Origin of the sequence: Klebsiella oxytoca NBRC 105695, from assembly GCF_001598695.1 — a bacterium.
Classification (GTDB): domain Bacteria; phylum Pseudomonadota; class Gammaproteobacteria; order Enterobacterales; family Enterobacteriaceae; genus Klebsiella; species Klebsiella oxytoca.
In genome coordinates this window covers 172,530-228,578 of sequence record NZ_BCZK01000006.1, presented here as the reverse complement: position 1 = coordinate 228,578, position 56,049 = coordinate 172,530, and the positions used below count along the sequence as shown (strand labels likewise).

54 protein-coding genes and 1 riboswitch (1 of these 55 cut by a window edge) are annotated in these 56,049 nt (G+C 56.1%); of the genes, 26 read left to right on the top strand and 28 right to left on the bottom strand.

The window, feature by feature from the left end; genetic code table 11:
- Window positions 1–1,283 carry the 5' portion of an adenosylmethionine--8-amino-7-oxononanoate transaminase gene (bioA, locus tag KO1_RS12725; RefSeq protein ID WP_024273937.1) on the bottom strand. It extends 7 nt beyond the left edge of the window, so 1,283 of the gene's 1,290 nt are visible here — the first part of the coding sequence; its start codon is at window positions 1,281–1,283; its stop codon lies beyond the left edge, outside the window.
- 207 nt (window positions 1,284–1,490) lie between these two features.
- Here bioA and bioB point away from each other — a divergent pair, with 207 nt between their 5' ends.
- The 4 genes from bioB to bioD are packed head-to-tail and all read left to right on the top strand — an operon-like array spanning window position 1,491 to window position 5,139.
- On the top strand, window positions 1,491–2,531 hold the full coding sequence (gene bioB / locus KO1_RS12720; RefSeq protein WP_004111537.1) for a biotin synthase BioB: 1,041 nt from the start codon (window positions 1,491–1,493) through the stop codon (window positions 2,529–2,531).
- A complete protein-coding gene (gene bioF, locus KO1_RS12715; protein WP_024273938.1) occupies window positions 2,528–3,685 on the top strand; it encodes an 8-amino-7-oxononanoate synthase in 1,158 nt (385 codons plus the stop codon). Before bioB ends, bioF begins: the two co-directional genes overlap by 4 nt.
- A complete protein-coding gene (bioC, locus tag KO1_RS12710) occupies window positions 3,669–4,424 on the top strand; it encodes a malonyl-ACP O-methyltransferase BioC (RefSeq protein ID WP_024273939.1) in 756 nt (251 codons plus the stop codon). Before bioF ends, bioC begins: the two co-directional genes overlap by 17 nt.
- Complete coding sequence (gene bioD / locus KO1_RS12705; RefSeq protein WP_024273940.1) at window positions 4,417–5,139, top strand: dethiobiotin synthase; 723 nt, start codon at window positions 4,417–4,419, stop codon at window positions 5,137–5,139. The genes bioC and bioD overlap by 8 nt, the downstream gene beginning before the upstream one ends.
- Here bioD and KO1_RS12700 read toward each other — a convergent pair.
- Window positions 5,081–5,803: an ABC transporter ATP-binding protein gene (locus tag KO1_RS12700; RefSeq protein WP_024273941.1), complete on the bottom strand. Its 723-nt coding sequence runs from the start codon at window positions 5,801–5,803 to the stop codon at window positions 5,081–5,083. The genes bioD and KO1_RS12700 overlap by 59 nt on opposite strands.
- A 711-nt stretch (window positions 5,804–6,514) precedes the next feature.
- Here KO1_RS12700 and uvrB point away from each other — a divergent pair.
- Window positions 6,515–8,530 carry an excinuclease ABC subunit UvrB gene (gene uvrB, locus KO1_RS12695; protein WP_024273942.1) on the top strand — a complete coding sequence of 672 codons (2,016 nt, stop codon included), beginning with the start codon at window positions 6,515–6,517 and terminating at the stop codon, window positions 8,528–8,530.
- Between the two features lie 310 nt (window positions 8,531–8,840).
- On the opposite strand, the gene pmrB is transcribed toward uvrB, so the two are convergent.
- From pmrB to yvcK, 4 genes are all read right to left on the bottom strand, one after another.
- Window positions 8,841–9,938 (bottom strand): two-component system sensor histidine kinase PmrB, encoded by a 1,098-nt coding sequence (gene pmrB / locus KO1_RS12690; protein WP_004111547.1) that lies wholly within the window; start codon window positions 9,936–9,938, stop codon window positions 8,841–8,843.
- Window positions 9,939–9,942: 4 nt separating this feature from the next.
- Complete coding sequence (gene pmrA, locus KO1_RS12685) at window positions 9,943–10,614, bottom strand: two-component system response regulator PmrA (RefSeq protein ID WP_004100425.1); 672 nt, start codon at window positions 10,612–10,614, stop codon at window positions 9,943–9,945.
- The gene (eptA, locus tag KO1_RS12680; RefSeq protein WP_024273943.1) at window positions 10,611–12,254 is read right to left on the bottom strand and encodes a phosphoethanolamine transferase EptA; all 1,644 of its coding nucleotides are present in this window, start codon (window positions 12,252–12,254) and stop codon (window positions 10,611–10,613) included. Before eptA ends, pmrA begins: the two co-directional genes overlap by 4 nt.
- A 110-nt stretch (window positions 12,255–12,364) precedes the next feature.
- Window positions 12,365–13,270, bottom strand: a complete 906-nt coding sequence (gene yvcK / locus KO1_RS12675) for a uridine diphosphate-N-acetylglucosamine-binding protein YvcK (protein ID WP_004100435.1) — start codon at window positions 13,268–13,270, stop codon at window positions 12,365–12,367.
- 365 nt (window positions 13,271–13,635) lie between these two features.
- Window positions 13,636–13,774: riboswitch (molybdenum cofactor riboswitch) on the top strand.
- On the opposite strand from yvcK, the gene moaA reads away from it, so the two are divergent.
- From moaA to KO1_RS12645, 6 genes are all read left to right on the top strand, one after another.
- Window positions 13,762–14,751: a GTP 3',8-cyclase MoaA gene (moaA, locus tag KO1_RS12670; protein WP_004111553.1), complete on the top strand. Its 990-nt coding sequence runs from the start codon at window positions 13,762–13,764 to the stop codon at window positions 14,749–14,751. Its footprint overlaps the riboswitch before it by 13 nt.
- 21 nt (window positions 14,752–14,772) lie before the next feature.
- On the top strand, window positions 14,773–15,285 hold the full coding sequence (moaB, locus tag KO1_RS12665) for a molybdenum cofactor biosynthesis protein B (protein ID WP_004100439.1): 513 nt from the start codon (window positions 14,773–14,775) through the stop codon (window positions 15,283–15,285).
- A gap of 3 nt (window positions 15,286–15,288) precedes the next feature.
- On the top strand, window positions 15,289–15,777 hold the full coding sequence (gene moaC, locus KO1_RS12660) for a cyclic pyranopterin monophosphate synthase MoaC (RefSeq protein ID WP_004100440.1): 489 nt from the start codon (window positions 15,289–15,291) through the stop codon (window positions 15,775–15,777).
- Window positions 15,770–16,018: a molybdopterin synthase sulfur carrier subunit gene (moaD, locus tag KO1_RS12655; protein WP_004100442.1), complete on the top strand. Its 249-nt coding sequence runs from the start codon at window positions 15,770–15,772 to the stop codon at window positions 16,016–16,018. The genes moaC and moaD overlap by 8 nt, the downstream gene beginning before the upstream one ends.
- Before the next feature lies 1 nt (window position 16,019).
- A complete protein-coding gene (moaE, locus tag KO1_RS12650; protein WP_004100447.1) occupies window positions 16,020–16,472 on the top strand; it encodes a molybdopterin synthase catalytic subunit MoaE in 453 nt (150 codons plus the stop codon).
- Between the two features lie 44 nt (window positions 16,473–16,516).
- A complete protein-coding gene (locus tag KO1_RS12645) occupies window positions 16,517–17,221 on the top strand; it encodes a Bax inhibitor-1/YccA family protein (protein WP_004100449.1) in 705 nt (234 codons plus the stop codon).
- 281 nt (window positions 17,222–17,502) lie between these two features.
- On the opposite strand, the gene KO1_RS12640 is transcribed toward KO1_RS12645, so the two are convergent.
- Genes KO1_RS12640 through KO1_RS12630 form a run of 3 tightly spaced genes read right to left on the bottom strand, consistent with a single transcriptional unit; the run spans window position 17,503 to window position 20,461 of the window.
- Window positions 17,503–18,471 carry a lysylphosphatidylglycerol synthase transmembrane domain-containing protein gene (locus KO1_RS12640; protein ID WP_004100453.1) on the bottom strand — a complete coding sequence of 323 codons (969 nt, stop codon included), beginning with the start codon at window positions 18,469–18,471 and terminating at the stop codon, window positions 17,503–17,505.
- Window positions 18,471–19,715: a cardiolipin synthase ClsB gene (clsB, locus tag KO1_RS12635; RefSeq protein WP_004100455.1), complete on the bottom strand. Its 1,245-nt coding sequence runs from the start codon at window positions 19,713–19,715 to the stop codon at window positions 18,471–18,473. The genes KO1_RS12640 and clsB overlap by 1 nt, the downstream gene beginning before the upstream one ends.
- On the bottom strand, window positions 19,712–20,461 hold the full coding sequence (locus tag KO1_RS12630; protein WP_004100457.1) for an endonuclease/exonuclease/phosphatase family protein: 750 nt from the start codon (window positions 20,459–20,461) through the stop codon (window positions 19,712–19,714). Before KO1_RS12630 ends, clsB begins: the two co-directional genes overlap by 4 nt.
- A 143-nt stretch (window positions 20,462–20,604) precedes the next feature.
- Here KO1_RS12630 and KO1_RS12625 point away from each other — a divergent pair, with 143 nt between their 5' ends.
- Complete coding sequence (locus tag KO1_RS12625) at window positions 20,605–21,015, top strand: YbhQ family protein (protein ID WP_004100459.1); 411 nt, start codon at window positions 20,605–20,607, stop codon at window positions 21,013–21,015.
- Here KO1_RS12625 and KO1_RS12620 read toward each other — a convergent pair.
- The 6 genes from KO1_RS12620 to KO1_RS12595 form a co-directional block, all read right to left on the bottom strand.
- Window positions 20,977–22,083 (bottom strand): ABC transporter permease, encoded by a 1,107-nt coding sequence (locus tag KO1_RS12620; protein WP_024273945.1) that lies wholly within the window; start codon window positions 22,081–22,083, stop codon window positions 20,977–20,979. The two genes, KO1_RS12625 and KO1_RS12620, sit on opposite strands and share 39 nt — an antisense overlap.
- A gap of 91 nt (window positions 22,084–22,174) precedes the next feature.
- The gene (locus KO1_RS12615) at window positions 22,175–23,332 is read right to left on the bottom strand and encodes an ABC transporter permease (RefSeq protein ID WP_029779306.1); all 1,158 of its coding nucleotides are present in this window, start codon (window positions 23,330–23,332) and stop codon (window positions 22,175–22,177) included.
- On the bottom strand, window positions 23,298–25,037 hold the full coding sequence (locus KO1_RS12610; RefSeq protein WP_024273946.1) for an ATP-binding cassette domain-containing protein: 1,740 nt from the start codon (window positions 25,035–25,037) through the stop codon (window positions 23,298–23,300). The genes KO1_RS12615 and KO1_RS12610 overlap by 35 nt, the downstream gene beginning before the upstream one ends.
- A complete protein-coding gene (hlyD, locus tag KO1_RS12605; protein ID WP_004100466.1) occupies window positions 25,034–26,026 on the bottom strand; it encodes a secretion protein HlyD in 993 nt (330 codons plus the stop codon). The genes KO1_RS12610 and hlyD overlap by 4 nt, the downstream gene beginning before the upstream one ends.
- Window positions 26,023–26,700: a transcriptional regulator CecR gene (cecR, locus tag KO1_RS12600; RefSeq protein ID WP_024273947.1), complete on the bottom strand. Its 678-nt coding sequence runs from the start codon at window positions 26,698–26,700 to the stop codon at window positions 26,023–26,025. Before cecR ends, hlyD begins: the two co-directional genes overlap by 4 nt.
- Before the next feature lie 71 nt (window positions 26,701–26,771).
- A complete protein-coding gene (locus tag KO1_RS12595) occupies window positions 26,772–27,695 on the bottom strand; it encodes a LysR substrate-binding domain-containing protein (RefSeq protein WP_004100468.1) in 924 nt (307 codons plus the stop codon).
- Window positions 27,696–28,036: 341 nt separating this feature from the next.
- Here KO1_RS12595 and KO1_RS12590 point away from each other — a divergent pair, with 341 nt between their 5' ends.
- The 5 genes from KO1_RS12590 to rhlE all read left to right on the top strand — a co-directional run bounded on the left by KO1_RS12590 (window position 28,037) and on the right by rhlE (window position 33,684).
- Complete coding sequence (locus tag KO1_RS12590) at window positions 28,037–29,368, top strand: MFS transporter (RefSeq protein WP_016808146.1); 1,332 nt, start codon at window positions 28,037–28,039, stop codon at window positions 29,366–29,368.
- A 50-nt stretch (window positions 29,369–29,418) separates the two neighbouring features.
- On the top strand, window positions 29,419–30,168 hold the full coding sequence (locus KO1_RS12585; RefSeq protein ID WP_004100470.1) for an SDR family NAD(P)-dependent oxidoreductase: 750 nt from the start codon (window positions 29,419–29,421) through the stop codon (window positions 30,166–30,168).
- A 13-nt stretch (window positions 30,169–30,181) separates the two neighbouring features.
- Window positions 30,182–31,027 (top strand): transketolase, encoded by an 846-nt coding sequence (locus tag KO1_RS12580; protein WP_004100471.1) that lies wholly within the window; start codon window positions 30,182–30,184, stop codon window positions 31,025–31,027.
- The gene (locus KO1_RS12575) at window positions 31,027–32,019 is read left to right on the top strand and encodes a transketolase family protein (protein ID WP_024273948.1); all 993 of its coding nucleotides are present in this window, start codon (window positions 31,027–31,029) and stop codon (window positions 32,017–32,019) included. Before KO1_RS12580 ends, KO1_RS12575 begins: the two co-directional genes overlap by 1 nt.
- A 300-nt stretch (window positions 32,020–32,319) precedes the next feature.
- Window positions 32,320–33,684, top strand: coding sequence for an ATP-dependent RNA helicase RhlE (gene rhlE / locus KO1_RS12570; protein ID WP_016808143.1), 1,365 nt, complete (start codon window positions 32,320–32,322; stop codon window positions 33,682–33,684).
- 114 nt (window positions 33,685–33,798) lie between these two features.
- On the opposite strand, the gene KO1_RS28185 is transcribed toward rhlE, so the two are convergent.
- On the bottom strand, window positions 33,799–33,909 hold the full coding sequence (locus KO1_RS28185) for a small membrane protein (protein WP_224226336.1): 111 nt from the start codon (window positions 33,907–33,909) through the stop codon (window positions 33,799–33,801).
- A 459-nt stretch (window positions 33,910–34,368) separates the two neighbouring features.
- Between KO1_RS28185 and dinG the strand changes: the two genes are divergently transcribed.
- Window positions 34,369–36,513, top strand: coding sequence for an ATP-dependent DNA helicase DinG (gene dinG, locus KO1_RS12565; protein ID WP_023320613.1), 2,145 nt, complete (start codon window positions 34,369–34,371; stop codon window positions 36,511–36,513).
- Window positions 36,514–36,555: 42 nt separating this feature from the next.
- Window positions 36,556–37,524 carry a DNA-binding protein YbiB gene (ybiB, locus tag KO1_RS12560; protein ID WP_004100479.1) on the top strand — a complete coding sequence of 323 codons (969 nt, stop codon included), beginning with the start codon at window positions 36,556–36,558 and terminating at the stop codon, window positions 37,522–37,524.
- Window positions 37,525–37,656: 132 nt separating this feature from the next.
- On the opposite strand, the gene ybiJ is transcribed toward ybiB, so the two are convergent.
- From ybiJ to KO1_RS12545, 3 genes are all read right to left on the bottom strand, one after another.
- Window positions 37,657–37,917 (bottom strand): DUF1471 family protein YbiJ, encoded by a 261-nt coding sequence (gene ybiJ / locus KO1_RS12555; protein WP_004100481.1) that lies wholly within the window; start codon window positions 37,915–37,917, stop codon window positions 37,657–37,659.
- A gap of 285 nt (window positions 37,918–38,202) precedes the next feature.
- On the bottom strand, window positions 38,203–38,469 hold the full coding sequence (locus KO1_RS12550) for a DksA/TraR family C4-type zinc finger protein (RefSeq protein WP_004100483.1): 267 nt from the start codon (window positions 38,467–38,469) through the stop codon (window positions 38,203–38,205).
- Between the two features lie 245 nt (window positions 38,470–38,714).
- On the bottom strand, window positions 38,715–39,329 hold the full coding sequence (locus tag KO1_RS12545; RefSeq protein WP_004100485.1) for a flavin reductase family protein: 615 nt from the start codon (window positions 39,327–39,329) through the stop codon (window positions 38,715–38,717).
- Between the two features lie 96 nt (window positions 39,330–39,425).
- Here KO1_RS12545 and rlmF point away from each other — a divergent pair, with 96 nt between their 5' ends.
- Window positions 39,426–40,340, top strand: coding sequence for a 23S rRNA (adenine(1618)-N(6))-methyltransferase RlmF (rlmF, locus tag KO1_RS12540; RefSeq protein WP_024273949.1), 915 nt, complete (start codon window positions 39,426–39,428; stop codon window positions 40,338–40,340).
- Here the strand turns inward: rlmF and ybiO are convergent.
- The 6 genes from ybiO to rhtA form a co-directional block, all read right to left on the bottom strand.
- Complete coding sequence (gene ybiO, locus KO1_RS12535; protein WP_024273950.1) at window positions 40,335–42,545, bottom strand: mechanosensitive channel protein; 2,211 nt, start codon at window positions 42,543–42,545, stop codon at window positions 40,335–40,337. The genes rlmF and ybiO overlap by 6 nt on opposite strands.
- Window positions 42,546–42,656: 111 nt before the next feature.
- Window positions 42,657–43,379, bottom strand: coding sequence for a glutamine ABC transporter ATP-binding protein GlnQ (glnQ, locus tag KO1_RS12530; protein ID WP_004111590.1), 723 nt, complete (start codon window positions 43,377–43,379; stop codon window positions 42,657–42,659).
- On the bottom strand, window positions 43,376–44,035 hold the full coding sequence (gene glnP / locus KO1_RS12525; RefSeq protein ID WP_004100490.1) for a glutamine ABC transporter permease GlnP: 660 nt from the start codon (window positions 44,033–44,035) through the stop codon (window positions 43,376–43,378). The genes glnQ and glnP overlap by 4 nt, the downstream gene beginning before the upstream one ends.
- Before the next feature lie 133 nt (window positions 44,036–44,168).
- The gene (glnH, locus tag KO1_RS12520; RefSeq protein WP_004100491.1) at window positions 44,169–44,915 is read right to left on the bottom strand and encodes a glutamine ABC transporter substrate-binding protein GlnH; all 747 of its coding nucleotides are present in this window, start codon (window positions 44,913–44,915) and stop codon (window positions 44,169–44,171) included.
- Window positions 44,916–45,290: 375 nt separating this feature from the next.
- Entirely contained in the window at window positions 45,291–45,794 is a 504-nt protein-coding gene (gene dps / locus KO1_RS12515) for a DNA starvation/stationary phase protection protein Dps (RefSeq protein ID WP_004100493.1), read from the bottom strand.
- Window positions 45,795–46,010: 216 nt separating this feature from the next.
- Complete coding sequence (gene rhtA, locus KO1_RS12510) at window positions 46,011–46,898, bottom strand: threonine/homoserine exporter RhtA (protein ID WP_023320617.1); 888 nt, start codon at window positions 46,896–46,898, stop codon at window positions 46,011–46,013.
- 351 nt (window positions 46,899–47,249) lie between these two features.
- Here rhtA and ompX point away from each other — a divergent pair, with 351 nt between their 5' ends.
- Complete coding sequence (gene ompX / locus KO1_RS12505; protein ID WP_004100497.1) at window positions 47,250–47,762, top strand: outer membrane protein OmpX; 513 nt, start codon at window positions 47,250–47,252, stop codon at window positions 47,760–47,762.
- 70 nt (window positions 47,763–47,832) lie between these two features.
- Here the strand turns inward: ompX and KO1_RS12500 are convergent, their stop codons facing one another.
- Window positions 47,833–49,410, bottom strand: a complete 1,578-nt coding sequence (locus tag KO1_RS12500; RefSeq protein ID WP_064406939.1) for a phosphoethanolamine transferase — start codon at window positions 49,408–49,410, stop codon at window positions 47,833–47,835.
- Window positions 49,411–49,677: 267 nt separating this feature from the next.
- Window positions 49,678–49,803, bottom strand: a complete 126-nt coding sequence (gene mntS, locus KO1_RS12495) for a manganase accumulation protein MntS (protein ID WP_004100500.1) — start codon at window positions 49,801–49,803, stop codon at window positions 49,678–49,680.
- Between the two features lie 182 nt (window positions 49,804–49,985).
- Between mntS and mntR the strand changes: the two genes are divergently transcribed.
- From mntR to KO1_RS12470, 5 genes are all read left to right on the top strand, one after another.
- Window positions 49,986–50,459, top strand: coding sequence for a manganese-binding transcriptional regulator MntR (mntR, locus tag KO1_RS12490; RefSeq protein WP_004100501.1), 474 nt, complete (start codon window positions 49,986–49,988; stop codon window positions 50,457–50,459).
- Window positions 50,456–51,562 (top strand): anion transporter, encoded by a 1,107-nt coding sequence (locus KO1_RS12485; RefSeq protein ID WP_023320619.1) that lies wholly within the window; start codon window positions 50,456–50,458, stop codon window positions 51,560–51,562. Before mntR ends, KO1_RS12485 begins: the two co-directional genes overlap by 4 nt.
- 110 nt (window positions 51,563–51,672) lie before the next feature.
- On the top strand, window positions 51,673–52,713 hold the full coding sequence (locus KO1_RS12480; protein ID WP_024273951.1) for an aldo/keto reductase: 1,041 nt from the start codon (window positions 51,673–51,675) through the stop codon (window positions 52,711–52,713).
- Between the two features lie 152 nt (window positions 52,714–52,865).
- Entirely contained in the window at window positions 52,866–54,242 is a 1,377-nt protein-coding gene (locus tag KO1_RS12475; RefSeq protein WP_024273952.1) for a glycoside hydrolase family 1 protein, read from the top strand.
- 70 nt (window positions 54,243–54,312) lie between these two features.
- A complete protein-coding gene (locus KO1_RS12470) occupies window positions 54,313–55,029 on the top strand; it encodes a GntR family transcriptional regulator (protein WP_004100505.1) in 717 nt (238 codons plus the stop codon).
- Window positions 55,030–55,074: 45 nt separating this feature from the next.
- Here the strand turns inward: KO1_RS12470 and ldtB are convergent, their stop codons facing one another.
- Complete coding sequence (gene ldtB, locus KO1_RS12465) at window positions 55,075–55,989, bottom strand: L,D-transpeptidase (RefSeq protein WP_004100506.1); 915 nt, start codon at window positions 55,987–55,989, stop codon at window positions 55,075–55,077.
- Window positions 55,990–56,049: the final 60 nt, after the last annotated feature.

Below are 56,049 nucleotides of genomic sequence, written 5' to 3'. Positions count from 1 at the left end.
CTAAAAAATGTTTCATCCTGAACGGCGATGTTAACCGCCCGCGTCAGGCGGCTTAGCTGCTCCGGCGTAATGATGTACGGCGGCATCAGATAGATCAGGCGACCGAACGGACGTATCCACACGCCTTGTTCGACGAAGAAGCGCTGCAGGGCGGCCATATTAACCGGTCGATGCGTCTCAACCACGCCAATCGCCCCTAAGACCCGCACGTCGGCAACCTGTTCAGATTCGCGCGCCGGGGCCAGCTCGGCGTTGAGCTGCACTCCGATCCCCGCCACCTGCTGCTGCCACTCGCCGCTTTCCAGCAGACGCAGACTCTCGGTCGCCACCGCGCAGGCCAGCGGATTGCCCATAAAGGTCGGTCCGTGCATAAAGCAGCCCGCTTCACCGTCGCTGATGGTTTCCGCCACCTGACGCGTGGTGAGGGTGGCGGAGAGCGTCATGGTACCGCCGGTTAGCGCTTTGCCAAGGCACAGAATATCCGCCGTAATCCCCGCGTGCTCGCAGGCAAACAGCTTACCGGTGCGGCCGAACCCGGTGGCAATCTCATCGGCGATCAGCAGGATACCTTCGCGATCGCACATTCTGCGGATCCGCCGGAGCCACTCGGGATGGTACATCCGCATTCCGCCCGCGCCCTGAACAATCGGCTCGAGGATCACCGCGGCGATTTCATGACGATGGGCGGCCATCAGTCGGGCGAACGGCGCCATATCCCGCTCATCCCAGTCGCCGTCGAAGCGGCTCTGCGGCGCCGGGGCGAAGAGGTTATCCGGCAAATAACCTTGCCACAGGCTGTGCATTGAGTTCGTCGGATCGCAGACCGACATCGCGCCGAAGGTATCGCCGTGATAGCCGTTGCGGAAAGTAAGAAAGCGCCGGCGCGGGTCGCCCTTCGCCTGCCAGTACTGTAGCGCCATTTTCATCGCCACTTCGACGGCAACGGAGCCGGAATCGGCGAGGAACACGCACTCAAGGCTTTCCGGGGTCATCGCCACCAGCTGGCGGCACAGGGCCACCGCCGAAGGGTGGGTTATCCCACCAAACATGACGTGCGACATCTGGTCGATCTGCGCTTTCATCGCCGCATTCAGGCGCGGGTGATTGTAGCCATGAATCGCCGCCCACCAGGACGACATGCCGTCAACCAGCTGCTCGCCGCCGGCGAGGGTCAGCTCGCAGCCGTGGGCGGCCACTACCGGATAGACCGGCAGCGGTGAAGTCATTGAAGTGTAAGGGTGCCAGATGTGGCGCCGATCGAAAGCGAGATCGTCCGTTGTCATAATCGACTTGTAAACCATTTTGAAAACATTTAGGTTTACAAGTCTACACTGAACTTACAATGAATCGTACACAAAATATTTCGCGCAGCATCGAGGCGGCAAACGAGAAAACCCCATGAGCAAAGTTCACTATGTGACTGGGGTGCGCGAGTGCAGCCAACAAAGAGGCTGTGTGAAATAGAACGTGTACGACTTTTGGAGAGGCTAATGGCTCACCACCCACGTTGGACAATGTCGCAAGTCACTGAGTTATTTAATAAACCATTTCTGGATCTGCTGTTTGAAGCGCAGCAGGTCCACCGTCAACACTTCGACCCGCGCCAGGTTCAGGTCAGCACGCTGCTGTCGATTAAGACCGGCGCCTGCCCGGAAGATTGCAAATACTGCCCGCAAAGCGCGCGCTATAAAACCGGCCTTGAATCCGAACGCCTGATGGAGGTTGAGCAGGTGCTGGAGTCGGCGCGGCAGGCGAAACAAGCCGGTTCAACCCGCTTCTGTATGGGCGCGGCGTGGAAGAACCCGAACGATCGCGATATGCCGTATCTTGAGCAGATGGTAAAAGGGGTGAAAGCGCTGGGGCTGGAGGCATGTATGACGCTTGGCACGCTGAACGAGAGCCAGGCGCAGCGTCTGGCAGGCGCCGGCCTGGATTACTACAACCACAACCTCGATACCTCGCCGGAGTTCTACGGCAATATTATTACCACCCGCACTTATCAGGAGCGCCTCGATACCCTCGACAAAGTGCGCGATGCCGGAATTAAAGTGTGCTCCGGCGGTATTGTCGGGCTCGGGGAAACGGTCAAAGACCGTGCCGGGCTGCTGCTGCAGTTGGCCAATCTGCCGACGCCGCCGGAAAGCGTGCCGATCAATATGCTGGTAAAGGTCAAAGGCACGCCGCTGGCGGATAATGACGACGTTGATGCCTTTGATTTTATTCGTACTATCGCCATTGCGCGCATCATGATGCCGACCTCGCACGTGCGCCTTTCCGCCGGTCGCGAACAGATGAACGAACAGACCCAGGCGATGTGCTTTATGGCCGGGGCGAACTCGATTTTCTACGGCTGCAAGCTGCTGACCACGCCAAACCCGGAAGAGGATAAAGACCTGCAGCTGTTCCGCAAGCTGGGGATCAACCCGCAGCAGACCGCGGTGCTGGAAGGCGATAACGCCCAACAGCAGCGCCTGGAGCAGGCGTTGATGAACCCGGATACCGAGGAATATTACAACGCGGCGGCGCTATGAGCTGGCAGCACCGTATCGAACAAGCGCTGGCGGAGCGGCAGGCGGCGGATGCGTTGCGCCGTCGCCTGCCGGTGACCCAGGGCGCAGGACGCTGGCTTATTCGTGAAGGGCAGCGCTGGCTCAATTTTTCCAGCAACGATTATCTGGGCCTCAGTCAGCATCCAACGATCGTCAAGGCCTGGCAGCAGGGCGCGGAGCGCTACGGCGTCGGCAGCGGCGGTTCCGGCCACGTCAGCGGCTACAGCGAGGCGCACCACGTGCTGGAAGACCAGCTGGCCGACTGGCTGGGCTATCCGCGCGCGCTGCTGTTTATTTCCGGCTTTGCCGCGAATCAGGCGGTGATTGCCGCTCTCGCGGGCAAAGAGGATCGGATTGTCGCCGATCGTCTCAGCCACGCCTCGTTGCTGGAAGCCGCCAGCCTTAGCCCGGCGCAGCTGCGGCGTTTTCAGCACAATGACTCCCGACATCTGCGGGAACTGCTGGCGAAACCGCTATCCGGTCAGCAGCTGGTGGTGACTGAAGGCATTTTTAGCATGGACGGCGATAGCGCGCCGCTGGCGGAGGTTCAGCAAGCGTCGCGGGAGGCCGGGGCGCTTCTGCTGGTTGACGACGCGCACGGTATCGGCGCGCTCGGCGAAGAGGGGCGAGGCAGCTGTTATAGCCAGCAGGTTCATCCGGATTTGCTGAACGTCACCTTCGGTAAAGCGTTTGGCGTCAGCGGGGCGGCGGTCCTCTGTAGCGAAGCGCTGGCGGATTATCTGCTGCAGTTTGCCCGCCATCTCATTTACAGCACCGCCATGCCCCCGGCGCAGGCAGTGGCGCTCAGCGCCGCGCTTGAGGTGATACGTAGCGACGATGGCCGGCAGCGGCGGGAAAAGCTGGCTGGCCATATTGCAGATTTTCGCCGCGAAATGACCCATTATTCCGGCGAACTGACCCATTCTGACAGCGCGATTCAGCCGCTGATCGTCGGCGATAACGCTCGCGCGCTGCGGCTGGCAGCCTGTCTACGCGAGCGCGGCTGCTGGGCGACGGCAATCCGCCCGCCGACGGTTCCCGTCGGTAGCGCCCGCCTGCGCCTGACGTTGACCGCTGCGCACGATTCCGCCGATATTGCCCGGCTGCTGGAGGTACTGCATGACGGTGGTGAATAAACGCGCGGTAGCGGCGGCGTTTGGCCGCGCGGCGGGACAGTACGCCCTGCATGACGAATTACAGCGGCGTAGCGCCTCTCTGCTGCTGGCGCAGCTCGATATTAAAACCTTCCCCGAGGTGCTGGACGCGGGTTGCGGTCCCGGTAGCATGAGCCGCTTCTGGCTTGATGCGGGGAGTCGGGTGACGGCGCTGGACCTTTCCGTCGACATGCTGGCTGAAGCCCGCCGCGGCGGCTGCGCGCATTGCTACGTCGAAGGCGACATCGAAGCGCTGCCGCTGGCGAACGGCTGCGTCGACCTGGCGTGGAGCAACCTGGCGGTGCAGTGGTGCGACAACCTCGTCACCGCCCTTGACGAACTTTCCCGGGTGGTGCGGCCCGGCGGACGCGTGGCGTTCAGCACCCTACTGGCGGGCTCTTTGCCGGAGCTGAACCAGGCCTGGCGAGCTATCGATGAGCAGCCGCACGCCAACCGTTTTCTCAGCGAGCAGGCGGTGCGTGATGCGCTGGCCGGTCGCCGCGCGACCGGCCGCGTCCATGCCATTACGCTGCCGTTTACCGATGCGCTCAGCGCGATGCGCTCGCTGAAAGGCATCGGCGCTACCCATCTGCACCACGGACGCAGCCCTGCGCCGCTCAGCCGCGGTAAGCTGCGGCAGCTTCAGCTCGCCTGGCCGCAGCAGCAGGGACAAAGTCCGCTGACGTACCAACTTTTTACAGGAGTCATCGAACGTGATTAAACGTTTTTTCGTTACCGGTACCGACACCGAAGTGGGGAAAACCGTCGCCAGCTGCGCGCTGCTGCAGGCGGCTAACCGCGCGGGATTTCATAGCGCGGGCTATAAACCGGTGGCCTCCGGCAGCGACCATACGGCGCAGGGATTGCGCAATGAAGATGCGTTGGCCCTGCAGCGCAATAGCCGCGCGGTGCTGAGCTACGAACAGATTAATCCCTTTACCTTTGCCGAGCCGACCTCGCCGCATATCATTAGCGCCGATGAAGGGAGGCCGATTGACGCCGCCGCGATCTCTGCGGGTCTGCGCGAACTGGAGGAACGGTCTGATTGGGTACTGGTGGAAGGGGCGGGGGGCTGGTTTACGCCGCTGTCAGAAACGCTGACCTTTGCCGATTGGGTACAGGCGGAGCGGCTACCGGTGATTCTCGTCGTCGGGGTCAAGCTGGGGTGCATCAACCACGCGATGCTGACCGCTCAGGCGGTGCAGCAGGCCGGACTGCCGCTGGCGGGATGGATCGCTAACGATATCCAGCCGCCGGGCAAGCGTCACTCTGAATATCTGGCAACGCTAGAGCGCGTACTGCCCGCGCCGCTGCTTGGAGAAATTCCGTGGCTGGCGAATGCGCAGCAGCGCGAGGATCTCGGCCAGTATCTCGATCTCAGCGCGCTGGATCCGGCGTCATCCATTTTGCCAGCAGCGGCGCATCCAACTGCATAACGTCGCCCTGGGCCACGCTGCGTCCGCAGTGCAGGAGACAGAAACGATCCGCCACCCGACGGATAAACGGCAGGTGTTGTTCGGCGATCAGCACCGTCAGGCCAATATCGCGGTTCAACCGTACCAGTAAATCCCCGAGCTTGTGCAAAAAGCGCGGGCCGCCGCCGCGTGAGGGTTCGTCGAGGATCAGCAGGCGCGGGCGGGTTATCAACGCCCTCGCCAGCGCCAGCTGGTACTGGTCGTCGGCGGTCAGGGTAATCCCTTTACTTTGGCGCAGCGCGTAAAGCTCCGGAAAGAGCTCATAAATCTCTCCGGCCATGCCCGATGCGGATTCGCCGCCCGCAGCAAGGGCTATATGCAGATTTTCCTCAACGCTTAGCTGCGAAAAAATACGTTTATCCTGCGGGACGTAGCCTATGCCGATAGCGCTGCGCGACTGGGCGGAGAGCGGCATCAGGTCATAAGGAGCCGCCCCCGCGTCCTGCCAGGTCATACTGCCGCTGGCGACTGGCAGATGCCCGGTAATACAGTTAACCAGCGTGGTTTTACCCATGCCCTGACGCCCCAGCACGCAGGTGCATTTCCCCGGCCAGAGTTCAAGGTCAACATTCCACAGCGTGTGCTGGCTTCCGTAATAGTGATTCACGGCACGTAGACTCAACATAGACGTTTTCTCCTTTCCTGAGATATCAGGCGACGAGAAGATGCTGCAAATCTCTTGCCAGGAAAAAGAACTCTCGGTTTTTGCCGTTGAATGCAGGCGGCGGCGTCAGAAAGCGGACGGCGCTTGCACTTTCCCGGTGCCCGCGCGCTGGAATGTGGTGCAAAAAATAATAAAAAATCCAGCTAATCTTTGCCGATAAACAGCAAAAAAAATTCAATAAATTTTTTTCGCAGCGGGTTTTGCCGGTCCGCTCGGTTTTGTTCGGGTGGCTTGGGTCAGGGGCTGCAGACAGTTATCCACTATTCCTGTGGATAACCTTGTGTATTAGAGTTAGAAAACTTGCGGTAAGCTAGAGACTACGCGGCCTGCGGGCGAATTGACGCGAAACCCGTCTTTTATTAAATTTCATTATATTTCAAATGCTTAAATAAAAGCAATGCCTGTAAGAAAAGTGTCACCGGCTGCCATAAAACATTCATCCACTCGCTTGACAAATGTTAAATGTCAATACTTTCTGGGGATAACCCCACAGAGTGGTGGATTATGCGCAAAAGCGCTATTTATTCGTCTATTCTGACGGCAAAAAGGGCTGATTCGCCCGGATACGATAATAGGATACTGTTTTTATATCCAGTATTTTTTATTGGCAAAAGCTGTGCTGGCGAGTAGAATTAAAGACCTGCCGTTCAACCCTTCTTCAGGTCCTGATAGATGAGTAAACCGTTCAAGCTGCATTCTGCTTTCCGTCCCTCCGGCGACCAGCCGGAAGCCATTCGTCGCCTGGAAGAGGGGCTGGAAGATGGCCTGGCGCATCAAACGCTGCTCGGGGTGACCGGCTCAGGTAAAACTTTTACCATCGCCAACGTCATTGCCGACCTGCAGCGCCCGACGATGGTGCTGGCGCCGAACAAAACGCTGGCGGCGCAGCTATACGGCGAGATGAAAGAGTTCTTCCCGGAGAACGCGGTGGAGTATTTCGTCTCGTACTACGACTACTATCAGCCGGAAGCCTATGTGCCAAGCTCGGACACCTTCATCGAGAAAGATGCTTCGGTAAACGAACATATTGAACAGATGCGTCTGTCGGCAACCAAAGCGCTGCTGGAGCGTCGTGACGTGGTGGTGGTTGCCTCGGTCTCCGCCATCTACGGTCTCGGCGATCCGGACCTCTATCTGAAGATGATGCTGCACCTGACGGTCGGCATGATCATCGACCAGCGCGCCATTTTGCGCCGCCTGGCTGAACTGCAGTATACCCGCAACGATCAGGCCTTCCAGCGGGGTACCTTCCGCGTGCGCGGCGAGGTGATCGATATCTTCCCGGCGGAGTCTGACGACGTCGCGCTGCGCGTAGAGCTGTTCGATGAAGAAGTCGAGCGCCTGTCGCTGTTCGACCCGCTCACCGGCCACATCGAGTCGACGATCCCGCGCTTTACCGTCTACCCGAAAACCCACTACGTCACTCCGCGCGAACGTATTGTCCAGGCGATGGAAGAGATCAAAACCGAGCTGGCGGAGCGGCGTAAGGTGCTGCTGGAAAACAATAAGCTGCTGGAAGAGCAGCGCCTCAGCCAGCGTACTCAGTTCGATCTCGAAATGATGAACGAGCTAGGCTACTGCTCGGGGATTGAAAACTACTCGCGCTATCTGTCAGGGCGCGGGCCGGGCGAGCCGCCGCCGACGCTGTTCGACTACCTGCCGGCTGATGGTCTGCTGGTGATTGATGAATCCCACGTCACGATTCCGCAAATCGGCGGCATGTACCGCGGAGACCGGGCGCGTAAAGAGACGCTGGTGGAGTACGGTTTCCGTCTGCCGTCCGCGCTGGATAACCGTCCGATGAAGTTTGAAGAGTTTGAGGCCCTGGCGCCGCAAACGATCTACGTTTCGGCAACGCCGGGCACCTATGAGCTGGATAAATCCGGCGACGAAGTCGTCGACCAGGTTGTCCGCCCGACCGGGCTACTGGATCCGGTCATCGAAGTGCGCCCGGTAGCCACTCAGGTCGACGACCTGCTGTCGGAAATTCGCCTGCGTACCGCGATCAACGAGCGCGTATTGGTCACCACGCTGACCAAACGGATGGCGGAAGACTTAACCGAATATCTGGAAGAGCACGGCGAGCGGGTGCGCTATCTGCATTCGGATATCGATACCGTCGAGCGTATGGAGATTATCCGCGATCTGCGCCTCGGCGAGTTTGACGTGCTGGTAGGGATCAACCTCCTGCGTGAAGGTCTGGATATGCCGGAAGTCTCGCTGGTGGCGATCCTGGACGCCGATAAAGAAGGCTTCCTGCGCTCTGAACGCTCGCTGATTCAGACCATTGGCCGCGCGGCGCGCAACATCAACGGTAAAGCGATTCTCTATGGCGATAAAATTACGCCGTCAATGGCGAAAGCGATCGGTGAAACCGAACGTCGCCGCGAGAAGCAGCAGGCCTATAACGAAGAGCACGGTATTGTTCCGCAGGGGCTGAATAAGAAAGTGGTCGACATTCTGGCGCTCGGTCAGAATATTGCCAAAACGAAAACTAAGGGGCGCGGCAAGTCTCGCTCGCCGGTTGAGGCGGATGTCGTGGCGCTCACGCCGAAGGCGCTGCAGCAGAAGATCCACGAGCTGGAAGCGCAGATGATGCAGCACGCGCAGAATCTGGAGTTCGAAGAGGCGGCGCAAATTCGCGACCAGCTTCATCAGCTGCGCGATCTGTTTATCGCCGCTTCGTAGCGGAGTTGCCAGATAAATATCGCCCGGGCTTTACCGGTGCTTCAGGGGGGACGGGCGGTGTTTTTCGTGGGGCGGGTAAGGCGTTAGCCACCACCCGAGAGAAAAGCGAGCGCATGAGCCAAAACGAGGCGCAACACGTTTTGTCTATTTATTGCCCCTCTGTCGCGATTTTCCGTGATGCTTAATGTTGGCTTAATATTGTTTGGCGAAACTATCCTCAATCTACTGAGGATAGCGCCATGCAAAAATTAACCTTCCGCGAATATCTGGCAGTCACCTGCGCTTTTGTTATCGTCGTTGCCTTTTTTCATCAATGGGTGCTGACGTTCTGACGGACCGTGTCGGGAAAAAGCACCCACGCGCGAACGCCGGGCCCGGGCTGACGGTTATGTAAAAAGAACTGGGCGTCGTGCAGCTGGGCGATGCGGGTGACGATGCTTAACCCGAGCCCGATACCACCGTAGCGGCTGTCCATGCGGACGAACGCTTTGCTCAATTCACCGCTTTTGGCCTCATCAATGCCCGGACCTTCATCTTCTACCGCCAGAACCGGCGTGGAGCCGGGGGCTATCGACACTTTAATCGTCGAACCCGTCGGGCTGTAACGATGCGCGTTTTCTACCAGATTGCGTAAAATCACCTGCACCAGCGTGGCGTCACCTGACACTATCGCTTCACCCTCTTTGTCGCTGACCACCAGCTTTTGCTGACGCTGTTCCAGCATCGTCTCCAGTTCGCTGCGCAGCGGCTCGATCACATCTTCCTTCAGCCTGACCTGCTGATAGCTGCCGGCGGAGAAAGACTGGCCGACCCGCGCCAGCTGAAGCAGTTGATTAATGCTGTTGGTCATCTGATCGAGGCGCTGGATCAGCGGGGCGACGCTAACGCCATGCACTTTCGCCAGCAGCTCCAGATGCAGACGCAATCCGGCCAGGGGCGTGCGCAGCTCATGGGCGACGTCGGCGGTAAACAGGCGCTCGCGATCGAGCGTTAAGTTAAGGCGGGAGACCAGCTGATTAATCGCGGTAGTGACCGCGGTGACTTCGGGCACCGACTCTTGCAGGGCGATAGGCCGCAGGTTATCCGGGGTACGGCTTTCAAGTTCCTGCTGGAGGCGGGATAGCGGCCTGGTGATTTTTTTCACCGCCAGCAGGGAGATATAGAGCGCCAGGCCGATAATCAGCAGGCTCGGGATCAGCAGACTGGCTACCGCTTCACGAACCTCATGCTCAATATGCTTCTGATTATTATGACCTTCGATGGCGCTGGCCACCAGCAGCTGAATCTGTTCCTGGCTTTCATGCCACAGCCAGAACACGCTGATGAGCTGGCAAACCGCCAGTATCGCGCCAATGGTCAGCAGCAGCCGATGGCGCATGGTCCAGTTTTTACTGACAAACAGAGCCATAGCGTTATTCGGCTCCTGCATTATCGACCAGCATATAGCCGAAGCCGCGGACGGTGCGGATCCGCGATTTACCCACCTTATCGCGTAAATTATGGATATGCACTTCCAGCGTATTAGTGGCCGGTTCGTTGTCCCAGCTGTAGATATCGTTATAAAGAATTTCGCGGTGTACCGGACTGCCCGCCTTCATCATCAGGCGGGAGAGCAGCGCGTACTCTTTCGGGGTTAGATCCAGGGACTGTTCGCCGAGCCAGACCAGCCGCCGGGTGACGTTCAGGCGCAGGTTACCGATAGTCAGCTCGTTATCGCCCTGATTGTTGTGGCGACGCAGCAGGGCGCGGATGCGCGCGTTAAGCTCTTCAAGAGCGAAGGGTTTAACCAGATAGTCATCCGCGCCGGTATCCAGGCCGCTAATACGTTCATCGACGGTATCGCGGGCGGTGAGGATCAGCACCGGCTGGCTAAACTTCTCTCGCCGCATGCGTGCCAGAAAGTGCAGGCCGTCCTCATCGGGCAGCCCGAGGTCAAGCACCACCAGACTGTAGTGGTTGCTGGCCAGCGAGAGCGCGGCTTCGTGGGCGGTAGAGACGCCGTCGCACACGTAGCCCTCGCTTTGCATCGCCAGAATTAATCCTTGTAACAGGAGCGCATCGTCTTCAATGACTAAAATTTTCATCGGCCTGCCTCTCTACATGGCGTTAAAATATCGTCTGTTGCCTGGTACTCGTGAGTGCTGACCCCGAGCAGACCGAGCAGGGTGGAGAAAAGGTTATCCTGCGAATACGTTTGGGTTTTCGCTTTTTGCTGCAAACACTGGCTGGAGACCCCATAGCGCTGTTGATAATCCGCTGACAACCACAGCAGCATGGGCACATGTTTTTGCGTATCCGGCGCTATGGACCACGGCAGCCCGTGCAAATACACCCCATCCTCGCCAAGCGACTCTCCGTGATCTGAGAGATATACCAGGCTGGTGGTAAATTTATCCTGCTTCGACTGCAGTAATTTTATCGCTTTGTCGACCACATAATCGACATACAAAATCGTGTTGTCGTAGGTATTAGTGAGCTGTTGCTGGGTGCAGCTCTGGATCTCATTGGTATCGCAGGTCGGCGTAAACTGTTTAAACTGCGCCGGATAGCGATTGTAGTAGGTCGGCCCGTGGCTGCCGATGGTATGCAGAACGATAATCCCGTCCTGCTGTAGATTATCGATATAGCTATCCAGATTATGGAACAGCACTTCGTCGTAGCACTCGCCGTCGATGCACTGGCCGTTCAGCTTAAGATCGGTGACGTTTTCGTGCGGCACCCGGTCGCAGGCCCCTTTACAGCCGCCGTCGTTGTCATTCCACTGCACTTTAATTCCCGCCCGTTGCAGGATATCCAGCACGCCTTCCTGATGATGCGCCAGCTCTTCATCATAGTGGGCGCGCGGCATATTAGAGAACATGCAGGGGACGGAAACCGCGGTAGCGGTGCCGCAGGAAGTCGTATTAGCGAAATAGATCACGTTATCCTGCTTCAGACGCGGGTTGGTCTCGCGAGAGTAGCCGTTCAGGGAGAAGTTGGCCGCCCGCGATGTTTCACCTAACACTACAATGGTCAGATTTTTCCGCGGCCCGCTGCGCATCTGCGGCTTCTGAACGGCGTCTTCGCCAATTTTGACCAGCGGAAGATTGTCCATTCTGTTATGCGCATACCATGAATTCACCGCCACAATGCTGTTTGACGGGCTCAGGGACTTTACCAGCTCTTTGTTGTTGCGAAACAGCGAAGCGTAATCTTTATAGAAGAGGGCGGCGACCAGAATAATCAGCAGCGCTGAAACCGCGATGCTCACCAGCCGTACGGCAAGACTGCGCCAAAGCGTCTGCGGCTTGCGAATTTTGATCCACCATGCCGCGACGACGGCCAGAATGCCGGAAAGCCCCAGTATCAGCACCATTTTCCCGGAGAGCAGCGCAAAGCTCTCCGCGGGCGTGGTATCGAAAATATTGGTAATCATCGCCCGATCGATAACCACCCCGAAGGTCCAGATAAAATACTGGGCCGAGGCGCTGAGCAAAATAAACAGGCTAACCACGAGGCGGTCGAGCTTCAGGAACGAGGCGAGAGTGGTGATGATATTCATCACGCTGATGGCCACTATCGGCATACTGAGGAATACCAGCCAGTTATGCAGACCGTTAACCGGCAGCAGGGTAAATGCCTGGCGATAGAAAGCAAGATTCAGCGCGAGGCCGATATAGCAGGCGAACAGAAGCAAATAGGCCGTACGGTTGAGTACCGGCCGACGTAAAGAAAATAACGACATAGCGAACGTCCACATGAAGAGATGTCCGCTATCCTGCCGATTCTTTTTTAAGACAACCTTAAGATTTTAAGCCAGCCAGCTTTTGCCGCCACAATTAAGCCGCTTGAGGATTAACCTAACGCCTGAATGGCCTGTTCCAGCGCGTTGCGTAATAGCTGCCGATCGTGGCGATAGGGCACATCGCTGGCGTCCAGCGGCGTCTGAATGATGACCCGCTGTTCAACCCCTGCGGTATCGGCTTTCGGGCCGACAACCAGCGCGTCAATTACTCGTTTGCCGATTTGTTGCTCCATAATGGCGACCCTGTCGGCCAGCGTCAGGCTGGCCGCCGGGCTATGCTCTTTGCCGAGGTTATCGATAAATACCATTGGCGCGGGCGTGCGGCGCAGCGCTTGCGCCAGTTCATCAAGCAGCAAAATCGGCATCAGGCTGGTATAGAAACTGCCGGGGCCAATGAGGATTAAATCGGCTTCGGCGATAGCTTCTAGCGCCTCCCGGGTTGTGGGCACCGGCGGGGAGAGCATAAGCTCGCGCGGTACGCAGGCCAACTGATCGATATTGACTTCGCCGTAAATTTCGTGCCCGTCCTGATCGATAGCCATCAGATCGACCGGCTGTTCCGACATCGGGATCAGAAACGCATCGACCTTCAGTAAATTGCGGATCAAATTGATCGCTTCAAGCGGCCGAACGCTCAGATGATCGAGGGCCTTAAGCATCAGGTTTCCGAGGTTATGCCCGGAAAGTTCGCCGTTACCGCTAAAACGGTATTCAAACATCGCCGAGGCCACGCTGGGTTCAGCAATTAACTGATTAATACAGTTGCGCATATCGCCCCAGGCGATGCCGCCTTCCGCGCGGCGAATACGTCCTGTTGATCCGCCGTTATCGGTTGTAGTCACAATGCCCGTCAGGCGCGAACCCAGCGAAGAAAGCGATGACATTACCCGTCCCAGCCCGTGTCCGCCGCCGAGAGCCACAACGCGATCAAGATCGGCGAAAGTACGATTGCGCATAAAAATCCTTATCTCAATTAATCGGGCTCACAGTAACTGATTTCACCTTAAAAAACGATGTCCGTTCTCTCCGGGCATGAAGGATATTTTAGCGTGGCAATGGCGAGAATATCAGCGTACTGGTGAATTCCCGCCGATTGCCAGGGTGATATTTTTACAGCTTTTGCGCTCCAGATAACCTACTGCGCGGGAAAAATTAAATACTCAACGGATCTGTTACCGCCCGAAGGCAAAGAGGGGAGGGATGAATTACGCTGCTTTCTCACACGCTTAGTCGTAAAAAAGCGAGATAAATCCGTTATATACATCGTTACATAACGAAATGTGGGTATGGCATAACCCTGGTTTCCGCGCTACTATTCGGCGTAACCCACTAACACTCTAGCCTCTGTGCCTGTGTCGAAAGATATGGTGCTTTGGCCGTGACAACTTCGGTTGCCACCAGGGCGCGAAAAGAAATGACCGCGTCTCCCGTATTTGGAAAGGTGTCTATGGCTTCACAGCTTACCGATGCATTTGCGCGGAAGTTTTACTATCTGCGTTTGTCGATTACCGACGTATGCAACTTTCGTTGCACCTACTGTCTCCCCGATGGCTATAAGCCCGGCGCCGTCACTAATAAAGGCTTTCTCAGCGTCGATGAAGTGCGTCGCGTCACGCGGGCTTTCTCCGCTCTGGGAACCGAAAAGGTGCGCCTGACCGGCGGTGAACCCTCTCTGCGACGCGATTTTACCGACATCATCGCCGCCGTGCGGGAAAACCCCTCTATTCGCCAGATTGCGGTCACCACTAACGGCTACCGGCTGGCGCGGGATGTTGAAAGCTGGCGCGATGCCGGACTGACGGCGATTAACGTCAGCGTGGATAGCCTCGACGCCCGTCAGTTTCATGCTATAACCGGCCAGGACAAATTTCGTCAGGTGATGGACGGCATTGATGCCGCATTTGCCGCTGGCTTCGAAAAAGTGAAGGTCAATACCGTGCTGATGCGCGATGTTAACCATCATCAGCTTGATACCTTTCTCGCGTGGATCCAGCCGCGCCGCATTCAGCTACGTTTTATCGAATTGATGGAAACCGGCGAAGGCAGTGAACTGTTCCGCCGCCATCATATATCCGGCATGGTGCTGCGTGATGAATTGCTGCGCCGCGGCTGGATCCATCAGATCCGCCAGCGTAGCGATGGTCCGGCGCAGGTGTTTTGCCACCCCGACTATGCCGGGGAAATCGGCCTGATCATGCCTTATGAAAAAGACTTCTGCGCCACCTGCAACCGTCTGCGCGTCTCTTCCGTAGGAAAACTGCACCTGTGCCTGTTTGGCGAAGGCGGCGTCGATCTGCGCGATCTGCTTGCCGATGAGCAGCAGCAGCCGGCGCTGGAAGCGCGGATTTCCGAAGCGTTAACCCATAAAAAACAGACCCATTTCCTGCATCAGGGCAACACCGGTATTACCCAGAACCTGTCGTATATTGGCGGATAATGCATTTTAAGGAGCGATCTAATGAGTCAGGCCAGCGCTGAGTTTATCCCGACCCGTATTGCTATTCTCACCGTTTCCAGCCGACGCGGCGAAGAGGACGACACCTCCGGCCACTGGCTGCGCGATGCCGCCCAAGAGGCGGGGCACGTCATCGTCGATAAGGCGATTGTTAAAGAGAACCGCTACGCCATTCGCGCCCAGGTATCGGCGTGGATTGCCGGCGATGAGGTGCAGGTGGTGCTGATTACCGGCGGTACCGGCTTTACCGACGGCGACCAGGCGCCGGAAGCGCTGCTGCCGCTGTTTGACCGCGAGGTGGAAGGATTCGGTGAGGTATTCCGCATGCTCTCCTTTGAGGAGATTGGCACCTCGACCCTGCAATCCCGCGCCGTTGCCGGGGTAGCCAACCGCACGCTGATTTTTGCCATGCCTGGTTCAACCAAGGCCTGTCGTACCGCATGGGACAATATCATTGCGCCGCAGCTCGATGCGCGCACGCGCCCTTGCAACTTTATCTCTCATCTTAAGAAGTAGTTTATGTCACAGCTGACCCATATTAACGCCGCCGGCGAAGCGCACATGGTCGATGTCTCAGGGAAAGCGGAGACGGTTCGCGAGGCGCGCGCCGAGGCCTATGTTGAAATGCAGGCGACGACGCTGGCGATGATTATCGACGGCAGTCATCACAAAGGCGACGTCTTCGCCACCGCGCGTATCGCCGGGATTCAGGCGGCCAAACGCACCTGGGAGCTGATCCCGCTTTGTCATCCGCTGATGCTGAGCAAAGTCGAAGTGAATCTGCAGGCGCAGCCCGAGCACAACCGGGTGCGTATCGAATCCCTGTGCCGTTTGACCGGTAAAACCGGCGTCGAGATGGAAGCTCTGACCGCCGCTTCCGTTGCCGCGCTGACCATTTACGATATGTGCAAGGCGGTGCAGAAAGATATGGTGATTGGCCCGGTGCGCCTGCTGGCGAAAAGCGGCGGTAAGTCCGGCGATTTCAGAGTGGAAGCTAGCCATGATTAAAGTTCTTTTTTTTGCCCAGGTGCGCGAACTGCTCGGCACCGACTCCCTGACTCTCGAACCGAACGGGCTGACCACGGTTGAAGCCGTTCGCCAGCAGCTCATCGCCCGCGGCGACCGCTGGGCGCTGGCGCTGGAAGAGGGCAAACTGCTGGCGGCGGTAAATCAGACGCTGACGACCTTTGATCATCCGCTGGCGCCCGGGGATGAAGTGGCATTTTTCCCGCCGGTTACCGGGGGCTAATATGACGCAGACGCGTATTATTGTCAGCCATGACCGCTTTAAAGTCGGCGAGGAATATCCCTGGCTGGCCGAGCGCGATGAAGACGGCGCGGTGGTGACGTTCACCGGTAAAGTCCGCAACCACAACCTTGGCGACAGCGTCAAAGCGCTGACCCTTGAGCACTATCCGGGAATGACGGAAAAATCGCTGGCGGAGATCGTGGAACAGGCGCGCGAGCGCTGGCCGCTGGGCCGGGTGACGGTGATTCATCGTATCGGCGAAATGTGGCCCGGGGAAGAGATTGTCTTTGTCGGCGTCACCAGCGCCCATCGCGGCAGCGCGTTTGCGGCGGGGGAGTTTATTATGGATTACCTGAAGACCCGCGCGCCGTTCTGGAAGCGCGAGGCGACGCCGGAAGGCGAGCGCTGGGTGGATGCGCGAGATAGCGACCGCAAGGCGGCAGAACGCTGGTAGTGTGGTACGCTTAGAAGATAAATTTCGTTAATCAGGAGACAGTCATGGACAGATATCCTCGTTCCGGTACCATCGTCCAGGGGCGCAGCGGGCTACAAACTTATATGGCGCAGGTATACGGCTGGATGACGGTCGGGCTGCTGCTCACGGCGTTTATCGCGTGGTTTGCCGCTAACACCCCGGCGGTGATGATGTTTGTTTTTTCCAGCAAAATTACCTTCTTTGGGCTAATTATCGCCCAGTTGGGGTTGGTGTTCGTGCTCTCGGGCATGGTGCAGCGCCTCAGCGCCGGTATGGCGACGACCCTGTTTATGCTCTATTCGGCGCTAACCGGACTCACCTTATCCAGTATATTCCTCGTCTATACCTACTCATCGATCGCCAGTACCTTCGTGGTTGCCGGCGGGATGTTTGGCGTGATGAGCCTTTACGGCTATACCACTAAACGCGATCTGAGCGGCTTCGGCAATATGCTGTTTATGGCGCTCATCGGTATCGTGCTGGCGTCGCTGGTTAACTTCTGGCTCAAGAGTGAAGCGCTGATGTGGGCGGTGACCTATATCGGGGTGATCGTATTCGTCGGCCTGACCGCCTATGACACCCAGAAGCTGAAAAATATCGGCGAGCAGATTGACGTTCGCGATACGTCGACGCTGCGCAAATACTCGATTCTCGGGGCTCTGACGCTGTATCTGGACTTTATCAACCTGTTCCTGATGCTGCTGCGCATTTTCGGCAACCGTCGTTAATTCGTTCCCGGAGAGCGGCGCGATGCGCTTATCCGGGCTACCAGACCGCAGAAAACGATGAACCTTTAGCTTTGGTCAGAAGCAAAGTTTCCCGGAGGCGATGCTGCGCATCTGTCCGGGCTACCGGATCTCAGACGGTGGTGAACTTGTAGCACGGTCAGCGAAGCGCCACCGGGAAAGTTCATCAACAGAGGAGTGGATAAAATAGCGGCAGATATCCACGATATCTACCAAACCGCGTGAAACTGCAGCCCCGGTCAGCATCCGCGACCGGGGATTTTTTACTTCTCACCCGCCAGCTTGCGCTGGTTTTTCGCCCGCAGATGCTTTGCCCGGCTCTCCAGAATCAGGTAGCCGATGGTCGCCAGCAGCAGCGGCAGGAAGTAGTAAAGCGCGCGATAGGCGAGCAGGGCGGCGATGATCGCGCCGCGCGAAATATCTTCGCCGGAAAGCATGGCGATAAACACCGCCTCAAGCACGCCAATCCCTGCCGGAATATGCACGATAACTCCCGCAATGCTGCTGACCAGCAGCACGCCGAGCACGAGGAAATAGTCCACCTGTGGCCCCAGCAGTAGCCAGATAATCGCCCCCATCGCCATCCAGTTCAGGCTGGAAACCGCCATCTGCAATATCGCGAAGCGCCAGGAGGGCAGAACCAGCCGCTGGCCTTTTATCGTCAGATGGCGCTTTTTAGCAAAGGCGCAGGCCCATAAATAGAACGCGGAAATCAGCAGCAAAATGACGCCGAGAATTTGCAGCGACGACTGACTGATATACCAGCGCTCGGGCACCTTCACCATGCCGGAGCTAAAAATGATGCCGCCGAGCAGAATATAGCCCAGCCAGTTGGTGGTAATGCTCAGCGAAAAAATTCGGGTAATGGTTGCGCCGCTCAGGCCGAGGCGCGAGTAGAGCCGATAGCGCATACCAATCCCACCCACCCAGGTGCTGAGCGTCAGGTTAAAGGCATAGCAAATAAACGACACCAGCATCACCTGGCGTTTAGCCAGCTTGTGGCCGCAGTAGGCGCGTCCCAGCAGGTCGTAGCAGCCATAGATCAGGTAGCTGGCGATAACCAGGCCTATGGCGCTGAGCAGCGCCGTACGGTTGTAATCACGAATCACTTTCCACACTTCCTGCCAGTCGATTTTCTGTGCGTAAACGACCAGCAGCACAACGACGGCGATAAAAAAGAGCACCGTCAGGATTTTTTTCGCCATCCGCCAGCGAGGGTGAGATTTCGCCATCAGGATTTGACCTCCTGGTTTTCCGGGTCCACGCGATCCTGGGTTTCAATTTCTGGCTGAACCGGAGGCTGAACGCGCGACAGCAGGGGCGTATGGGCCGGAAGCCATCCGACCCACGCGGGGAAGTGGCGCAGGAAGTGGAACGCCAGCACGCTAATCCCGAGCCGCCACCAGGTTCGTTTCGACAAAATGCGCTTATCCACTTCGCGGCAGTCGTTGGCGATTAAGCCATTGAGATTATCGCGCAACGTCTGGTTGAATTCGCGGTCGTGTATCACCAGGTTGGCTTCCAGATTGAGTGACAGGCTGAGCGGGTCGAGGTTGCTGGAGCCGACGGTGGCCCAGTGGTCGTCCGCCAGCGCCACTTTGCCGTGCAGCGGACGGCGGCGATATTCAAAAATCTGCACGCCGCCTTTGACCAGGTAGTGGTACAGCAGTCGTGCGCCGAATTTAACAATCGGGATATCCGGTTCGCCCTGGACAATAAGCTTGACGCGTACGCCGCGGCGGGCAGCGTTGCGCATCGCATGCAGCAGCCGATAGCCGGGGAAAAAGTAGGCGTTGGCGATAATCACTTCCCGGCGGGCGGTGGTCAGCATTTTCAGATAGTGGCGTTCGATATCATCGCGATGATCCTGATTATCCCGCCAGATAAACAGCGCCTGAGCCTCGCCGGGATTGCGGTTGACTTCGGGCTTATGCCGACGGCGGCGCCACCAGCGGCGGGTGGCTTCGCTGGTGGGCAGGTTTTCCAGTTCAAACTGCAGAATGTCGAGCACCACCGGCCCTTCAACCTGCACGGCGTAGTCCTGTTTGGCCTCGGGACCGTAATCGGTCATATGCTCGGCGGAGTAGTTAATGCCGCCGACAAAGGCGGTAACGTCGTCGATCACCACGATTTTACGATGCATGCGGCGGAATAAATTGGTGCGCATGCCGAGCAGCCGCGGGCGCGGATCGTAGTAGCGAAAAATCACCCCGGCCGACGTCAGTTCGCCCACAAAGCTTTCGCTCAAATCCGGAGAGCCGTAACCGTCCAGTAGGACTTCTACGCGCACGCCGCGCTGGGCCGCTTTGAGCAACACGGCATGCAGCTGCTTGCCGACGTCATCCTCGAACCAGATAAAGGATTCCAGAATCACCCGCTGCTGCGCGCGATCAATAGCGGCAAATAATGCCGGATAATAGTTATCGCCATTTTCTAATAGCCGAATGCGGTTTCCTTCCTGCCAGCTGCATTTCACAGATGTATCTCCACGCTAAGCGGTGCATGATCGGACAAATGACGCCACTGTTTTAACGCCAGCGCTTTTGGCTGGCTGGCATGGGCGTTTTTTACGTATATGCGGTCGAGGCGCAGCAGAGGGAAGCTGACCGGGAAAGTTCGCGCCGGGCGCCCTCTGGCGCGGGTAAAAATCTCCTCCAGCCCGGCCTGGGCTTTAAGCTGGCGGTTAGCCTGCTGCTGCCAGTCGTTAAAATCACCGGCCACTACCACCGGCTCGCCCGCGGGCAAACCGTTTACCCAGTCCGCCAGCATCGTCAGCTGGGCCTGGCGCTGATGAGAACGCAGACCCAGATGCGCGCAGATCACATGGATAGCGATCCCGCTTTCGGGCGGGACGATGCGGCAATAGAGCAGGCCGCGCTTTTCGCTGTTGCCGACCGAAACATCCAGATTTTGATAATGTTCTATAGGAAAGCGAGAAAGTACCGCGTTGCCGTGATGCCCTTCCGGATAAACCGCATTGCGACCGTAGGCGTAATCGCTCCACATGGTATCGGCAAGAAATTCATAGTGGGTCGTATCCGGCCAGTTTTCGATATGCAGCGGATGAATTTCGTGCGCACCCATCACCTCCTGCAGGCAAACAATGTCGGCGCTGACGCTACGCACCGCTTCGCGCAGCTCGGGTAAAATAAAGCGGCGATTGAAGGCAGTGAACCCTTTATGAGTGTTAATTGTCAGCACGTTTAGCGAAAATCGCGGCATTTGGTTGTCCTTATTTCTCTGGGCAATGTCACTTTCCTGTAGGAAATAGTGTAGTAGAGGTCACAAAAAGATGCGGTGATACGGAATTTTCCGTAAAGTGCGGTACTCTGAGTAGCAGAGAAAAATCCTTCAGGAGAGAAGCCATGAAGTGGCAACAACGTGTACGCGTCGCAACGGGTCTTAGTTGCTGGCAGATTATGTTGCATCTACTGGTCGTGGCAGTACTGGTGATGGGTTGGATGAGCGGCGCGCTGGTGCGCGTCGGATTAGGTTTGTGCGTGCTGTACGGCGTCACGTTACTGTCGATGCTGTTCTTGCAGCGTCACCACGATGAGCGCTGGCGCGACGTCGGTGATTTCCTTGAGGAGCTCACCACCACCTGGTACTTCGGCGCGGCGGTAATCGTGCTGTGGCTGCTGTCGCGCGTGCTGCACAACAACCTGCTGTTAGCCCTCGCCGGGCTGGCCATACTGGCAGGTCCGGCGGTGGTTTCACTGCTGGCGAAAGATAAAAAACTACGCGATCTTTCTTCGGAACATCGCATACGCCGCTGAGCCGGTGGTGGCCGCTATGACCAGTAGCGGCCACAAACTTCCCCACACAATTTCCCGACTCGCATCCTTCAGATAGATCTGCTTGGTGATATCGGTAAAGTGACGTATCGGGTTTACCCACGTCAAATCCTGCAGCCATTGCGGCATATTCTCCACAGGCGAAACGTAGCCCGAGAGCAGAATTGCCGGCATCATAAAGACGAACACGCCGATAAACGCCTGCTGCTGCGTGGAGCACAGTGACGAAATCAGCAGGCCGAATCCTACCAGCGACAGGCCGTAGACAATCATCGTAAAGTAAAACAGCAGCAGCGAGCCGGCAAAGGGGATTTGATAGGCCCAGATACCAATTCCCAGCACGATGGTGGCCTGCAGGGTCGCGACGATTAGCGCCGGCACCGCTTTACCGATAAAGATCTGCCAGGTTGCCAGCGGCGAGACCAGCAGCTGATCGAGCGTACCCTGTTCGCGCTCGCGGGCAACGGAGAGCGAGGTGACGATCATCACGCCGATGGTGGTGATCATGGCGATTAGCGACGGCACGACGAACCATTTGTAATCGAGATTCGGGTTATACCAGTTGCGTACCACCAGCTCGCTGTTGTTTGGTTTGGCTTTGCCTTCCATTAACGCCTGCTGATAGTTTTTGACGATCTGCTGGAGATAGTTCGCGGCGATCTGCGCGCTGTTGGAGTTGCGCCCATCAAGCAACAGCTGGAGAGGGGCGGTCTGCCAGGTATCGAGGTTGCGCGAAAAATCTGCCGGGAATCGCACGACCAGCAGCGCCTTTTGTTCGTCAATGGTCGGTCTTATCTCCTGAGGGCTTTTCAGCAGCAGGACGTGGGTGAAGGCTTTAGCGCGGGCAAAGCGCTGGGTCAGCTCCACGGCGTGCTTGCCGTTGTCTTCGTTATAGATGGCGATGGTGGCGTTAGTCACCTCCAGCGTGGCGGCAAAGGGGAACAGCAGCACCTGAATGAGTACTGGCATAATTAAAATCGCCCGCGTCTGCGGTTCACGCAGCAGCGACTGTAGCTCTTTGCGGATTAACGTCCATAAGCGATGAAACATCTCATATTCTCTCTTTGTGATCCCCGGATTGCGCTGCGCTTATCCGGGCTACCCGTTTGCCAGCCCTTGTACCGGGGGGCGCGCAGGCAAATTAATCCAGACGTCGTTTGGTTTTCAGCCACGTCAGGCCGATAAACATCACCGCCGAGGCGATCAGGAACAGCACGTTCACCAACAGCACCACCGGGATATTGCCCGCCAGAAACAGGCTTTGCAGAGTGCTGACAAAATAGCGCGCCGGGATCACGTAGGTCACGGCGCGAATTATCGCCGGCATGCTGTCTATCTGAAAAATAAATCCGGAGAGCATGATTGACGGCAGGAACGCGGCATTCAGCGCGACCTGCGCGGCGTTAAACTGGTTACGGGTGATGGTGGAAATCAGCAGCCCCATGCCCAGGGTACTCAGCAAAAACAGGCTGGTAATAAAAAACAGAATCACCAGCGAACCGCGGAACGGCACGCCGAGAATAAACACCGCCACCAGCATACACAGCAGCATCGCCAGCATGCCGAGGAAATAGTAGGGGATCAGCTTGCACAGCAGCAGCTCGGCGCGGGTAATCTCGGTCGACAGCAGCGCTTCCATCGTGCCGCGTTCCCACTCGCGGGCCACCACCAGCGACGTCAGGATCGCGCCGACCACCGTCATAATGATGGTAATCGCGCCGGGGATAATAAAATGCTGGCTGATGGCGGCCGGGTTAAACCAGTAGCGCATCTGCACGTCGATCAGCGGCTCGAAGGTTTCACCGCGATCTTCCGCCCGCTGCTGCTGCCAGATTTGCCAGATGCCTTCGACGTAGCCCTGGGCGAAGTTAGCGGTATTGGGTTCGCTGCCGTCGGTGATGAGCTGGATCGGCGCGTCGTCGCCGGGACGGGCCATCTTCTGGTCGAAGTCCACCGGTAGGGTGACCAGGGCGCGAATGCGTCCCGCCTGCATCATCTGCACCAGTTCCTGGCGGTTATCGCTGATGGTGGCGTCAATATAGGGGGAGCCGGTCATGGTATGGACAAAATCCAGCGCCTCTTCGCTCTGCTGCTCCAGCAGCACGCCCACCCGCAGCTTGCTGGAGTCGAGGTTAATCCCGTAGCCAAAAATGAACAGCAGCAGCAGGGGGATCACCACCGCAATCAGCCAGCTGCTGGGGTCGCGGACGATCTGCCGCGTCTCTTTCACGCACAGGGCGCGTACGCGCCGCCACGATAGCAGTTTAGCGCTCACCGGCGTTCTCCTTATCCCAGTCATGGATGAGGGTGATAAATGCCTGCTCCATCGTTGGGTCAGGCTGTTTTTCATCCGCCGCCAGCGCCTTCAGATCGTCCGGCGTGCCGCTGGCGATCAATTTGCCGTGATAGACCAGACCGATACGATCGCAATACTCCGCCTCATCCATAAAGTGGGTGGTCACCATCACCGTGACGCCTTTATCGACCATGCTGTTGATATGCAGCCAGAACTCGCGGCGGGTGAGGGGATCGACGCCGGAAGTGGGTTCGTCAAGAAACAGGATATCCGGTTCATGCATCAGCGAGCAGGCCAGCGCCAGGCGTTGTTTATAGCCAAGCGGCAGATCGTCGGCGGCCTGCCTGGCGATGCTTTTCAGGCCGAACGCCTCGCTCATGCTGGCGATTTTGTCGTTCTGCGCCCGTCCGCGCAGGCCGTATACGCCGGAGAAGAAGCGCAGGTTCTGCTCAACGGAAAGGTTACCGTACAGCGAGAACTTCTGCGCCATATAGCCCAGATGCTGACGCGCTTTGCCGGAGCTGACCTTCAGGTCCATCCCCAGAACCAGCGCTTTACCGGAGGTGGGGACCAGCAGGCCGCACATCATCTTAAAAGTGGTAGACTTACCCGCGCCGTTAGGCCCGAGAAGGCCGAAAATCTCCCCACGTTTAACCTGAAAATCGACGTGATCGGTAGCGGCGAAATCGCCGAATTTCTTGGTCAGGGTCTGCGCTTCAATCACCGTGTCCTCATGGGAGCCTTCCACGGTATGGATAATTTTGCCCAGCGGCGATTCGGCGGTACCGGCACCGCCGAGCAGGTCGATAAAGGCGTCTTCAAAACGCGGCGCGGTTTCAGCGACCTCCAGCGGCGGCATATCGGCAGCGTTCTTTACTTCGCTGATGCTGGCCTCTTTTTTAATGATCAGGCGTACCGATTTACCCTGAATGACGCCATCGCTGACCTGCGGCAGCTTCAGGGTGCGCTGGAGCAGGCGGCGGTTATTCTCCCGGGTACTGGAAATCAAAAAACTGCGTCCCGCCATGGTCTGCGTCAGCTCTTTTGGCGCTCCCTGGTAAAGCAGCTGGCCCTCGTTCATCAACAGAACGTCCCGGCACTGCTCGGCCTCGTCGAGGTAGGAGGTGCTCCAGAGGATCAGCATCCCGTCGCCCGCCAGCTCGTGTACCATCTGCCACAGCTCGCGGCGTGAGATGGGGTCGACGCCGACGCCGGGCTCATCCAGCAGCAGCACCTTCGGCTCGCCGACGAGGGTACAGGCCAGGCCGAGTTTCTGCTTCATGCCGCCGGAAAGCTTACCCGCCAGCCGGCCGGTAAAGGGGCCGAGAGAGGTAAACTCCAGCAGCCGGGCGAAGGTTTTCTCCCGCGCCTCGCCGGTCACGCTGCGCAGGTCGGCGTAGAGCGTGAGATTTTCCATCACCGTCAGATCTTCATACAGACCGAATTTTTGCGGCATATAGCCGAGCACCGCGTGCAGGGCGCTATCGTCAGCAATCGGGTCGAAGCCGATCACCTTTGCGCTGCCTGCGTCGGGCTTCAGCAGCCCGGCGAGCATGCGCATCAGGGTGGTTTTTCCGGCGCCATCCGGGCCCACCAGACCGGTCACATAGCCGGAGTGAATGGTGCAGTCCAGCGGCGCGACGGCCGGGCGGTCCATCCCGGCAAAGCTCCGGGTCAGGCCGCTCAGCGTAATCACGTCTTCGCTCATTGGCCGTTTCCATGACTGAAGGCCACGGTGACCGGCATCCCCTGACGCAGCGCGTCGTCGGCATCGGTGACCACAATTCGCAGGCGATAAACCAGATCGGTGCGCAGGTCCGGGGTTTCCACGGTTTTCGGCGTGAATTCAGCGGTAGGGGAGACGAAGCCGATTTTGCCGCGATAGGGTTTATCCGGGCGACTATCGGTGTAAAGCAGCACTTCGCGCCCCGGCTGGGCCTGGCCCAGGTTGGTTTCATCGATGTAGGCGCGTACCCATACCGGATGGGTTAACGACAGCGTCATTACGGTACCGCCCGCGCTAAGCATGCTGCCCGGCTCGACGGCGCGGGTCATCAGCGTTCCGTCGGACGGCGAGGTCAACGTGGTATCGTGCAGGTCCAGCTTCGCCTGCGCCAGCGCGGCCTGCGCCTGTTCGAGGCTGGCTCTGGCCTGGGCGATTTCCTGCGGACGGTTCCCCGCGCGATACTGGCGCAGCTTATCCTGCGCGGATTTCAGCGTCGCCTGGGCCTGATCGCGCGAGGAGCGGGCGTTTTCCAGATCGTTCGCGGAGATGGCGCTGCTTTTGCGTAGCCCCAGCTGGCGCTGATAGAAGTTCTGCGCATAGTCGTAAGCCGCCTGCGCCTGGTTGACCGCGGCGGCGGCTTGGGCAATCTCCTCCGAGCGATATCCCGCCATCATCAGGTCGTACTGCGCCTGGGCGGTGGAAACGTTGGCTTGCGCCTGCTGCAGGGCGTTTTCGTAGGGCGCGCGATCAAGCTCGCCCAGCGTCTGCCCGGCTTTTATCGCATCGCCCTCGTCGACGCTGAGCGATGCCAGCCGTCCGCCCACGCGAAAGCTCAGGTTAACGGTGCGAATATCCACGTTGCCATAAAGCGTGAGCTCTTTTTGCTGGCTGCTCTGGTACCACCACCAGCCTCCGCCAATGACAGCGGCCAGCAGGAGAAGCAGCACAACGACGATGAGCGGTTTTTTCATGACTCCAGACCCCTTTGCGATAATCCTTCCAGAACGAAATCTATATGGCAGGTAATAACTTCAAAAATTTGCTCGGTTTTTTGCCGATCGAATTCAGCCCAGCCCGCGCGGCGCAGCACCGTTTCCCGGCCAAGACGAAAGGCGAGCACTTCGCCAAGTAGCGCGTGCGTGTGCAGCACCATCTGCGTGCTGTCAGGGTTAAGGCCGGTATAAGCGGCGATTAAACGGGTCAGGTAGCAGTGTAGCGGAGCAATGACCTGATCGTGGATAAGCCGGTAGGCCGCAGTCGGCGATAGCTGTTCGCGGGAGATAAATTTGCTCAAGTTAACCGTATCATCCTGGGTCAGCAGCAAAATCATATTCTGACAGGCGCGCAGAATCAGAGTGCGCATGGCGGCTTTGTCCGGAAGAGGCTGAGCGAATAGCGCTTCCGCCGCCTGCGCGTGGGGGCGGAAATTGTGCTCGATAAAATCGGCGATCCACTGGGCGCAGGCGAGATAGAGATCGTCCTTAGAACCAAAATAGTAGGCGATCGCAGCGATATTCTGCCCGGCCTGGGCGGCAATATCGCGGGTCGTGGCGTGCAGGCCGTATTCGCCGAACTGGGCGATAGCGGCGGCGATGAGCTGGCTTTTCGCCTGCTCTCCCTTGCTGGTAGTCGGTGTGGTGGTCATCACGCGGAAAGAGTTAATCAATCGATTGATTAACTCTAGGCGCAGGTTGCCGCTTTGTCCAGCATCGACGATTAGATATGAAATCCCTCATGACTGAGCTCTTCGGCAACCCAGTTAAAAAAGATCTTCACTTTCTCTTTTTGCTCGTTAGGGTGCGGCAAAACGAAGTGATGGGCGTTAACCGGCATACTCGCGTCGCTGGAAAAAACCGGCTCGAGGTGCCGTTGCCGAACGCTCTGACCGGCCAGCAAATTACTTTCAAGAATAATGCCCATACCCATGCGTGCGGCCTCAATGCTCATATAGGAACGGTCAAAATTAAAAATAAAGCTTTTATTCCAGCCGCGAACCTTGTGCCAGGATAACCAGTTGCTCCAGCCGATCAGCGTGCTGTCGGAGTGGATAAGATCGCAGGTCAGTAAGTCTTCAATGGTCTGAACTTCGCGGCTGGCTAAATAAGTTGATGAGCTATAGGGGAGCATGCGTTCATTTTTTATGGTTTTGACCACCAGAGTCGGCCATTGTGAGAGCCCATGGCGAATATCGATATCAATATTATCGCGGGAGAACTGGATACTTTCATAAGAGCAGGTCAGGCTAATTTTAAGCTCGGGCCAGGCCTGGCGAAATTTGTTCAGGCGGGGCATCAGCCACAGGAGCCCAAAGCTGGGCGCGGAGTGAATGCGTAAATAATCCTGATGGATATCGTTAATCACCTGATTGGTGGCCTGGCCAATAATATTTAACGCTCCGGAAACCTCTTTAAGATATTTTTCACCAATTGCGGTTAACACCATGCCTTTACTGCTGCGGGAAAATATTTTCTTTCCGAGATACTGTTCCAGGCTGGCTATCTGATGGCTGACCGCTGAGGCCGTAATATTGAGATGCTCTGCGGCCAGATTGAGACTGCCGGTATCCGCCACTTCAATAAATGCCTGAATATTGCGTAAGGAGGGCATCGGTAAACTTTTATTTTGCAGCGGCTGATTCATCATTTCTCCAGCAAATAGAAAATGCCTGGTGGTATTATTTTTACTTCGCAAGAAGCTACGCTCGTCCTTATCTCCACAATGGCACATCAGCATAACATAGAGACAAAATAAGTAATGGCGTAATTCGTGATGAAGTTAACAGTTTTAGGGCGAGGGATGCCAGGCAACATAATTCGCAGGAATTTGCGTGCAGTCACGAAGCAAATTTTTCTCACTCATAATTGAGGTTTTTTGAATACCCTTTCCTTTTTGGGTTGTTATATTGCAACCACAGGCCTGATACCAAGGCGCGATGCGGTAAGGTTCGCGACAAAAACATAAAACAATAATGAGGATACCCTATGTCACGTATAGATACTGTTGTCTGTACTGACGCCAGGAAAACAAAATATCGTTTCGTGGTTTTGACGATGATTTTTCTGGTGTATGCCATAAATTACGCTGACAGAACGAATATCGGCGCGGTGCTGCCGTTTATCATTGATGAGTTTCATATCAATAACTTTGAAGCCGGGGCCATCGCCAGCATGTTTTTTTTGGGCTATGCGGTAAGTCAGATCCCGGCAGGATTCTTTATTGCCAAACGCGGTACCCGGGGGTTGGTTTCGCTATCCATTTTCGGCTTTTCCGCTTTTACCTGGCTGATGGGCACCGTGAGCTCCGTTTTTGGTCTGAAAATGGTGCGTCTGGGACTGGGTCTTAGCGAAGGGCCGTGCCCGGTAGGACTGGCTTCAACCATTAACAATTGGTTCCCGCCGAAAGAGAAAGCCACGGCGACGGGCGTTTACATTGCAGCTACCATGTTTGCGCCGATCATCGTTCCGCCGCTGGCGGTGTGGATTGCGGTAACCTGGGGGTGGCGGTGGGTCTTTTTCTCCTTTGCGATACCGGGGATTGTGGCGGCGATAGCGTGGTACCTGTTGGTTAAGTCAAAACCCTCGGAGAGCGGATTTGTTTCACCAGCCGAACTGGAAGAGATCAATGCCGGGCGTGAAACCGATGATAACCTTGTGCGCGAAAATATCTTAATTGCCAATCGTTTTACCTGGCTGGATAAAATTATTCGAGTGAAGAAAATGGCGCCTATCGATACGGCGAAAGGATTATTTACCTCAAAAAATATTCTCGGTGACTGTCTGGCCTATTTTATGATGGTTAGCGTACTGTACGGATTATTAACCTGGATCCCGCTGTATTTAGTCAAAGAGCGCGGTTTTGATGTGATGAGCATGGGCTTTGTGGCAAGTATGCCGTGCATCGGCGGTTTTATTGGCGCGATCGCCGGAGGGTGGATTTCAGATAAAGTATTAGGTCGTCGGCGTAAACCCACCATGATGTTTACCGCTATTTCAACGGTGGTCATGATGTTAATCATGCTGAATATTCCAGCGAGTACCCTGGCGGTCTGTATTGGTTTGTTCTTCGTCGGCTTTTGTTTAAATATCGGCTGGCCGGCTTTTACCGCTTACGGTATGGCCGTTTCGGACAGTAAAACCTATCCGATCGCCTCTTCTATTATTAATAGCGGTGGCAACCTTGGCGGATTTGTTGCCCCGATGGCTGCGGGATTTTTACTGGACCAGACCGGCAGCTTTAATTCTGTATTTACTTATTTTGGTATCTGCGCAGCAATTGGTTTGCTGGTTATTCTCTTTCTCGATGAGCCACAATAACGGAAATATATCCTGTTAATTAATATGACGTAATGTCATGGAGTAAAAATATGTTATTAAAAGATAAAGTCGCCATTATTACTGGCGCGGCCTCCGCACGCGGTTTGGGTTTTGCTACCGCGAAGTTATTTGCCGAAAACGGCGCTAAAGTGGTCATTATCGACCTCAATGGCGAAGCCAGCAAAGCCGCGGCGACGGCATTAGGCGAAGGCCATCTCGGGCTGGCGGCAAACGTCGCCGATGAAGTTCAGGTTCAGGCGGCAATGGAACAGATTCTGGCGAAATATGGTCGGGTAGACGTGCTGGTGAATAACGCCGGTATCACCCAGCCGCTGAAGCTGATGGACATTAAACGTGCCAACTATGACGCGGTATTGGATGTCAGCTTGCGCGGTACGCTGCTGATGTCGCAGGCGGTTATCCCGGCGATGCGGGCGCAAAAATCGGGCAGCATTGTCTGTATCTCGTCGGTTTCCGCCCAGCGCGGCGGCGGTATCTTCGGCGGCCCGCACTACAGTGCGGCAAAGGCCGGAGTGCTTGGCCTGGCGCGAGCGATGGCCCGCGAGCTGGGTCCGGACAACGTCCGCGTCAACTGCATTACCCCGGGGCTGATCCAGACCGATATCACCGCCGGTAAGCTGACCGACGAAATGACGGCCAACATCCTCGCCGGAATCCCGATGAACCGCCTCGGCGATGCGGTTGACATCGCGCGCGCCGCGCTATTCCTCGGCAGCGATCTCTCTTCCTACTCTACCGGTATCACTCTTGACGTAAACGGCGGCATGTTAATCCACTAAGCGAGGCAAGCAGATGAAGATCACCGAAGCACAAAAAGTCGCCGCGGCGGCGTGGCGGATTCGCCGCTATGCCCTGCGCATGGGGGAGGTTCAGGGTCAGGGCTATATCGGCCAGGCATTAGGCTATGCGGATGTGCTGGCCACCGCGTTCAGCCACGCGATGACCTACCGTCCACAAGAGCCGCAGTGGGAAGGTCGCGACCGCTTCCTGCTCTCTCACGGCCATTACGCCATCGCCTACTATGCGGCGCTGCTGGAGGCGGGAATTATCCCGGAAGAGGAGCTGGAAACCTACGGTTCTGACGACAGCCGCCTGCCGATGTCGGGAATGGCGACCTACACCCCGGGGATGGAGATGTCCGGCGGCTCGCTGGGGCAGGGGCTCTCTATTGCCGTCGGGATGGCGCTGGGGCTGCGGCAAAAAGGGAGCGCATCCTGGGTCTACAACTCCATGTCGGATGGGGAGCTGGATGAAGGTTCCACCTGGGAAGCGGCGATGTCGGCGGCGCATTACGGCCTGACGAACCTGATCAACATCGTTGACGTGAATAAACAGCAGGCGGACGGCGATTCGCGCAAAATTCTCGGCTTTGAGCCGCTGCATGAAAAATGGGCCGCCTTCGGCTGGTACGTGCAGCGCGTCGACGGTAACGATCTGGCGGCGGTGATGGCCGCCTTTGATAACGCGAAAAATCATGCGGGCAACCAGCCGCGGGTCATCTTATGCGACACGTTGATGGGTAAAGGGGTCCCGTTCCTCGAAACCCGGGATAAAAACCATTTTATTCGCGTCGATGCCGATGAGTGGCAAAAAGCGATTGCGGTGCTGGACGCCAACAAACCGGAAGGAGTGCTGTAATGAGCCAGAGTAAACCACGTTTAAAAACGTCCGCGATGATCGCTTCTATTGCTGACGAAGGTCAGGCGACGATTCCGGCACCGTTTGGCGTTGCGCTCTCGAAGCTGGCGGCGCAGCGACCGGAAATCGTTGGTATGACCGCGGACCTGTCAAAGTACACCGATCTGCACATTTTCGCGCAGGCTTTCCCGGATCGCTTTTTCCAGATGGGAATGGCGGAACAGCTGCTGATGGGGGCGGCGGGAGGAATGGCGAAAGAGGGATTCATTCCCTTCGCCACCACCTATGCCGCTTTTGCTACCCGCCGCGCCTATGATTTTATTCATCAGGTCATTGCCGAGGAGCATCTCAACGTGAAGATCTGCGCGGCGCTCCCGGGCCTGACCACCGGCTACGGGCCGAGCCATCAGGCAACGGAAGATCTGGTGATTATGCGCGGCATTCCCGGCATGGTCATCGTCGACCCATGCGATGCGCTGGAGATAGAGCAGGCGGTACCGGCGATTGCCGACCATAACGGTCCGGTATATATGCGCCTGCTGCGCGGTAAGGTGCCGCTGGTGCTGGATAAGTACGACTATCAGTTTGAGCTGGGCAAGGCGAAGCTGCTTGAGGATGGCAACGATGTGCTGATTATCTCTTCCGGGCTGATGACCATGCGCGCCCTCGAGGCGGTCGAAAAGCTGCGGGCCGATAATATCAGCGCAGCCGTACTGCACGTGCCAACGATCAAACCACTTGATGAAGAAACGATCATTGCACAGGCCTCGAAGCCCGGTCGCCTGGTGGTTACTGCCGAGAACCATACTTCGGTTGGCGGACTGGGGGAGGCGGTTGCCGCGTTGCTGATGCGCAAAGGCGTGCGCTGCGAGCTGGATACCGTTGGCTTGCCTGACGAATTCCTGCTGGCCGGCGCGCTGCCGACCCTGCACGATCGCTACGGTATTTCCACCGCGAGGATGGTCGAAAAAATTAAGTATCGCCTGCGTTAATTGCTTTCGCCGCCGCGTCCTGCGGCGGCGCTTCTCTGCTTTTGTTCGCGGTTTCCCTGTCGAGGCATTAAACGTGCTATTTCGGGGACGCCTGGCGCGAAGCGCCATCGCCGCTTCTCATCGACAAAACGGGGAGCTGTCGTTTGTGAGACAGAGGATTCTTTTCGGCAGATTTTATGCGGTTCGTCACAAAATCTGCTAGACTGCGCAACTTCATGGCATTGTGGTTTTTGCCATCTCTTTCGCAATAATCTCCCTGAAAACTACGCCTGTGACGGGCCGGGGCGGTTCGGAGTTGTTATGTCTTTTGATTCCCTTGGCCTGAATCCTGAAATCCTGCGCGCCGTCGCTGAGCAGGGCTACGTAGAGCCAACCCCTATTCAGCAGCAGGCTATCCCGGCAGTATTACAGGGCCGCGATCTGATGGCCAGCGCCCAGACGGGTACTGGCAAAACGGCGGGATTTACGCTGCCGCTGCTTCAGCACCTGATCCAAAAAGAACCCCACGCCAAAGGTCGTCGCCCGGTGCGCGCCCTGATCCTGACCCCGACGCGCGAGCTGGCGGCACAGATTGGCGAGAACGTCCGGGATTACAGCAAATACCTTAACGTTCGTTCGCTGGTGGTTTTCGGCGGCGTAAGCATTAACCCACAGATGATGAAGCTGCGCAGCGGCGTCGATATTCTGGTGGCAACCCCTGGCCGTCTGCTGGACCTTGAGCATCAGAACGCCGTGAGCCTGGACAAAGTCGAAGTGCTGGTGCTGGATGAAGCCGACCGTATGCTGGATATGGGCTTTATTCACGATATTCGCCGGGTGCTGGCGAAGCTGCCGGCAAAGCGGCAGAACCTGCTGTTCTCCGCAACTTTCTCCGACGACATTAAATCACTGGCGGAAAAGCTGCTGCATAACCCGCTGGAAATCGAAGTCGCCCGCCGTAACACCGCTTCTGAGCAGGTGAGCCAGCTGGTGCATTTTGTCGATAAAAAGCGCAAGCGCGAGCTGCTGTCGCAGATGATCGGCGAAGGTAACTGGCAGCAGGTTCTGGTCTTTACCCGCACCAAACACGGCGCAAACCACCTGGCGGAACAGCTCAATAAAGACGGCATCCGCAGCGCCGCTATTCACGGCAACAAGAGCCAGGGCGCGCGTACCCGAGCGTTGGCTGATTTTAAATCCGGCGGCATCCGCGTGCTGGTCGCAACCGATATCGCCGCGCGCGGTCTGGATATTGAAGAGTTGCCGCACGTGGTGAACTACGAGCTGCCAAACGTGCCGGAAGATTACGTGCACCGTATTGGTCGTACCGGGCGCGCTGCGGCAACGGGCGAAGCGCTGTCGCTGGTCTGCGTAGATGAACATAAGCTGCTGCATGATATCGAACGCTTGCTGAAGAAAGAGATCCCGCGCATCGCCATTGCGGGTTACGAGCCGGATCCGTCGATCAAAGCCGAGCCGATTCAGAACGGTCGCCAGCAGCAGCGCGGCGGCGGTCGTGGCGGTCAGAGCCAGGGCCGGAGCGGCCAGGGACGTGGTGGTCAGGGACAAGGTCGTGCCCAGCAGGCTGCTCCGCGTCGCACCGATGGCGAAGCGCCGAAAGCGCGCACTCAGGACGGTAAGCCTCCTCGCCGTCGCCGCCCGCGCAAACCTGCTGCGGCTGAGTAAAGTTGTTCTGGCTGCGGTGGGGAAATCTACCGCAGCTTGTTCCTTTGAGAACACATCGCGATTAAAATTTAACACTCTCCCGCTAAGTCTGACTTCAATGTTGCCGCTCGCTATTTATCTTTTATGAGATCTTACTTTTGGCAATGAACTATTTTTACGATTTTTGCAATAACTAACAAAGTTATAACCTGCAACTATCAAAAGAATGACAGATACTAATAACATTAAAAAAGCAACCATATATACCCTCAATAATTTACAGACCCTGCGGGTTCATAAAGCAGTATACGGATTAGCGTTTAAGATATAATATATTATGAGTGTAGATATTCTTAATGTATCTGAAATTAAAGGATTAATTTTAATTTCACGGTCTTTTTGACGATATTTTTCGGAATTCGTTTAGATGATTTTAAACATCTTCATGTTTTTTTGAATGCCCATAAAGTTAAATTGATAGCGATTTTGGTGACTGTGCTGGTATTTTGAAAATTATATTCAGCCCGGATAAAATAACGTTATGACACATTATTCATTAAGTGGATGTCGAGCGTTGGTTGTGGCTGCATAAACCGACTTCAACCTGATTCTGCGAGACCGCTTCCTGTTTGCCGAAAAAGGGATACCTCCCTCCCGGCAAAAATGGCACAATAGTGGCTGTTTATACAGTATTCAGGTTTTCTCATGGCTTTGACCGCAGCGCTGAAAGCGCAAATCGCCGCCTGGTATAAGGCGCTTCAGGAACAAATTCCTGACTTTATTCCCCGGCCTCCGCAGCGGCAGATGATCGCCGATGTGGCGAAGACGCTCGCCGGAGAAGAGGGGCGGCACCTGGCGATTGAAGCGCCGACCGGGGTCGGCAAAACCTTGTCGTATCTGATCCCTGGCATTGCTATTGCCCGCGAAGAGCAAAAAACGCTGGTGGTCAGCACCGCCAACGTTGCGCTGCAGGACCAAATCTACAGTAAAGATCTGCCGCTGCTGCGCAAAATCATCCCCGATCTGCGCTTTACCGCCGCCTTTGGCCGCGGGCGCTACGTCTGCCCGCGTAACCTGGCCGCGCTTGCCAGCACGGAACCGACGCAGCAGGATTTGCTGGCCTTTCTTGATGACGAACTCACGCCTAACAACCAGGCGGAGCAGAAGCTGTGCGCAACGCTGAAAGCGGATCTCGATAGCTACAAATGGGACGGCCTGCGCGATCATACCGACAAAAACGTGGATGATTCTCTGTGGAGCCGCCTGAGCACGGATAAAGCCAGCTGCCTGAATCGAAACTGTCATTATTATCGCGAATGTCCGTTCTTTGTCGCCCGACGGGAAATCCAGGAAGCGGAAGTGGTGGTGGCGAACCATGCGCTGGTGATGGCGGCTATGGAGAGCGAAGCGGTGCTGCCGGAGCCGAAGCATCTACTGCTGGTGCTTGATGAAGGCCACCATCTGCCGGAGGTCGCCCGCGATGCGCTGGAAATGAGCGCTGAAATTACCGCCCCGTGGTATCGCCTGCAGCTGGATTTGTTCACTAAGCTGGTTGCAACCTGCATGGAGCAGTTTCGCCCTAAGACCACGCCGCCGCTGGCGAATCCCGAACGTCTGACTGGACACTGCGAGGAGCTGTTCGAGCTAATCTCCTCGCTGAATAATATTCTCAATCTCTACATGCCGGCCGGCCAGGAGGCGGAGCATCGCTTTCCGATGGGGGAACTGCCGCAGGAAGTCATGGAGATCTGCCAGCGGCTGGCGAAACTCACCGAAACGCTGCGCGGCCTGGCGGAGCTGTTCCTTAACGATCTGGGCGAAAAAACCGGCACGCACGATGTGGTGCGTCTGCACCGGGTTCTGCTGCAGATGAACCGCGCGCTGGGGATGTTTGAAAGCCAAAGTAAACTGTGGCGGCTGGCGTCGCTGGCGCAGTCCTCCGGCGCACCGGTGACTAAATGGGTTACCCGCGATCTGCGCGATGGTCAGATGCATATCTGGTTCCACTGCGTGGGGATCCGCGTCAGCGATCAGCTGGAAAGGCTGCTCTGGCGCAGCGTCCCGCATATCGTCGTCACCTCTGCGACGCTGCGTTCGCTGAACAGCTTCTCTCGCCTGCAGGAGATGAGCGGGCTGAAAGAGAAAGCCGGAGATCGCTTTGTGGCGCTGGATTCGCCCTTCAACCACGTCGAACAGGGTAAAATCGTCATTCCGCAGATGCATTATGAACCGCTTATCGATAACGAAGAGCAGCATATTGCCGAAATGGCCGCCTATTTCCGTGAACAGGTCGAGAGCAAAAAGCATCTCGGCATGCTGGTGCTGTTCGCCAGCGGAAGAGCGATGCAGCGTTTTCTCGAGCACGTGACCGATCTGCGCCTGCTGCTGCTGGTTCAGGGCGATAAGCCCCGCTACCGACTGGTGGAGCTGCACCGCAAACGCGTTGAAGGCGGCGAGCGCAGCGTACTGGTTGGGCTGCAATCCTTTGCGGAAGGTCTGGACTTAAAAGGCGAGCTGTTAAGCCAGGTGCATATCCATAAGATAGCTTTCCCGCCGATAGACAGCCCGGTGGTGATCACCGAAGGTGAATGGCTCAAAAGCCTCAACCGCTATCCGTTCGAAGTCCAGAGCCTGCCCAGCGCGTCATTCAACCTGATTCAGCAGGTGGGGCGCCTGATCCGCAGCCATAGCTGCTGGGGAGAGGTGGTGATTTATGATAAACGTCTGTTAACCAAAAATTACGGTAAGCGCCTGTTGAACGCATTACCCGTATTTCCGATAGAGCAGCCTGCCGTCCCTGAGGTTATAGTAAAAACGAAAGCAAAACCGACGCGTCGTAAGCGGCGATAGTGGTGCAATGTCGACGATGTGAGAAGCTCAGAGGAGCCTGCAATGGACTACAGCAAGATTATTAAAGAAGTCGGGCGCGGAAAGAACCACGCCCGCGACCTGGATGTGGAGACAGCCCGCGCGCTCTACTCGCGGATGCTTAACGGCGAGGTGCCTGAGCTTGAGCTCGGCGGCATTCTTATCGCTCTGCGCATTAAAGGCGAAGGCGAAGCGGAGATGAAGGGCTTCTATGAAGCGATGCAGGCGCATACGATTAAGCTGACTCCGCCGGTCGCCAAACCGATGCCCATTGTGATCCCCAGCTATAACGGCGCGCGTAAACAGGCAAACCTGACCCCTCTGCTCGCCGTCCTGCTGCATAAGCTCGGCTTCCCGGTCATCGTCCACGGCGTGAGCCACGATCCGACCCGCGTGGTGACGGAAACGATTTTTGAACTGATGGGTATCCCGGCGACGCTTCACGCGGGTCAGGCCCAGGCGCGATTGGATAGCCATCAGCCGGTTTACGTTCCGGTCGGCGCATTTTGCCCACCGCTGGAAAAACAGCTGGCGATGCGCTGGCGCATGGGCGTGCGCAACAGCGCCCACACGCTGGCCAAGCTGGCGACACCCTTTGCGGAAGAGGCGGCGCTGCGCCTGTCGAGCGTTTCACACCCGGAATACGTCGGCCGGGTAGCGAAATTCTTTGCCGAAATCGGCGGGCGGGCGCTGCTGATGCACGGTACCGAAGGGGAGGTTTACGCCAACCCGCAGCGCTGTCCGCAGATTAGCCTGATTGATGCATCTGGTATGCGGGTGGTAAATGAACGACAGGATAGCGTAGCCGCGCAGGCACTCGCCCTGCCGGAGTCAAAAGATCCTGAAGTCACCGCCCGCTGGATTGAGCGCTGCATCGTCGGGAGCGCACCGCTACCGCAATCATTGCGAATTCAGTTGGCCTGCTGTCTTGTGGCCACCGGCGCCGTTCCGTCTCTTGAACAGGGCCTGGCAAAGGTGGCTGAGCGCTGGTAACCGTAGCGGCAGGCAAAAAAAAGCCCGTCCAGTGGCGTGGACGGGCAAGGCAAGGGTATTAAAGGATCTTACAGGGTTAAAACAGTGGCATTACAGGGTGTGGCTACAGGAAATAGCGGCAAGTAGCGGCGATTATTTGTAGATAACCGCGGTACCGCTAAGTTTGTTGTTGCTGTTAGCTGAGGTGATGCTATAACCGGTCGCGCCGGCAGCCTCTGCTTTTTCAGCCAGTTTAGCTTCCAGTCCATCCAGCGTCGTCGCGCCTTCAGCGGAAACTACACCAATTTTATTCATGCTTTCTGCCTGAGCCGAGGTCACCGGCTGGGCGGCGAATGCGCCAAAAGAGAGAGCGGAAAGGGCGATGGCAGCGGCAGCAAATTTCATGTTTTTCATAGTTAATCTCTCGCAGGTTGTTCTGTTCAGGGGACGATGTTGCGTCGATGTGATAAGTATCACGGTTTTTTACGGGAGATAAAATCGAAGGAAATTAACAGTGTCCATCGAATTTTTTGAATAAGTATTAATTTATTGAATATTAATAAATTATTTTGGCCGGGAAAAGCAAAAGCCGTGAGGATGAAGTTCAGAGGGCTTTAAGGGCACATATTGCCACGCCGCTTGCCAAAAAACGTGCGCGAAAAGATAACGCGATATACGGTAATGAACGGTAAATATTGGTCAACGAAGCTGGCTATCTTTGGAACCTCTACGATTATATCCTGAAAATGTATTGTTATGTAAATCTTTCTCCTGCTGGCATTTTATGCAGTATTTCACGCCCGCGACCGCGCGCTGACGCGCTTCGGGGATCGGTTCTCCGCATTCTTCACAAAATTTGTTGCTCTCACCCGATGACAGCTCATTTCGCGCCCGTGCAATCGCGTCATTGATAGTGCTATCGATTTGTTCCTGCACCGCGTCGTCATTTGCCCAGCCTGAAGCCATAGCCCACCTCGCTATCTCGTCTTTCTTTAGTATAGGAAATATGGGGGCAAAAAATGACCAGACAAGGAGTCATGCTCACTGCAGAGAAAATCCAGGGGTGAGGCAGTGGAGAGAGGGATACTGAAAGGGCGTTTGCGCGCAGGCCTCCGCCGGGGAGGTTAAAGGGATGATAACAGGCGGATAAAAAGCCGCTTCCCGACCAGCCCGGCGGCGAGCTTGCCGGTCGGGGGAGTAGGAATAAACGTCTAGCGGGCGTCCGGACGCACAAGGTCAAAGCGCAGGCTTTCATCAATGGCGTAATAGGCGCTGGGGCCGCCCGCGCGTAGAATCGGCTGAGCTCTTGCGGTCTGGTAAATCCCGTCCTCCAGCAGCGACTCATCAATATGCACTGCCACAACTTCGCCCAGCACCAGCCAGGTGTCAACCGCCAGCCCTTCGGCGGTGGTTAACTGGATGCATTGCGACAGGCGACACTCAAAATTGACCGGACTTTCGGCTACCCGGGGGGCGCTGACGAGACGGCTGGCGGCGGGAGTGAGCCCGGCGCGGACAAATTCATCTTCGTGACGCGGGATACTGGCAGAGGTTTCGTTCATCGCGACCGCCAGGGGGCGGGTGGCGAGGTTCCAGACGAACTCTTTGGTCTCAACGATATTCTGCACGCTATCTTTCCAGCCGCTGCTGGCGAAGCCAATAATCGGCGGCCGATAGTTAAAGCAGTTGAAAAAACTATACGGCGCAAGATTATGCTGGCCGCTATTATCCACGGAAGCTATCCAGCCGATAGGCCGTGGTCCGATAATCGCGTTAAGCGGGTCGTGCGGCAGCCCGTGTCCTTGCGAAGGTTGGTAGAAGTACATACGACACTCGTGACAAATAAAGAAGATATCCAGACTCACTTATTTACCGCGCCGCCGTCAACGGGTATCTTACGCGGCTGTTCAAAGGAGAATGCCATGAAAGCCCAGAAACCGGGGTTACACCCGCGTAACCGTCACCATCAACGCTACGATCTGCCCGCGCTGTGCCAGGCCCATCCTGAGCTGCAGGCCTTCATCACCCTTAATCCGGTGGGTGAGCAGACTATCGACTTTGCTAACCCGCTGGCGGTGAAGGCGCTGAATAAAGCGCTGCTGGCGCATTTTTACGCGGTGAAACACTGGGATATTCCCGACGGCTTTCTCTGCCCGCCGGTGCCAGGCAGGGCGGACTACATCCATCACCTCGCCGATCTGCTGGCGCTGGATAGCGGGACGATCCCGGCCAACGCCAGCATTCTCGATATTGGAGTTGGCGCAAACTGCATCTATCCGCTCATTGGCGCGCACGAGTACGGCTGGCGCTTTACGGGTAGCGAAGTGAACGCCGAGGCATTCGCCAGCGCCCAGGCTATCATCAACGGCAATCCTGGGCTCACTCGCCAGATCCGTCTGCGTCGTCAAAAAGACGCCAACGCGATTCTGACCGGCATTATTCATAAATATGAGACCTACGACGCGACCCTCTGCAACCCGCCGTTCCATGATTCCGCCGCCAGCGCGCAGGCGGGCGGTGAGCGTAAACGTCGCAACCTGGGACTGGGCGAGGAGAGCGTGCTGAACTTTGGCGGCCAGCAGCAGGAGCTGTGGTGCGAAGGCGGCGAGGTGGCCTTTATTACGCAGATGATTGAAGAGAGCAAGCCGTTTGCTCGTCAGGTTAAATGGTTTACTTCGCTGGTTTCTCGCGGCGACAACCTGCCGCCGCTATATCGCGCTCTGACCGACGTCGGCGCGGTGAAAGTGGTGAAGAAAGAGATGGCCCAGGGGAATAAGCAAAGCCGCTTTATCGCCTGGACCTTTATGGATGAGGCCAAACGTCGCCGCACGCTATAACGTGGGCTCGGCGGGGGCAGGCGGTCCTGCGGGTGCTGGCATCGGCAGAACCTGATAAGTTTGTACCGGCGCCCGCACGCCTGCGAGGTCAAAATGCCTTTTCACCTGCGTATCGAGGGCGAATCTGACCGTCCACTGCTTGAGCGGCAGGGTGGTAAAGGTGACGCGCAGGGTGAAGGCGGTATTGCTTAAGCCTACCACGCCGGTGAAGGATGGCTCGCCAATGATAAGCCCGCGAATCTCTTCCTGCGCCATCACTTCCGTGACCGCATCCTTCAGCGCCTGGTTAGCCTTATCCAGATCTTCATGCCGGTCAACGTCATAGTTGGCCACCACCGAGCCGATTCCGCGTACGAAGTTGGCGAAGGTGGTTATCGAAGACCACGGAATAATATGGTAAGCGCCGGTATCCTGACGGACGCCGACGGAGCGAATCGACATGCGCTCCACCGTCCCGGTGAGCGGTCCGATCGTCACCAGGTCGCCGGTATTCATACCGTTCTCGAACTGAATAAAAATGCCGGTAATAATATCTTTGACCAGGGTCTGCGCGCCAAATGAAATTGCCAGGCCCAGCGCGCCGGCGCCGGCCAGCAGCGGGGCGATATTCACCCCCACTTCCGAAAGCAGGATCATAATGGTAATAGTGCTGATCACCACCGCCAGTGCGTTGCGAAACAGCGTCAGCAGCGTTCGGGCGCGGGCGCTGGGCAGCGGGCGACCGTGAATGTCCGATGCCAGCCGGTTTTCAATCAGGCTGGCGAGCAGCGTCCAGCCAATCGCCGAGAAGAACAGGATCAGCGCGATACGAATCAGCACATCAACCGCTTTTTGCCCGCTGCCGTTATGCATCCACTGCCAGAAATCGAACAGCCCCCATGCGCTGAGCAGCAGCATAATCGCCACGCAGACCGTCAGGATGCGCGCGGCCTTCAGCGATGCGGAGATCCAGCCGTTAAGCCGTTTTTGCAGTTCAGGATAGTTACGCTGGGTTTCCGGCGACAAGGTGATGGTTTTCGCAATCCAGCGCGACAGAATACCGGAGACCAGCGCGGCGGCGCCGACGATGGCCAGGCTGCGTAGGGTCGCGCCCATCATAAATTTCAGGCTGTTACCGGGGTCGAACAGCGAGAAGAAAAACAGCACGATGAAATAGGCGCAGGCCAGCCAGTGCCACACCAGAGCAAAGGCGCGGATAAACAGGCTAAAAAAGGCCAGCGATCGGTCGGCAAGATGGATAAGCCCTTGGGTAATTAACTGCTTATTGTGGAATATCAGATACAGGGCCCAGAGCGTAATGCATAGCATAATGACCACATTGGCCAGCGCCCCGAACTGCACGTTGACCTGGTTGGAGATAATTGGCACCGCAACGATCAGCCCGTAGCCAATCAGGCTGCTGAGCGCGCTGAGGCGCAGATTCCAGTATTTTGCCGCTTCATCGCTAAGGTTAAACGGGCGTAGCTCCGGGATGCGTGGGCAGAAAATCAGCCGCAGAATGGCTTTGAAAAACTCGATCAGCGCAAAGGCATTGAGAAACAGACTTTGCTGGAAGGCGATAGTGGGATTATTACCGTTCAGGCGATCGCTTAATAGCTGGCCAACAAACAGCGTCAGGGCCAGCAGAAGCAGGTCGAAAATAAATGCGCCGGCAATCGTGGCCGGCAGCTGTAGCCAGTTGCTGCGGTCGCGGTTTTTATGTCGTCCCCAGTGCCCCATTTTGCGATACAGCGGCAGGGCAGCCAGGCGTACCAGCCACCAGAATGCAAAGACCAGACCACCAAGCAGCAGGAAATGCCAGGCGGCGCTGATGAACGATTGCGAATTAAATGGTTTGTGCGGAGAGCCGGTGATGTTGCGCCATAGCTGAGAGAAGCGCGACGAAAGCTGTTCGCCATATTCACGACTGATCTGAGTGACGTTTTCCAGCACCGTCGTTTCGTCTTTAATTTCCGGCGGCGTCAGCGTCGGGGTACTGTCCGGCGGCGGCGTGGCGGCGGCTTTACGCAGCTGATCGATAAGCTCCTGGCGGGCATCGGCGTTTTCAAGCACGTCGGCCAGCGCGCCGTAGGCCGCTTTTTTCTGCGCCAGATCGGGTTCGCTACTGCTGGAGTGGTCCGTTGTGGTTGCCGGAACGCCGGGCAGCGTCGCGGCCCATAGCGGAGCGGTGAAGAGTAAAGCGAGCAGGAACAAAATCCGCGGCACAGGCACCTCCATTGCATCTCAAACCGTTAAGTATAGAAGACGAGATCCGGAGCGCGAGGTTGGGATGATTCTGGAAAGCGGCTCTCCCGCGAAGGGAGAGCCGGGCTGGGGTCAGGCGACGTGCTGTAAAAACTCCCGCAGACGCGGGCTTGGTGGGTTGTTGACCAGCACCTGCGGATCGCCATCTTCGGCAATGCGCCCTTTATCGATAAAGATCAGGCGGGAAGCCACTTTTTCGGCGAAGCCGATTTCGTGGGTGACGATGACCATGGTCATGCCTTCTTCAGCCAGATCCTGCATCACTTTCAGTACTTCATGACGCAGTTCGGGATCGAGCGCGGAAGTTGGCTCATCAAAAAGCATCATTTTAGGTTTAACCGCCAGCGCCCGGGCAATAGCTACGCGCTGCTGCTGGCCGCCTGAAAGCTCGGAAGGGTAGTGGTGCGCGCGTTCCGCGAGGCCCACTTTTGCCAGCAGATCCTTCGCCAGTTTTTCCGCCGCCGCTTTATTGGCGCCGCGTACGCGCAGCGGGCCAAACATCACGTTTTCCAGCGCGGTCAGGTGCGGGAACAGATAAAACTGCTGGAACACCATCCCGGCCTCCTGGCGAATCAGCCGCTCATCAACCTTCGGGTCGTTGACCTTCAGACCATCGACGATCAGCTCGCCGCTGGTAATCTCTTCGAGTTTGTTAATACAGCGCAGCAAGGTCGATTTACCGGAGCCGGACGGCCCGATAATCACCACGACTTCGCCCTGGTTGATCTTCAGATCGATATCATGCAGCACTTTGGTTGGGCCAAAGTGCTTGGAAACGTTTTTAAATTCAATCACAGGATTTTCATCCTTCTTTCAAGACGACGCAGAACAAAGCTCAGCACCAGGGTGATGATCAGATAGATAACCGCAACGGCGCTCCAGATCTCCAGCGCGCGGAAGTTACCGGCAATAATTTCCTGGCCCTGGCGGGTCAGCTCGGCTACGCCGATGACAATAAACAGCGAGGTGTCTTTAATGCTGATAATCCACTGGTTGCCCAGCGGCGGCAGCATACGGCGCAGCGCCAGCGGCAGGATTACGTAGCGAATAGTTTCGCGACGAGAAAGACCCAGGGCGAGGCCGGCTTCCCGGAAGCCTTTGTGAATCGACAGCACCGCGCCGCGGGTAATTTCCGCAATATAGGCGCCCGAGTTGATCATAATGGTGACTACCGCCGCGGAGAACGGGTCGATACGTAAATCGCTAAAGGCCATCGGCAGAGCGAAGTAGATGAACATGACCTGCACCACAATCGGGGTGCCGCGGATGATTTCAATAAAGACCAGCGCAATGTGGTTGGCAATCCAGCCGCCGAAACAGCGGGCGAAACCGGCTACCAAACCGATTATCAGACCGCCGACCAGGCCGAGGACCGAAATCCACAGCGTCATTTTGGCGCCTTCCAGCAAAATGGGGATGGCGGGCCAGATGGCACTCCAGTCAAACTGCATAATATGTTCCTGTTACCGTGTCGAAAACAGAGGAAATTCCTCTGAGAAAACTATTCAGGCCTGCTGACGGGTAGCCCGGAAAGCTCCAGGTCTACCAGACCACAGCAGGCCTGGAAGAGAGCATCGCTAATTATTATTTAGGTTCAGTACCGAACCATTTTTTATAAATTTCGTTATAAGTGCCGTTTTCACGCAGAGTTTTCAGCGCGCCGTTCACTTTTTCACGCAGCTCGTCGCTACCTTTCGGGAAAGCGATACCGTAGTTTTGCGCTTCCAGCGAGTCGCCTACCGCTTTGAACTTACCGTTACCTGCGGTTTTGATGAAGTAAAGGATGTTTGGCGTATCGTGCAGAACCGCATCGGCGCGCCCGGTACCGAGTTCCATATAGGCATTATCGATGTTCGGGAACTGGCGCAGATCTTTGGTTTTGATATTGGCTTTCGCGTAATCTACCGAGCCGGTACCGCCCTTCACGGCAACCACTTTACCGTTCAGGTCTTTGACATCCTTAATTTCGTTATTATTTGCGTTCACCATCACCAGAAGCCCGCTTTTGTAGTAGCCGTCAGAGAAGTCGATGGCTTTTTTACGCTCGTCAGTGATAGTGATCCCCGCCAGCGCGAGGTCGATGTTTTTCGTTTGCAGCGCCGGAATAATACCGCTGAAGTCCATTGGCTTCAGGGTGTAGTCAAGCTTCAGCTCTTTTGCGATGGCAGCCCACAGGTCAACGTCGAAACCGACGTACTTATCGCCCTGTTTAAATTCGAACGGAACAAACGCCGTGTCGGTAGCGACAACCAGTTTTTTATCAGCGGCGTGAGAAGAAACCGCAAAAGCCAGGGTCAGTGCAGCCAGTGAAACTTTAAATACAGACTTCATAGCATTTCCTTTTATATCCACGGGACGATCCCCTGCGAGAACGAGTTGCCTTATGAAAAAATCATGCCAGTTTTACAACCTGTTGTTTTATAACAACCAGGATAATTCCTGCTGCACGATTTTGATAAGGGATAACGTTAAACGCACCGATATGGGGCGCTATTTTGGTGCATCATAAGCGCATCGCATAACAAGTGCATTTTTAACGCAAACCCTGATGTTAAAACAATCTTGATGTAACGATTGTGTGAGGTGATTATTACAATTGATTTACTTTGGCGCGTATTTTGACCAATCTCATGCACTAATGTGGTGCGAAGCGGGGCGTGGGGAAAAGAAATAAAAAAGCCGCCAGCGTGGCTGACGGCAGTTGGCTTACTCGATATTCGCTTCGATGAACCACAGGAACTGATCCAGGTCGCGGGAAGCGGCGGTAAAGATATCAGCGGTATCTTCATCTTTTGCTTCGTCGATGGCTTTACGCACATCGTTGGCGACGATGGCATAGCGGTCGGCCAGCTCTTTCAGGTGGTCCTGGACGCTATGGATATCCAGCGGATAGCTTTTCAGCGGGCTCTTGCTGTTAATGACCTGAGTGGTACCCAGCGCCACGCCGCCAAGCTGGACGGCACGTTCAGCCATGGTATCAAGGTGGTTGACGAGCGCGGTGCGGAAGCCGTCCAGCATCTCATGAACGGCAATGAAGTTTGCACCGCGCATATTCCAGTGAGCCTGTTTAGTAATCAGAGACAGGTCAATGAACTGGATCACCTGGCGATTCAGCAGCTCAACGGTCGCTTTCTTCGCGCTATCTGCGACGTCGTTACGGGTATAGAGCAGATTCGTTGCTTTAGTTTTAACCAGTTTTGCGGTACTCATAATGTCATATCCTCTTGATATTTGTACTCGTCATACTTCAAATTCGAATTATTCGGAGCGTCTCATCCCAATAACTTGCGGAATTAAGTATAGCAACGGATTTGAGCTTTGCAGCGGCGGTAGTCTCTATCGGTCTGATAGCGCAGGGCTGTTGGATTGGCAAAAATCTTTATGAATCAAAGGCCCTGACTGGTTTTCTTGCTCAGGGCCTGTTCTTTAACTGATGTCGACTTTCTGAATTTTTGTCTCCCGGCGCATTGTCAGCGTCGAGCCCATTGATGCCAGAATGATCGCCCCGAGCGCCAGGGTCTGGGTTGCAGTTAGCGTTTCACCAAGAAACACCATGCCGGAAAGCGCGGCCAAAGCGGGCTCCATGCTCATCAGGGTGCCAAAGGTCTTGCTGGGCATGCGGGTGAGGGCCACCATCTCCAGAGAATAGGGCAGAGCAGTGGATAAAATGGCGATCCCAAGGCCCGGTAACAATAGTCCCCACTGAAATAGCGTATCGCTGGCCTGAATCATCCCCATCGGCACGAAGACCAGCGCAGCAATGAGCGATCCCATGGCGACCGTGGCAGGACCATGCTCTTCCCCTGCGCGCTGGCCGGTGAGAATGTAGACCGCCCAGCAGGCGCCGGCGCCAAGCGCCAGCAGCGCGCCGATGGGATCGATCTGGGCAACGCTTTGCCCCAGCGGCAGTAGAAACCAGAGTCCAAGCACCGCCAGCGCTACCCAGACGAAATCCAGCGGGCGGCGGGAGCCAAAGAGCGCCACCGCCAGGGGGCCGGTAAATTCCAGCGCGACGGCAACGCCTAGCGGAATGCGCTGAATTGATAAATAGAACAGGTAGTTCATCGCGCCCAGCGACAGGCCATAGAAGAGCAGCGGCAGACGCTGCTCCGGCGCAAAGCGAAGACGCCAGGGTTTGAAAATAACCACCAGGATGAAGGTACCGAGAGCCAGGCGCAGGGCGGTAACACCGGGCGCGCCGACGAGCGGAAACAGCGATTTGGCCAGCGATGCGCCACTCTGAATGGAAATCATGGCGATTAAAATAACCAGTATCGGCAGCCATGCCGGTACTTTGCGGGACGAGCCGGGCATCCTTTCTCCTGTCAATTTTGTCAAATGCGGTAAAGGTTCCAGTGTAAATGAATTACCCCGCGCCGGTTGAGCTATTGTTGAAAAAAAGGGGAGTGAAAGCAGTACAATAGCGCGGGGGCGAAGATAAATTCACCAGAAGATTAGGAATAATCTGGATACACGTCGGGTGCTTTATAGGCCTTAATAGGTCTATATTTGTAAAAAAGGTTTGTTTTCCAGTTTGTTATAGAAACGTAGAAACCTTTAGTTACATGAAAAAGTACGTTAGACAATGTAAAGTGAAAAGAGTTTCCCAAAAGTTTTTGTTATATTTAAGACTTAGGACTTATTAGAAACACATTTGAGGTGGTTATGAATAAAATTGCACGTTTTTCAGCACTGGCCGTTGTTCTGGCTGCATCCGTAGGCACCACTGCTTTCGCTGCGACTTCTACCGTTACCGGTGGTTACGCTCAGAGCGACATGCAGGGCGAAGCTAACAAAGCAGGCGGTTTCAACCTGAAGTACCGCTACGAGCAAGACAACAACCCGCTGGGTGTTATCGGTTCTTTCACCTACACCGAGAAAGATCGTTCTGAGTCTGGCGTTTACAAAAAAGGCCAGTACTACGGCATCACCGCAGGTCCGGCTTACCGTCTGAATGACTGGGCAAGCATCTACGGCGTAGTAGGTGTTGGTTACGGTAAATTCCAGAACAACAGCTACCCGAACAAAACTGACATGAGCGACTACGGTTTCTCTTACGGTGCTGGCCTGCAGTTCAACCCGATCGAAAACGTTGCTCTGGACTTCTCCTACGAGCAGTCTCGCATTCGTAACGTTGACGTTGGCACCTGGATCGCTGGCGTAGGTTACCGCTTCTAATCACTTCGGTGATATAAAAAATCCGCCTCCATTGGGCGGATTTTTTTTGCCTGCGACTTACGCGCCATCGTTAATTGACGGTGAACGCGTCGGTCCCCAGATGGGTGTAGTCGACCTTCTTCAGCTGGAAGTTGGTGATGTAGATAGGGCCAGCCTTCTGCTCTGAGATAAAGCGATAGCGCGGGGTGATCTCCTGAGCGCTGATACCGGTCCACTGCGAAAAGAAGCTGAGAAAGTCGTTGGCGGAACGTCGCGCTTTAATGATCTTATGCGCTTTATCATCGCTGGAGATCACCATAAACGGCACCTGGAAATTCTGCTGGTACTTATCGTCGTGTGCCAGATACTGCACCTCTTTCCCGCGCTCCTTAAAGGCCAGACCGTGATCGGAAAAATAGGTCATCGAGAAGGTTTCCCCCGAATTCTGTAGCTGAGTATAAAGATTGCTCAACAGCGTATCGGTTTGCGTCATGGTGTAGAGATAGCAGGAGGTCTCTTTCGACTGCACGAAAACGGCGTATTTGCCTTTGGTGCGATCGCAGGCCTGCGGGTGTGAGCCCATCAAATGCAGGACGATTAGCTGCGGCTGGGTACGGCGGGTGGCAAGCACCTGCGCGGTCAGCTTTAATAGCTGCTCATCCTGAGTGTTTTTGTTGGCCTCAAAATCGCCGTTTTTAAGGAACTGAACTTCGTCTGCGCGTTTGGCGATACTGGCAATCGCCGTATCATATTCACCAATTTGCCCCTGATTTGAGAACCACCAGGTTTGAAAACCGGCACGGTTGGCGAGGGTGACAAAGTTATCCTGAAACTGCGGTTTGTCGTCGACCACCCGGTTCAGGGTCAAACCGAGGGATTTCTGCGTTGAACCGCTGGCGGCGATATAGTCGTTGAATAAATAGCCTTTGACCGAGCTGGCGAACGGCGTATTGTCCCAGTGGCCGCCAAAGGCGCCGAGCGCATCACGGCGCGCGCTCTCTCCGATAACCACCACGTACAGATGATACTTTGGCTTTACCGCCAGCACGTGCCAGCTGTCTTTCATATTCGCCAGCTGCGCCATCCGCGCCTGCTCATCCAGTATTTCACTATTATTCACCACCACATCTTTAACGAAGCGGACGGCAGGGTAGCCGGTATCGATGACCTTAAAGACGCCGCCCCAGGCAAGGTTTTGCACCGGTTGCAGAAAGAAAATAGCGATGCAGAACAGCAGTCCCAGCGTATCTGTTTTCCCCCAGCGCGCCGGCGCTTCCGGTTTGCGGCGCACGGCAATCACCCCGAGCGCAAAGATAAACACGGCCAGCAGATAGCTGTACCACGGGAAAATGGTGAGGATTTCGGTGGACTCTTCGATGTTCGTGGCGTGCAGCGCCAGCAGCGTGTTGAAATTCGGCGCGCCGTAGGCCTGGCCAAACGGATAGTACATGGCCGCCAGCAGTGAATAGACGCCAACGACTACTTTTTGCGCGCGCGGAAAGCTCCGCCACAGCAGATGCAGCACGCAAGTAAAAGCAACGGTATAGAGCAGACTAAACTCATAGCCCAGCGCCAGGTTAATAAACAGCGATTGTAAAAAGTAGAATCCTGTCCATGGGTTCAGTACCGGCCTGCGGGCGACCAGCGTTTCTTTCAGCGTGACATTCATAGTAAACAATCAAAAAGAGCCATGTGTATCCCCTGGCATCAAGGGGTAAAACCTGCTGGACAGTGCGTGAAGAGGGTCTCTGCGAGCCGCAGTAGTGGCAGGGCTGACAAAAGATAGGGCTTGCAAATGGTAAGGTCAACAGTCCATAACGGATTGTTTTGGGAGAAAGCTTACAAAACTTGAAAAAAGTCGCTGAAGCGCTGAGTAATCAGCCAGTGTGGCAGGAATTTGTGGCAGAAAAATGAAGCGGCGTACCGCGACGCCGCATTAGTTGTTGGGTTTATCCTGCTGCGGTTTGCCGTTGATCAGATCGCACAGCATCCCGACAAGCATTAACCGCACTTTAAAAGGAGAATGGGTAAACACGTTTAAGCACCTCTTGAATTCATTCATATCGACCTCCTGTAACTTCGTCCTTCGCTCCTTGAAGGATGTGTGTATTACATACAGATATAGCACAGGCTATATTTTATAGCTATGGCTAAAACGTTAATTTTTTGTTCTCTGTGCGCGATCCATTACAATGGGGATCCTTTTATATGATGCTTGATGCGTCACAGGAATGAGGAAGCACAATGAACCGTCGCGCAGGTAAGCCAATAACAAAAAAAGTGACGCAGCTAGTGAATGTCGAAGAACACGTTGAGGGATTTCGTCAGGTACGCGAGGCGCATCGTCGGGAGTTGATTGATGACTACGTGGAGCTGATTTCCGATCTGATAATGGAAGTGGGCGAAGCCCGCCAGGTGGATATGGCCGCGCGGCTTGGGGTGTCGCAGCCAACAGTTGCCAAAATGTTAAAAAGACTGGCCAGCGTTGGGCTGATCGAACAGATCCCCTGGCGGGGGATCTTTTTAACGCCTGAAGGCGAGAAGCTGGCGCATGAAAGCCGCGAACGTCACCAGATCGTGGAAAACTTTTTACTGGTGATTGGCGTTAGCCCGGAGATTGCGCGTCGCGACGCCGAAGGTATGGAGCACCACGTCAGCGAAGAGACGCTGGCGATGTTTAAACAGTTTACCCTCAAGCAGGGGTCATCGGGAGAATGAACCTCGTCTTTGTTCAGTCGCTGATCCGCGACCGCTTTCTACACCTGCTGCTGGTTGTCGGCGTTGTTTTAAGCTTCTTTGTACCGTTTGCCCCTGCAGGCTGGCTACACGCCATTGACTGGCATACGATTATCACCCTTAGCGGGCTGATGCTACTGACCAAAGGCATTGAACTGAGCGGCTTTTTTGACGTAATAGGGCGCAAAATGGCGCGCCGCTTCGTCACCGAGCGCCAGCTGGCTATATTTATGGTGCTGGCGGCCGCGCTGCTATCCACCTTCTTAACCAACGATGTGGCGCTGTTTATCGTTGTGCCGCTCACGCTGACCCTGAAAAAATGGTGCGCTATTCCGACCAGCCGGTTAATCATTTTCGAAGCGCTGGCGGTGAACGCCGGGTCGTTGTTAACCCCTATCGGTAATCCGCAAAATATCCTGCTATGGGGGCGCTCCGGCCTCTCATTCCCGGCCTTTATCGGCCAGATGCTGCCGCTGGCAGCAGCGATGATGATGACACTGCTTGCGCTGTGCTGGTTCTGTTTCCCCCCCAGGCATCTCAATTATCAGAGCAGCGACAGGGCGCCCTCCTGGCGGCCAAAGCTGGTCTGGAGCTGCCTGGCGTTCTATGTCGTCTTTTTGACCGCCCTGGAGCTAAAACAGGAGCTGTGGGGACTGGCGCTGATCGCGCTGGGTTTCCTGCTGCTCGCGCGGGCGGTGATCGTTAACGTCGACTGGACGCTGCTGCTGGTGTTTATGGCGATGTTTATCGATGTTCACCTCTTGACCCAGCTCCCCGTTCTACAGCATGCGCTTAACGGCGTTGGCCAGCTCTCGGCGGGAGGGTTGTGGCTGACCACGATTGGTCTGTCGCAGTTTATCAGCAACGTTCCGGCAACTATTTTACTGCTCAACTACGTTCCGCCATCGGCGCTGCTGGCCTGGGCGGTTAACGTCGGCGGATTTGGCCTGCTGCCGGGCTCCCTGGCCAACCTGATTGCGCTGCGCATGGCTGGCGATCGTCGCATCTGGTGGCGCTTCCATCTCTATTCGCTCCCCATGCTGCTGTGGGCGGCGCTGGTGGGATACGGCCTGCTGCAGCTCTGATATTCAGAGAATTGGGCAAGAAACGGACAGAAACGCCACATTCGCGTTCTCCTTTTCCGGGGTATAACTCTCTTCACGGCAGTGAATCACCCTGATTGAAGGAGAGTCCTATGCGTTATCAAAAATTGGGTCATACCGGCCTTTTTGTTTCTGAGCTGTGCCTGGGCACCATGACCTTCGGTGGTGAAGGCGGCCTGTGGGGGAAAGTGGGGCAGCTGCGCCAGGCGGAAGCAGAGCAACTGGTGGGCAACGCGCTGGATGCGGGCATTAACTTCATCGACACCGCTGATGTCTATTCAGAAGGACGCTCGGAAGAGATTACCGGCCAGGCGCTAAAGAATCTGAAAGTGCCGCGTGAAAACGTGGTGGTGGCGACTAAAGTCTTTGGCGAAACCGGCACTGCAGGCGTGAACTCGCGCGGCAGTTCGCGCTATCACATTATCAGCAGCGTCAAAGAGAGCCTGCGTCGTCTGCAGCTCGATCATATCGATCTCTATCAGCTTCATGGTTTCGATCCTGCGACTCCGATCGAAGAGACGCTGTATGCGCTGGATAATCTGGTGCAGCACGGCCACGTCCGCTATATCGGGGTGTCGAACTGGGCGGCATGGCAAATAGTGAAAGCGCTGGGCATTTCCGAACGCCTTGGGCTGGCGCGCTTTGCCTCTTTGCAGGCTTACTACACGCTTGCCGGGCGCGATCTGGAGCGCGAGCTGGTGCCGATGATGCAGAGCGAAGGGCTGGGCCTGATGGTCTGGAGCCCGCTGGCGGGAGGTCTGCTCAGCGGTAAGTACGATCGCGATGGGCAGTCGGCGAGCGGCGGCCGTCGTCAGGAGTTTGATTTCCCGCCGGTGAACAGAGAGCGGGCTTTTGACTGTATTGATGTGATGCGCGAGATTGCCGAGGCGAAGGGCGTTTCGGTGGCACAAATCGCGCTGGCCTGGCTGCTACACCAGCCGGCGGTGAGCAGCGTGATTATTGGCGCGAAGCGGGTCGAACAGCTTACCGATAATCTGGCGGCGACCCGCATTGCCCTGAACGATGATGAACTGTCGCGGCTTGATGCGGTCAGCGCGCTGCCGCGGGAATATCCGGGCTGGATGCTGGAGCGTCAGGGCGAATATCGTCGCAATCAGCTCGCACAGCAGTAATTTCTTTTCCTCTAAGCCGGATCGCCCGCGTCGTGATCCGGCTTTTTTTATCCGTGGCGCTCACAAAAAACGATCCTCGACTTTGCCTGCTAATGAAAATTCGTTTATATGACTAGTCATGAAAATTATATGACTAGTCATAGGGGCGAGAGATGAACAGAACACTGCCGGCAGATTTTTTATGGGGTAACTCGGTTTCCAGTATGCAAACCGAAGGGGCGTGGAATGAGGGCGGAAAAGGGATGTCGGTTTACGATATTCGTCAGCCGGCGGAATTTGCTTCCGACTGGAAGGTGGCGACCGACTCCTACCATCGCTATCGGGAAGATTTCGACCTGATGCAGGATTTGGGCATGAACTGTTACCGCTTCCAGATTGCCTGGAGCCGCGTTTGCCCGGAAGGCGACGGTGAGTTCAATGAAGAAGGTATTGCTTTCTATCACCAGTTTATCGACGAGTTAATTGCCCGTGGCATTGAGCCGATGATTTGCCTGTATCACTTCGATATGCCGCTGTCGCTGGCTGAACGCTTTAATGGTTTTACCGACCGTCGGGTAATGGAGGCCTTTATTCGTTACGGGCAGAAAATGATTGACTGCTTTGGCGACAAGGTGAAGTGGTGGCTGACCTTTAATGAGCAGAATCTTTACCATATGCCGGACGCGTTTCTGATTTCAGGCTATATGCGCGGCGAGAAGACCCTGCGCGAGCTGTATCAGATCCAGCATCACGTGATGATGGCCCACGTTCATCTGACGCAGTATCTGCACCAGGCTAAGCCGCAGTGTTTGATGGGCGGGATGCTGGCCCATGCGCTGGTCTATCCCGCCACCTGCAAACCGCGCGATATTCTTTGCGCCCAGCAGCTGGACGAGTTTTTAAACCAGAACCTGCTGCGCGCCTTTGCCGGGGAGGGCTACAGCCCTGAGGTCATGCACGTGGTCGCCCGCGAAGGCCTGGAGGATATCTACCGAGCAGAGGATCTGACGCTGATGGCGCAGGTTAAAATCGACTATCTGGCCTTTAGCTACTATGCCAGCAAAGCGCTGGATAGCGACCCGATCCCTCCGGGCACGCCGGTCAACTATTACATGCAGTTTGGCGATAAAAAGAATGACTATCTGGAGGCCACCGAGTGGGGCTGGCAGATTGATCCGCTGGGCTTTCGCACCATTATTACCCGCTACTACAACGACTGGCGTCTGCCGGTGTTCCCGATAGAAAACGGCATTGGGGTGATTGAGTCCTGGGACGGCGTAAACCAGGTGGCTGACGACTACCGCATTGCCTATCATCGCAACCATATCAACGCCATGAAAGAGGCGATATTTGACGATGGCGCGCAGGTGATTGGCTACCTGGGCTGGGGGTTGATCGATATCCTCAGTTCGCAGGGCGATATGCGTAAACGCTACGGAGTTGTCTACGTGAACCGGGAAAACCACGACCTCAAGGACCTTAAGCGCGTACCGAAGAAAAGCTATGCCTGGCTGAAACGGGTCATCCATAGTCATGGCGCAGAGATGTAGCGGCGCCTCGCGCGGGCAGATGGTATATTCTGCCCGCCAGCCACAATCAGTCACGTAAAAGGATCGGGGAATGACGGCCAAATATCTGAGTATCGCGCGGGAAATCAAAAAACGTATTATCAGCCGCCAGTATCCCGCCAGCGCGCCGTTACCCGATCAGTTCGCCCTGGCGGCAGAGTTCAGCACCAGCAGGATGACCATTCAACAGGCGATGCGCCAGCTGATTGTCGAAGGCCTTATCTACACCCGTAAGGGGCAGGGGACCTTCGTGCGCAAAAATTTCCTCCAGCTTTCGCAGTGGGAGCTACCCGGCAGCGACTATTTTGGCGCCACCAAAACCTGGGAACATTTAGGGGAAGTCACCAGCCGGGTGATTCGCTTCGAGCTGCGTTTCCCCACGGAAAAAGAGCAAAGCTCGTTGCTGATTGACGCCGATGCCCCGGTCTATGATTTCGTCCGTCTGCGGTTGCTCAATGAGGAGCCCGTGTCGCTGGATCTCACCGTGATGCCCGTTGCGCTGGTGCCCGGCCTGAATAAAACGATTCTGCAAAGCTCGGTGTTTCGCTACGTACAGGAGACGCTGGGGCTTAAAATGATGGGCTCGTATCGGGTAGTGCGGGCGATGAAACCGCAGGCGCTGGACAGAGAACATCTCAACTGCGAAGCGACCGACCCGGTGCTGGAGGTCGAACAGGTGATCTATCTGGAGGATGGTACGCCGCTGGAGTATGCCCATTGCCACTATCGCTACGATCACGGCGGAATCATTCTGGTCAATAACGGTTAAAAAAATGGCGGGCACCGGGCCCGCCACTCTCTGCATTATGCGCGTTTAGTTCAGACGCACCGGCATACCGGAACGGTTCTGAATCGCCTGATCGAGCACGCTCTGGTCTACGTCAGTCTGGCTGGTAATCGCCTGCACTGATTTGGTCAGATTAATCGGCACGATTTCACCGCCCTGGAACTGCTCTTCGGTCGTGGACAGCGGGTTGTGAACTTCAATGAAGCGGCTGCCGTCTGGCTCAGTCGTCGCTTTTACCGGCTCATCGATAAACTCAACGCGGGTGCCGACCGGCACGTTTTCGAACAGGAATTTGATGTCGTCGTTACGCAGACGCACGCAGCCGTGGCTGACGCGCAGGCCGATACCAAAGTTGGCGTTGGTGCCGTGAATGGCGTACAGGCGGCCGATATACAGGGCGTACAGGCCCATCGGGTTATCAGGACCGGCCGGAACAACCGCTGGCAGCGGTTCGCCAGCCGCGCGGTATTCCGCATGCATTTTGGCGGTAGGGGTCCAGGTCGGACCGGCTTTTTTACGCTCAACTTTGGTGACCCAGTTGACCGGCGTGTCTTTACCTAACTGGCCGATACCGATCGGCAACACGATAACGGTGTTGGTGCCTTTCGGGTAGTAGTAGAGGCGCATTTCCGCGCTGTTGATGACGATACCTTCATGCACGGTGTCCGGCAGGATCAGCTGCTGCGGGATGTTTAGCACGGTGCCGCCTTTCGGCAGGAAGGTGTCCACGCCCGGGTTGGCTTCCAGCATGTTGGATAAACCCATCTGGTATTCGGCGGCGAAGTATTCCAGCGGCTGCTTGTTGCCTTCCGGAATGGTGATCACCTGGTTCTGACCAATCAGACGGCTGCCGTCGGTGGGCAGAGGATAAGTTACAGCAGAAGCTGTGTTGCAAAAGCCCACGATGGCGAAGGCTGCCGCGAAGAGTGTTGATAATTTCATAATCTTTATGTCGTGGGCGATGTTAATGCCGCACAGGCCTTTGTCAGTTTAAACAGGGAG

What these genes read in the sequence shown, in the direction of transcription:
- KO1_RS12630 (WP_004100457.1), bottom strand. Translation starts at nt 20,461, where the DNA reads ATGCCGCGATTTTCGCTAAACGTGCTGACAATTAACACTCATAAAGGG.
- ybiJ (WP_004100481.1), bottom strand. Translation starts at nt 37,917, where the DNA reads ATGAAAAACATGAAATTTGCTGCCGCTGCCATCGCCCTTTCCGCTCTC.
- KO1_RS12590 (WP_016808146.1), top strand. Translation starts at nt 28,037, where the DNA reads ATGTCACGTATAGATACTGTTGTCTGTACTGACGCCAGGAAAACAAAA.
- bioC (WP_024273939.1), top strand. Translation starts at nt 3,669, where the DNA reads ATGACGGTGGTGAATAAACGCGCGGTAGCGGCGGCGTTTGGCCGCGCG.
- pmrA (WP_004100425.1), bottom strand. Translation starts at nt 10,614, where the DNA reads ATGAAAATTTTAGTCATTGAAGACGATGCGCTCCTGTTACAAGGATTA.
- rhlE (WP_016808143.1), top strand. Translation starts at nt 32,320, where the DNA reads ATGTCTTTTGATTCCCTTGGCCTGAATCCTGAAATCCTGCGCGCCGTC.
- glnH (WP_004100491.1), bottom strand. Translation starts at nt 44,915, where the DNA reads ATGAAGTCTGTATTTAAAGTTTCACTGGCTGCACTGACCCTGGCTTTT.
- KO1_RS12625 (WP_004100459.1), top strand. Translation starts at nt 20,605, where the DNA reads ATGAAGTGGCAACAACGTGTACGCGTCGCAACGGGTCTTAGTTGCTGG.
- hlyD (WP_004100466.1), bottom strand. Translation starts at nt 26,026, where the DNA reads ATGAAAAAACCGCTCATCGTCGTTGTGCTGCTTCTCCTGCTGGCCGCT.
- rhtA (WP_023320617.1), bottom strand. Translation starts at nt 46,898, where the DNA reads ATGCCCGGCTCGTCCCGCAAAGTACCGGCATGGCTGCCGATACTGGTT.
- yvcK (WP_004100435.1), bottom strand. Translation starts at nt 13,270, where the DNA reads ATGCGCAATCGTACTTTCGCCGATCTTGATCGCGTTGTGGCTCTCGGC.
- rlmF (WP_024273949.1), top strand. Translation starts at nt 39,426, where the DNA reads ATGAAAGCCCAGAAACCGGGGTTACACCCGCGTAACCGTCACCATCAA.
- mntS (WP_004100500.1), bottom strand. Translation starts at nt 49,803, where the DNA reads ATGAATGAATTCAAGAGGTGCTTAAACGTGTTTACCCATTCTCCTTTT.
- moaB (WP_004100439.1), top strand. Translation starts at nt 14,773, where the DNA reads ATGAGTCAGGCCAGCGCTGAGTTTATCCCGACCCGTATTGCTATTCTC.
- KO1_RS12640 (WP_004100453.1), bottom strand. Translation starts at nt 18,471, where the DNA reads ATGGCGAAATCTCACCCTCGCTGGCGGATGGCGAAAAAAATCCTGACG.
- KO1_RS12575 (WP_024273948.1), top strand. Translation starts at nt 31,027, where the DNA reads ATGAGCCAGAGTAAACCACGTTTAAAAACGTCCGCGATGATCGCTTCT.
- KO1_RS12485 (WP_023320619.1), top strand. Translation starts at nt 50,456, where the DNA reads ATGAACCTCGTCTTTGTTCAGTCGCTGATCCGCGACCGCTTTCTACAC.
- moaA (WP_004111553.1), top strand. Translation starts at nt 13,762, where the DNA reads ATGGCTTCACAGCTTACCGATGCATTTGCGCGGAAGTTTTACTATCTG.
- moaE (WP_004100447.1), top strand. Translation starts at nt 16,020, where the DNA reads ATGACGCAGACGCGTATTATTGTCAGCCATGACCGCTTTAAAGTCGGC.
- bioB (WP_004111537.1), top strand. Translation starts at nt 1,491, where the DNA reads ATGGCTCACCACCCACGTTGGACAATGTCGCAAGTCACTGAGTTATTT.
- KO1_RS28185 (WP_224226336.1), bottom strand. Translation starts at nt 33,909, where the DNA reads ATGTTATTAGTATCTGTCATTCTTTTGATAGTTGCAGGTTATAACTTT.
- KO1_RS12475 (WP_024273952.1), top strand. Translation starts at nt 52,866, where the DNA reads ATGAACAGAACACTGCCGGCAGATTTTTTATGGGGTAACTCGGTTTCC.
- ybiB (WP_004100479.1), top strand. Translation starts at nt 36,556, where the DNA reads ATGGACTACAGCAAGATTATTAAAGAAGTCGGGCGCGGAAAGAACCAC.
- eptA (WP_024273943.1), bottom strand. Translation starts at nt 12,254, where the DNA reads ATGTCGTTATTTTCTTTACGTCGGCCGGTACTCAACCGTACGGCCTAT.
- KO1_RS12595 (WP_004100468.1), bottom strand. Translation starts at nt 27,695, where the DNA reads ATGAATCAGCCGCTGCAAAATAAAAGTTTACCGATGCCCTCCTTACGC.
- ompX (WP_004100497.1), top strand. Translation starts at nt 47,250, where the DNA reads ATGAATAAAATTGCACGTTTTTCAGCACTGGCCGTTGTTCTGGCTGCA.
- KO1_RS12580 (WP_004100471.1), top strand. Translation starts at nt 30,182, where the DNA reads ATGAAGATCACCGAAGCACAAAAAGTCGCCGCGGCGGCGTGGCGGATT.
- KO1_RS12610 (WP_024273946.1), bottom strand. Translation starts at nt 25,037, where the DNA reads ATGAGCGAAGACGTGATTACGCTGAGCGGCCTGACCCGGAGCTTTGCC.
- mntR (WP_004100501.1), top strand. Translation starts at nt 49,986, where the DNA reads ATGAACCGTCGCGCAGGTAAGCCAATAACAAAAAAAGTGACGCAGCTA.
- KO1_RS12550 (WP_004100483.1), bottom strand. Translation starts at nt 38,469, where the DNA reads ATGGCTTCAGGCTGGGCAAATGACGACGCGGTGCAGGAACAAATCGAT.
- ldtB (WP_004100506.1), bottom strand. Translation starts at nt 55,989, where the DNA reads ATGAAATTATCAACACTCTTCGCGGCAGCCTTCGCCATCGTGGGCTTT.
- KO1_RS12585 (WP_004100470.1), top strand. Translation starts at nt 29,419, where the DNA reads ATGTTATTAAAAGATAAAGTCGCCATTATTACTGGCGCGGCCTCCGCA.
- KO1_RS12620 (WP_024273945.1), bottom strand. Translation starts at nt 22,083, where the DNA reads ATGTTTCATCGCTTATGGACGTTAATCCGCAAAGAGCTACAGTCGCTG.
- uvrB (WP_024273942.1), top strand. Translation starts at nt 6,515, where the DNA reads ATGAGTAAACCGTTCAAGCTGCATTCTGCTTTCCGTCCCTCCGGCGAC.
- KO1_RS12470 (WP_004100505.1), top strand. Translation starts at nt 54,313, where the DNA reads ATGACGGCCAAATATCTGAGTATCGCGCGGGAAATCAAAAAACGTATT.
- KO1_RS12645 (WP_004100449.1), top strand. Translation starts at nt 16,517, where the DNA reads ATGGACAGATATCCTCGTTCCGGTACCATCGTCCAGGGGCGCAGCGGG.
- moaD (WP_004100442.1), top strand. Translation starts at nt 15,770, where the DNA reads ATGATTAAAGTTCTTTTTTTTGCCCAGGTGCGCGAACTGCTCGGCACC.
- KO1_RS12500 (WP_064406939.1), bottom strand. Translation starts at nt 49,410, where the DNA reads ATGAATGTCACGCTGAAAGAAACGCTGGTCGCCCGCAGGCCGGTACTG.
- pmrB (WP_004111547.1), bottom strand. Translation starts at nt 9,938, where the DNA reads ATGGCTCTGTTTGTCAGTAAAAACTGGACCATGCGCCATCGGCTGCTG.
- glnP (WP_004100490.1), bottom strand. Translation starts at nt 44,035, where the DNA reads ATGCAGTTTGACTGGAGTGCCATCTGGCCCGCCATCCCCATTTTGCTG.
- moaC (WP_004100440.1), top strand. Translation starts at nt 15,289, where the DNA reads ATGTCACAGCTGACCCATATTAACGCCGCCGGCGAAGCGCACATGGTC.
- KO1_RS12700 (WP_024273941.1), bottom strand. Translation starts at nt 5,803, where the DNA reads ATGTTGAGTCTACGTGCCGTGAATCACTATTACGGAAGCCAGCACACG.
- KO1_RS12615 (WP_029779306.1), bottom strand. Translation starts at nt 23,332, where the DNA reads ATGACTGGGATAAGGAGAACGCCGGTGAGCGCTAAACTGCTATCGTGG.
- dps (WP_004100493.1), bottom strand. Translation starts at nt 45,794, where the DNA reads ATGAGTACCGCAAAACTGGTTAAAACTAAAGCAACGAATCTGCTCTAT.
- cecR (WP_024273947.1), bottom strand. Translation starts at nt 26,700, where the DNA reads ATGACCACCACACCGACTACCAGCAAGGGAGAGCAGGCGAAAAGCCAG.
- dinG (WP_023320613.1), top strand. Translation starts at nt 34,369, where the DNA reads ATGGCTTTGACCGCAGCGCTGAAAGCGCAAATCGCCGCCTGGTATAAG.
- KO1_RS12545 (WP_004100485.1), bottom strand. Translation starts at nt 39,329, where the DNA reads ATGTACTTCTACCAACCTTCGCAAGGACACGGGCTGCCGCACGACCCG.
- KO1_RS12480 (WP_024273951.1), top strand. Translation starts at nt 51,673, where the DNA reads ATGCGTTATCAAAAATTGGGTCATACCGGCCTTTTTGTTTCTGAGCTG.
- bioF (WP_024273938.1), top strand. Translation starts at nt 2,528, where the DNA reads ATGAGCTGGCAGCACCGTATCGAACAAGCGCTGGCGGAGCGGCAGGCG.